The sequence below is a fragment of the Desulfomicrobium norvegicum genome, from assembly GCF_900114595.1.
Taxonomy (GTDB): domain Bacteria; phylum Desulfobacterota; class Desulfovibrionia; order Desulfovibrionales; family Desulfomicrobiaceae; genus Desulfomicrobium; species Desulfomicrobium macestii.
Map to the genome: position 1 here is coordinate 1 of NZ_FOTO01000007.1, position 57671 is coordinate 57671.

Here is a 57671-nt window from a genome sequence, read left to right on the forward strand (position 1 = left end):
CGGACCGGCCCATCGTTACCGGCCGAGTCTATAACGCCGCCAATCCGGTTCCCTACCCGCTGCCCGAGCACAAGACGCGCACGGTCTTCAAATCCCTCTCATCCCCGGGGGGCCAGGGCTTCAATGAATTTCGGGTGGAGGACAAAAAAGGCCGGGAGGAGATCTACGTTCACGCCGAAAAGGACGTGAATGTCTACGTCAAGAACGACTGGAAAGAACACATCCTCCATGATCAGCATCGCACCGTGGACAATTTTTCGTATTCGTTGGTCAAGGGCGAAGATCAGCAGACGGTAGAGAAGGACCGCAAGATCGAGCTTCTGGCCGACGATCATCTGACGGTCAGAGGCAGCAGCCACACGCACGTCCAGGAGAAGTGGCTTGTCCGTGCAGGCCGAGAGGTCCACGGGACGGCGGGCCGCAAGGCGGTCATCGAGGCCGGCGCGGAACTGACCATCAAGGCCGGCGGCAGCTTCATCAGGATCGACTCGTCAGGGGTGTACGTCGGGGGCGCGAAGGTCAGGATCAACTCGGGTGGGAGTCCGGGGACGGGTTCGGGGGCGAGGCCGCTTTTGCCTGCAATGTCGCAGACGGTGGAAAAAGGCATAGATGTGCAGCGATCCGCCATACGGGAACCTTCCATGGCCAACAGCCTGGACAAGTCTCAGGCCTGGGCTTCGGGCGTCTGCATGGTTTGCGAAGAATCCAGGGGCCGGAAGCAGCCGGGGGGCGCCGATGTCGAATGATATCTTGAAAGGTTCTGTTTCGGATTGCGTCACGCAGACGCATGGTCCCCGTGAATTCGAGGAGTGGCGCGCCGGAATCAGAGACCGGATGACCCGGGAAAACAGTCGAAAATGGTGCGCTGTCATCGATCCCGCCTCGGACCCCGATCTTCCCGGCCTGCTCTGGACTCACCAGGAACGTGAAGAAATCTGGCCGCTGTTCATGAACACCATGTTGTCTGAAATCAGCCTCAAGGGACCGATTTTCGTCGCGCTCCAGCCTGGCGGAAAAATCGCGGACTGGTTGCTGACCAATGCGGAAATTTCCCCCATCGGTGTCCTTTATGCCGTGGCCGAAGGAAAGGAGAACGACCTCTTCGAGCACCTTCAGAATCTGCTGGAAATTCCCCTGCCCGATGCCGGAACCGGGCTCCTGCGATTCTACGATCCTCGTGTCCTGCATGCCCTGACCTACTTTGGGGACAAAACATGGTGCCGTCGGGCCGTCGGGCCGGCCGAGTGCCTGCATGCCTGGGAGCCGGGCAGGGCGGAAGCCCTTGAGCTGCGCGAAGGCACACCGGAAATCCTCCGGGAATGCCCATCGGAACCACTACAGCATAACCTCCTGAATTTCATGGCCCGGCACAATGCGCCGTACGCAGTGCTCCATGAGGCGTCGACCCTGAAACAGGCCAGCCGGCTCACGGACATGCCTGTCCCAGAGGCATTCTTCTTTGTGGAAAACGTATGCCGGTCCCTGGATGACCTCGGCATCTGCGGGATGGCCGACATGGCTGCCGGTGTGGCCTACTGCCTTGACGTGGGCGCAAACATCTTTGGGACCACTTCCGTAGCCCAATGGATGAAGGCGTCGGACACAACGAGGCCCTTTCCGGAACTGCTGGCAAACCTCCCCGATGAATTGTCCGGGGAGTGAGTACGGAACCTGTCATGAAGATTCCGCCTCCCGCCAAGTCCGTCCTCATCATCGCCGTCCTGTACCTTGCGGCCTGGTCGCTGACCGTTGCCATCAAATGGCGCAGCGAGCCCATGATCGAATCTACGGGAGCCTGGGCGCAGGGGGAGGTCTGGATCGAATACGTTGAATTTGACAATCGATGGGCGGGGTCAAGCGGCAATGCCGGATGGCGGGGGACGTTGTCGCGAGGGTATATTCCCCCAAAGGAATTAGGGGCACCTGCTTCCAAAGGATCGGCGACCAACAGCCCCCTGCCAGTCCCAAAGCATGCCTTCTTTCAATGGTTCAACTTCAGCCAGCAACGCTACTACGAAGCCCTCATCGATGACCCTTTCATGCCGCAGCGAGCCAAGGACTTTGCCTTCTCTCTGAACGACTGGCGGCGATTCAAATTTTCATTGGTCTATGATTTTTCTGTAAAAGGGAAAGTACGCCTTTGGCTCTACTGCACAGACCATAAAGCCCCAATAACGATACCTGAGGACAAATGGACATACACACTCCTCGGCACGGCCCAAGGGTATGAGATAGATGGAGACCCAAAAAAATTCACGAACAGAACCAAGCAGGCCCGGCAGGAATGCGGAATCCCCATGCAACCGGACCCTGCACCTGCGGCCACGCAACCCAAGCGAAAAAGCGCTTACGTGTACCAACCATATACGCCATAATGATAAGGAGACATCCCTATGGGCAGCAAATCTGCGCAATTTCTAAAAGAGCTTGAAGCCGCCACGGCGCACATTCCCAACACCCCGAATCCGGCTGTTTTGCCGTGTTCCGGACCTAGACTCTTTGTCGGCATTTTTTTCGATGGAACGGGTAACGAAAGAGTGTTCGACTCCAAACAAGTTAAAGCCGATCTCACGTGGCTAAAGGACAGCAAGGAGCGTCAGCAGAACTTGGCCCATGAAAACCTCGAGCAAAGCTTGCGCGCCGAAGCCGAAGCGGCTGCAGCGGCCGAACGGGCGCGGTCGGATGTCAGGGCATATCAGGGCGAGGCCGAACAGTTGCGGGTTCAGGCCGATCAGCTCATGAGCGAACGGCAGTCCCTTGGCAGGGAGATCACGCGCGTCAGAGTCATGGCCACCAGCGGCCGCACGGCCGCTGAGCGGGCCTCGGGCAGCGCGTCGCTTGGACAATTGCACAAACTGGAAGATCGCGCGCTTATCCGTTTGCGCCATCTGTCCATGACGCTCAAAGACGTCGAAGAACGGGCCAGGACGGCAGAGCAGCGCGCCCGGCAGTCCGATGTCGAACGCCGACGCAGGGAAGAGGCGGTGAACCAGGCCAGACGCGACTGCTATCCGGCAAGCCCGGGCATATCCGGGCTGACCAATGTGGCCAAGCTGTATTATTTGAACAGGATTACGGAGTTCACTGGAAACGACAAAGGTGAGGTATATCAAAAGATTTATATTCGAGGCGTGGGCACCAAGGAAGGCAAGGGCATCACGACCGGGGGCACCGCCAACCTGGGGTTGGCCTTTGCCGCATTCTGCGAAGGAGCTGAAGACCGGATTCCCGAGGCCAGGCAGGAGATGCTTGATATCCTCACAAACGTCTTCTCCAGCTGGGGCAGCATGCCCTCTTCAGTTACCATCGATCTGTTCGGCTTCAGCCGGGGCGCCGCCTTGGCCAGGCATTTCGTCAATGTGATCCTGGCCGGCCTGCCGGACATGAGTCAAAAGCCCGTTCCCGTCTCGGACGAATCGCTTCCGTTCGGGGAAATGGTTACCCTTCCCGACGCCGACCATGACAAGCATGGCGGTCAGAACAATGCAGCCTTGCGCTATCCGGCCCTGGCCAACGTGAGCATCCGCTTCGTTGGCCTGTTCGACACCGTGGGCTCCATCTTCATTCCCGGAAACGAAAATGAACTCTTTTACGACCTGGGTCTGCCCACGGGATGCGCCCGGAATATCGTGCACCTGGTGGCCGCCCAGGATTGGCGCGAATATTTCCCGCTCACCAGAATTCATCCCGGGGACGGCGAGGAGATTGTCCTGGCCGGGGCGCATGCGGATATCGGCGGCGGATATCAGTTGTTGGAAAAATGCGCGCTACTCATGGATGAAGAATATTGCGGTTCATTAAGTACAGACCTTGTCAACCGGCAAGGTCCATTCGTCATTCCTCAAGATCGGGAACAGCGCGCCCGCCAGGCAATACTGGAGCGTGCCCGAGGAAAAGGCATCCTTAGCGAAGAAGGGGAACTCCCGCCCCACTGGCATTTCACCCTGCACTGGGAGGTAAGCCATGATGCAGTTCCAGTCGTACACTTCTATGTGCGCCTCATGCGCGACAAGCTCACCTACAACGGGTACGCCAACGTCCCCCTGCACATCATGCACCGCAAGGCCGTGGATGCAGGAGTCCCGTTCAAAACTCTGGATGAAACTGATCCGCTCCACATTGTTCCCGAAGACCTGCAGCACCTGGTGGACAACCCGGTTGACGAACTGCCGCAAGACTTGTGGGAAAAATACGTACATGTCTCCGCGACGGAAAACAGGTGCGTTGACCGCCTGGCCCTCAGGCCGCGGACACGGTTTCCCTACAGCATCGGGATGCAGCTCGATCCCTCGGGAAGCCGCGAAATCTACCCGAACAAGCTGGAAAAGGACGGTTCGAAATGGCCTTTGGTGCAGGCTTTGATGCAGGCGGGTCTTTAACAGGCTGTTAATCAGCGGGAATTCTTGATGAGCAGCGGCATTGCCTGTCTCGAACCCATCATCGGGGACGATGCACACCCGGGCACGGCACTGCATCCAAAACCAGATCCAACCACGTCGAGAGGAGCACCCATGACAAAACTTTTTCCGGAAATCAGCGCACCAGGCAGGACCGCAAGTCCCAGAGAACGCCTTCTGGCCAGACTGCCAGGGCAGATTCCTTTTCCTCAGGCGCCACGGGGGAAGGATGGCGGGCTGGGGTGTGCCATAACAGGCATTCTTCTTACAGGTATCTTCAATATTTTCATGTTTTTCGTGGTCAGGATGTTCGACCTGTCAGATCCAACATATAGCAATCTGTTTGTTTTTTATTATGTCATGTCATTTATATTGGGACTTTTTGCGATCATATGTGTCGTTTTCCTCATTCGAGGAATGCACTTTGCCGTCAACATGGCAATAATTTATTCTGGAATTCTGTTTATTCACAATTATTTCTTCCAGCATGCCAAGCCGGCAATGTTGTTTCCAAGATACATCGCACCAATTTCCGCTATAATTCTGTTTTATTTCATATTTTCAAAAAGAGTCAGAAATACGTATTGCTGGATAAATGGCGACAACGGCGAGGATTCAACATCCTGAAAAAACCATGGTTGTTTGCGAAATCATACCGCAGAAAAACCGCCGCGGTACATTGCAAACGGCACTCAGGGGAGGAAAAAGGATCAGCAATCCGCGCGGGGCAAGGGAAGATGGCCGGAGATTATTTTTTCTTTGCGACTTCTGGGTTGCGCCTTGATCCATCTTTCCATGGCCAAGGCCGCAGACTTGCCGTCCACTGAAGCTGAGAAGACAAGCTCCAGCGGCCCGCGGCCGCGCAGGTACTTGGCCGCCCTGGGGCCGCCGGATGCGTGTTCAATCAGGCGCCGGGCAACGTCGGTGGTGATGCCGGTGTAGAGACTCCCGTCGCCGCAGCGCAGCACGTACACGAACCAATCGGACACGGACTATGACGGCAGGGTGTTAAGAACCGAGAAGAAATGCATGGTACTGCCCGTAATGACAAAAAGGTGCCAGATGGCGTGGTTGTAGGGCAGACGATCCCAGACGTAGAAAATGACACCCAGTGTATAGGCCAGACCTCCCAGGGCCAGAAAGATAAGACTCGCCCCGGACAGGGTCGCGTACATGTCGCGCCCGATGAGGATACAGAGCCAGCCCATGCCGAGATAGATGGTCAGGGACAGGCGCTTGAAACGATACACGAAGCAGCACTTGAGCACGACTCCGGCCACCGCAAGAAGCCACACCACCCCGAACACGGTCCAGCCCACGGTTTCACGCAGGTTGACCAGCATGAAGGGCGTGTAGGTGCCGGCGATGAGCAGGAAAATGGCGCTGTGATCCAGGGTCTTCAGAATGCGCTTGGCCCGTGGCAGAGGGATGGCGTGGTACAGGGTGGACGCCATGTAGAGCAGGATGAGCGTGGCTCCGAAAATGGAGAAACTGACCACGTGCCAGGCGTCGCCCTGGGACACGGCCCGGGCGATGAGCACCACCAGGGCGGCTATGGACATTCCGGCAGCAATGGCGTGAGTGATGCTGTTGGCGATCTCCTCGCCTTGGGAATACTCGGAAACGGACCGTTCCATGTTCATATAATCCTCCATCCCCAGGCCTTGGCCCTCAGGGGTTGTCACCGTCTCCTACCGCATCGCGAAAGGAATTGTCCACATCGGACGCAAAATCGTTTATCCAGTAAATCCGGTCGGCCCGGCATTGCAGCTCCGAGGAGACCCCGTCCCTGAAGACCACGAGCTCTATGCTCTTGCCCTGCTCCGAGAGATGTTCCACTGCGTCGAGCAGGTCCGAATCGCCGGAGGACAGCATGAGCGTGTCGTAATTGCGCTGATGAATGAGCGACAGGGTGGCGATGGCCACATCCACGCCCTTCTGGATCTCGTTGAAGACCCGATGCGTGAAATCCCCGGTCTGATTCTGGCACCTGAGCGACACCTTCTGGCCGCACTCCTCGCAATAGGCCTTGTCGGCGCGCTGCTGCTTGAGCGTATAGAACTTGGTGATGATCTTGGGCCCAAACGGCGGCCCGCTGCGCAGCCAGCGATGAAAATTGTCCTGCCCGTCCGAAGGCGGATTGGGCGTGGAGTTGAGATAATAGGCCCGCCAGATGAGGCCGTCCTGCTCCAAATGGTTTCTAAGGCGCAAATAGCTGAATTCATACCCGCTACGCACGCTATGCCGGGCGTTGAAAAGATAACCTGCGTCGATAAGCCAGAGTCTGCGTTTTTGGGTCATGAATCCTCGTACTTAAGTTCCAAAAAATGCTTATAAAAATACTTAGCATACTATAAAAGCGATCGCCACATGCGTTAAGCCGGAAAAGTCGGGCCGAAGCGCTCGCCGGTCAGGCATTGTCCGCCCGTTGGCGTGACAACGAAAGTATTTTCCACCCCGACCATGCCAAGTCCCTCGATGCCGATCTTGGGCTCCAGGGCCAGGACCATGTTCTCTTTCAGGGGGCGTTCGAAGGACGGGGCGATGACCGGCCATTCGTCGATGGCAAGACCGATGCCGTGCCCCAGAAATCCGACCTTGTTGCGGCCAAGGCCCATGAAGCCCTCGCCCATGCCATTGGCCAGCACGATGCGAATGCAGTCGCGGTACAGGTCCGCCGGGATGGCGCCGGGCACCAGGCGGCTGCTCAGATGTTCCTGGATCTGCAGGCAGAAATCCTGGGCGCGATCCGCCTCTTCGGGGATCACCGACTCTTCCGCCCAGTACACCTGGGTCTTGTCCGTGTGGTAGCCTTCAAGGCAAAACCCGCAGTCGAGGGCCAGCGGCTCCCCGCGCTGCCAGACCTTTCCGGCATAACCCAGAAAAGGAAGCACCGGATGGGCCCCGCGAAGGCCCAGGGGACCATTGAACACGCTGGGATAGTTGGCGGAATCTCCGGCCGCGACATGCCCCAGGAAAATCTCCTCACCCGCATTCTGCATGCGCATCATGCCCTGATGGCCGTGCCGGTAGAAGGCGTCCCATACGGCCAGGGCGATTTCCCGCTCGGTCATGCCTGGGCGGATAAGGTCGGGCAGGGTATCGTTCAGCGCCTGGTCGTGGCGCGCACCGGCCAGGCGCAGCTTGGCCAGCTCCCAATCGGTCTTGACGGCGCGGGTCCAGGCCAGGGCCGTGTCGCCGGGAACAAGCCTTACCCCCGGCAGCTTCGATCGCAAAAGCTCGCCCATGGACCAGCTCAGGCCCGTCATTTCGACGGCCGCCGTATCGCCGAGGGGAGCCTCGGCCTCCCGCAGCAGACCGGGTAACTGCGAATACGACTTGAACTCCATGATGCGCTCCAGCGGCGAATCGAGGCGGGCGCGCTCCACGCCCTTGCGGCACAGCAGCACGGGCTCGCCGTTCATGGGCACCCACAGCGCGCCGCTGGCCCAGGCTCCGCTCAGATGGTAGATGCCGAGGCGCGAAAAAACCAGAATCCCCGACGCTTCGGGGCAAGCTTCAGCCATGTGAACCCGCAAGCGCGAGATTCGTTCCCGGGTCTCGGACAGGGGCATTTGCTCAAGGGAAACAAAACTCATACGACCTCCTCGCACAGGGTGTAGTCCATGGTCCGCCGCCGAGGCGTGAATCCGGCGCGCTCGACCAGCCCGCGCAGCCGATCCTCGGGCAACAGAAAATGCACGCCCGTGGCCGCGACGACATTCTCTTCGAGCATGGTCGAGCCAAAATCATTGGCGCCCCAAAAGAGGGCCAGCTGGCCGATCATGGGGCCCTGGGTTACCCAGGAGGCCTGGATGTTGTCGATGTTGTCCAGATAAAGTCGGCACAGGGCCAGAAATTTGAGATATTCGTGCGACGAGGTTTCGGGCATGACCATGCGCGTGTTGCGGGGCTGAAAGGTCCAGGGGATGAAGGCCGTGAATCCGCCAGTGCGGTCCTGCAAGTCGCGCAGCCGATCAAGGTGTTCCATGCGCTGCGCAAAGGTCTCCCCCTGCCCGAACATCATGGTCGCCGTGGTGCGCATGCCAAGGCCGTGCGCCGTCTCCATGACATCGATCCACTGATCCGCCGTGCATTTGCGCGGAGACACGCGCTCCCTGACCTCGTCATTGAGAATCTCGGCTCCGCCTCCGGGCATGGAATCAAGACCAGCGCGGCGCAGCTCCGTCAGGATGTCGGCCACGGAGCGCCCTTCCTTCTCGCTCAGAAACCAGACCTCGGAAGGCGAAAAACCATGCACGGCCACACCCGGAAAATGGCTCTTGAGCGTGCCCAGAAGATCGGTGTAATACCCCAGGGGCAGATCAGGATTCATCCCCCCCTGCAGCAGAATCTGATAACCGCCCACGTCCACTGTTTCCCTGACCTTGGACAGAATCTCCTCCGTGGGCAGGACGTAACCGCCCTCCTCGCCCGGGCCCTTGAAAAACGCGCAGAATTTGCAGGCGGACACGCAGACGTTGGTGTAATTGATGTTGCGATCGACAATATAGGTGACGATTCCCTCCGGATGCATTTCCATGCGACGCCGGTGGGCGAGCTTTCCGAGGGAAAAGACGTCGTTCATGTCCCAGACGTAGCGGGCCTCGTTCTTGTTCAGGCGGGTATTCATAAGCATTCCTTGGATGATGGTGGGTTGGCGAAGTGCTAGCTTTTGGCCGGGCGGGAGGTCAAGGGTTTGCAGAGCGCCATGGCGTCACGCTACCCCTGCTTGGAGCCCGGCGACCCCGCGCCCGAGGCCCTTGCCAAACTCCGCGCCTTGTGGTTCAAGTCGGGCCCAAGCAAGAGGTGACAATGACCGAATCCGTATTTGACTGCCGCATGTGCGGGCACTGCTGCCAAGGCCAGGGAGGCATCGTCGCCTCGGCCCCGGAACGTGAACGCCTGGCCGAATATCTGGGCATGGCGGTCGAGGAATTTTGTTCCCGCTACACCGAGCCCCAGGGGAAAAAACTGGTCCTGCGCTGCGGCGAGGATGGCTTCTGCGTCTTTTTCGACCCCAAGACCGCCTGCACCGTACACCCGGCCAAGCCGGACGTGTGCCGCGCCTGGCCCTTCTTCCGCGGCAATCTGGTCGACCCCGTAAGCTGGGAGCTGGCCCAGGAATACTGCCCGGGCATCCGTCCCGAATGCGGCCACGCCGAATTCGCCCGTCTGGGCATCGCCTATGTAAAAGACAACCACCTGGCCAAGACGGGCCGCGAGGACGAGGCCAACGCCCTGCGCATCGCGGACCTGGTGGACAAAATCTGATGCGTCTGTCCGAGTGCTATTCCCTGCTGGAAGTCTCTCCCGGGGCAACCCTGGACGAGATAAAGGCCAGCTACCGCAAACTGGCCTTCAAGTACCATCCGGACTTGAATCCCGGCGATGCGCGCGCGGCCCAACGTTTCAGCCGCCTGAACGAAGCCTACGTGCTGCTCAAGAAAAATCTGGAGACCGAGCCTTCCGACAAGCGGCGCTTCAATGCCGAGACCATCCGTCAGGAAGAGGAAGCCAGGGTCAAGCGCGGCGGAAAACCCTCCGGCGGATTCTCCGCCAAGCAGGAAGAAGTGCTCCGGGACATCCTCAATGACCCCTTCGCCAAGCAGGTCTTCGAGGATATTTTCAGCAAGCTCAAACGCGGGGTCCAGCCTGAAGGAGCCAGCTCACAGCCGGTCACGACAAAAAAGCTGGACCTCAAGTGGGGGGAACGCGCCCTCAGCATCGATCTCGGCAAGGGCATTGTCCAGAGCATCAAGGATTGGGCCTCCGGCCAGCTCGACGACCGTCAGACCGTGCGCATGCCCGCCCGCGACCTCATCCCCGGCACCACCCTGCGGGTTCAGATCCGGCACCGCTTCACAGCCGAACCCCGTACCATAGACGTAACCCTGCCCCCGGACTTCGTGGTCGGGAGGCCCATCCGCCTCAAGGGCATGGGCCGGAAACTCGGCCCTTGGCGGGGCGATCTTTATCTACGATTGCTGGCTGTCTAAAAAAAATGGGACGTATGGGACCCATGGGACGCATAAAAAAACGCGGCCCCTGCCTTCCCACGGACATGGGCCGGCGACTCGGCCCATGGCAGGGCGATACTTTATCTGCGATCGCTGGCTGTCTAAAAAAATGGGGCGCATGGGCCCCATGGAACGCACAAAACCACGCACCCCCGTCCATTCCATAGGTCCTATAGGTCCCATACGACCCATAGGACCCATAACCCCCATTCTTTTCACTCCCCGACCAAGCCCTCGATCACTTCCGTGCCCTTGGGCGGATCCAGGGTGAATTCCTTGTCCGACACCTCCACATCAAGCTCGATGCCGGTCAGTTCAAGTTCGTTCACGTTTCCGAAGAAATCCACAAGCTTGATCTTCTCAAGCATGTCCTGGCCTGGCCGGACCCAGAGTTCTCCCTCGACCAGATTGGGCTCGGGTTCCCGGGGGATGATCTTAAGATGCCGAAAATCCCCGTCCGCGCCCAGATCCTGAACGATGAAGTCATCCTTCAGATTGGCCTCGCCGGACAGAAAGCGGATCATGGTCTTGGAACTCAAAACCTGCTCCACCGAATAGCGGTAAACAGTCTCCTCGGCAGGGAAATATTCCCAGACCGTGTCCTGGCCGATGATGAGCAGCTCGTTTTCGGGACTGGTCGTTTCCCAGCGGATGAAGCGGGGGCGTTTGAAGGTAATGCTGCCCAGCCTTTCCTGCACCTCGCGGCTGGAGGCGTTGGTCAGTTTCTGCAGAAAAAAACCCCGAAAAGACTGCAAAGTATCATATCGCTTTTGGATCTGATCGCTCAAATCCGCAGCCTGTGCGCACCAGACGCTGGTCAGGACGATAAAAAGCCCCATAAAAAAGCGCGGCACACGAACCTCCTGGTTGATGTTGCTTTCAAGATTCATTGGACGTATCGGATGATCCCTTTACGCCACTTGGGCAAATACAGAGTTTCCTCACGGTTGTTAAGCGATGAACCCAGACCCAAAAAAAAATTCCCTTCCGCCATTCGCCCCGGCCCTGCCTGCCCTGGCACTGCTGACAACGGTCTTTCTCGCCAATTTTCTGGCGCGGACCATGTTCGGCCCCCTGCTGCTCCCGATCAGCGAACATCTTGGCCGCAGCCTTGCCGCCAGCGCCAACCTCTTTGTCTGTCTCGCGGGCGGATACAGCGTCTCCGTCCTCTGCGCGGGATTCGTATCCCAGCGCCTCGGGCACAAGGGCACCATCGTCGCATCGGTGGCCGGCATCGGTATTGGCCTTCTGGGACTGGCGGGAAGCGACTCGTTCACCAGCTTTTCGATCTGGATCACCCTCATGGGCATCGGAGCGGGGCTGTACATGCCATCAGGCGTGGTGACCATCACCGAGATCACCCCTTCGGCCTATTGGGGCCAAGCATTCTCCATCCACGAACTGGCGCCGAACCTGGCCTTCATTGCCGCACCCTTCATCAGCGAACTGTTCCTCGGATTCCTTGGCTATCCAGCCCTTTTCCGCCTGCTCGGAGTCGCGTGCCTGATCCTGGCCGTGGTCTATGCCCGGCGCGGGCCTCGGACCGTGCGTCCGGGCATGGCGCCCGTGCTCGGCAACATAAAGACCATCGTGACCAGACCCGCTTTCTGGATCATGGCCCTGCTCTTTGTCCTGGCCGTAGGCGTGGAAATGGGCATCTACAATCTGGTGCCCGCGTTTCTGGTCATGGAAAAGGGAACCACCCGGGAAATGGCGAACATCATCCTGGGCTGTTCGCGCACCGCGTCCCTTGTCTTTCTGCCCACCACGGGATGGATCATCCGGCGCATCGGCTATCGCCGCACTCTGGCCATTTGCCTGCTGGGCACGGGCCTGACGACGTTCCTGGCCGGATACGGCCCGCTGTGGTGGACAGTGACCATGCTGACCCTGCAACCGATCTTCGTGGTCTGCTTCTTCCCGGTGGGATTTGCGGTCCTGGCCCTGGTCTGCCCCAAGGCCACCGGCGACCTGTCCGTATCCCTGACCGTCACGTGCACGTCCATCATCGGAGCCGGGCTCATCCCCGCCGTGCTGGCCTGGAGCGGGGAACGGTTCAGTTTTGCCCTGTCCTTCTCACTTTTTGGCGCGGCTCTGTTCGCCGCGAGCCTCATCGCCATCCTGAAACTGCGCATCCCCGAATCCTGAATAATTCCGAACCCCTGAAATAAAAAAGGCCCGCGATTGGGGCCTTATTCGTATCTGGTCCAGAGCAGAGGTTCCTCATACTGGATTCCGATGGCGTACCCTCCGGTACTGGACGGAACGCACCATTTGACCCTGGCCTTCACGTCCCGGGCCAGGCTGATCAGATCCTGCGGCAGGCGCACCATGACTCCGGCCCCTTTGTCCAGAGGTTCGTGATGGACGAAGCAGAGTCCGCCGCGACTGAAGTTGAACACCGTGGCCGGGCTGAACCCGCTTTGCAGGGAGGTGGCTATCTGCACCAGATATTTCTTTTCGTGGCGCGGCCACTGCCGCCGGTTGATATTGGGGCGGATGATGTTTGGCATGCTGGTCTCCTCGCGGCTGTTCCCAAATCTCTTCACCGAACGCATTCGCTAGCACAAAAAACCAAAAACGAACAGGTCAGGTGCTCAGTCCCGCCCGTCGCCGTAAATCTGCTTGAGCTGCTCTTCGTTCATGGAAAAGGAATGCGCTTCGTCAGGGAAGGCGCCAGCGCGGACTTCGGCGGCGTAGGCACCCAGAGCGTCCCGGGCTTTTGCACCCAACGTCTCGAACTGCTTCACGAATTTTGGCACGAAACGCTCAAAGAGTCCCAGGGTGTCGTGAAAGACCAGCACCTGTCCGTCACAGGCAGCGCCGCCGCCGATGCCAATGGTGGGAATGGAGAGGCGCTTGCTGATCAGCTCCGCGACCTGCGCCGGAATGCATTCCAGCACGATCATGAACGCCCCGGCCGCTTCAAGGGCCAGTGCGTCGTGCAGCAGCTTCCTGGCCGCCTCGGCGGTGCGCCCCTGAACTTTGTACCCGCTTAAGGACGTGGCCGACTGCGGGGTCAGTCCGATGTGTCCGCAGACGGGAATCCCGGCATTGACCAGAGCCCGGACCTGCGGCGCGATCTCTTCGCCACCCTCGATCTTGACGCCCTCGCATCCCCCTTCCTGCACCAGACGGGCCGCGTTCTCCATGGCCTGGGCCATGGATATCTGATAGGTCAGATACGGCATGTCCGTGAGCATGAAAGTGTTCTTGGCCCCGCGCCGGGCGGCGCGGGTGTGGTGGATCATGTCGGCCATGGTCACGGGCACGGTGGAATCGTAACCGAGCACGACCATCCCCAGGGAATCACCGACCAGAACGACGTCGATGCCGGACTCCTCGGCCAGGCGGCCCGAGGGATAATCGTAGGCCGTCAGCATGACTATCTTCTCGCCGTTTTTCTTCATCTGGAGGAAATCGTTCAAGGTTTTCATGCTCAGTTCTCCGCTAGGATCTGGTGATTTCGTTGTCAGCTCCAACCAGGACCACGGTGGGCTGATGGCCGGGGATCTCTTCGGGGGTCAGTTGCACATAGGAGGCGATTATGACTTTCTGGCCACGGCTGCCCTTGTGCGCGGCGGCCCCGTTCAGACAGATCTCGCCCTTCTCGCCGAGGATGACATAGGTGGAGAGGCGCTCTCCATTATCCACATTGTAGATATCGACGCGTTCGTTCAAATGAAAACCGGCGGCGCGGATGAGGTCAGGACAGATGGCCACGGAGCCCTCGTAGTCGACCTCGGCCCCGGTGATGGTGGCGCGGTGCAGTTTGGCCTGCAAAAATGTACGTAAAGGCATTTATTTCTCTAGGTTGATTCGTTTGTTGTCAATGAGCCGCGCCTTGCCGAGTCGCAGGGCCACGGCGGCCAGAAAATCGGAGCGAACGTGATCCACGGTCTCTATGGTCTCGGGATCGACCAGTTCAAGATAATCAAGCACTCCGGAAGGAATCCACGCCGCGTAATAATCCCGAACCGCCTTGCGCAGCGCGCCGCAATCCCGTTCCCCGGCCCTGACCATGCCTTCGAGCAGGCAGAGTCCCTTCTGGATATGCGGGGCCACGGCTCTTTCCTCGACAGTCAGATAAACATTGCGCGAGCTCATGGCCAGCCCATCCGATTCGCGAACGATGGGGCGCCCCTCGACACGCACCGGAATGTCCAGTTCGCGCGTCATTTTGCGAATCACGGCCACCTGCTGCCAATCCTTCTCGCCAAAGGCGGCAAAGGTCGGCTGCACGAGATTGAAAAGTTTGCAGACCACCGTGGCCACGCCCTGAAAATGCCCGGGACGCGAACGCCCGCACAGGTTTTTCGTCAATTCAGGGACATTGACCCAGGTGCCGTGGCCCGGAAGATACATGTCATCCCTGCACGGCGTGAAAAGCACGTCGACTCCGCATTCGGCGGCCAGGGCGGAGTCACGCTCGATGTCCGAGGGGTAGTTCTCCAGATCCTCGCCCGGACCGAACTGGGTCGGGTTGACGAAGATGGAGGCCACCAGCAGGTCGCAGTGTTCGCGGGCCCAGCGCATCAGGCTCAGATGTCCCTCGTGCCAATAACCCATTGTCGGCACCAGGCCGACGCAAAGCCCCTGTCTGCGCCACTCGAGCCCCAGTTCCTGCATGGACCGGGGGTTTTGGACACGCTTCATACCGCTCATTTGCCCCTCTTGGAATGCACCTGCATGTCGAAAAATTCGCACCCGCAATCACACACGATCTGATCTCCCTTGCGCCGTCCGTCCGGGTCGTCGATCACGTCATAAAGAATGCCCGTGGTCTGGTCGTACACGAACTCCATGCCGATGACATCGACCATCCCGTACAGGCCGCATTTTCTGCAAATGAAATCCCGAAAGTCACCAAAGTCAGCGTGCATCGCCTTCCTCCTGCGAGAGGCTCAGGCTCTCCAGTTGGATGTTCAGGGCCTGTGTGGAAATGTGGATCTCGCGCGTGGACAGGCCAAGGGAGACCAACAAGGCCAAAAGACTCAGTCCGAAAAGAAACTTGCCCAGGGTCACAAGCCCGGCAAAAAGACAAAACATGCACAGGACGCACAAAAAAAGGCTCACCACTCCGTAGAGCTGCATCAGCCGGATCAGGTTCACCCGCAGGCGCATGTTTTCGATCTGGGCCAAGAGGGACGAACCGTGGTTATCCTGATAGCGGTCATACAGGGTTCTGATCCTGCTGCCCAAGGCCAGAAAACGGTTGGTGAAGGCCAGCAGGATAAGCGAAATGGTCGAAAATAGCAGGGCCGGAGTGGTCAGGGTGATTTCCATGTGTATCCTTTATGAGGACTCACACACCATGCGCAGCTCTTCAAGCTCGTCCCAGCGGGTCAAGAGGGAGTCCAGCTCGGCCTCCAGGACCTCAAGCCGGACGGCCGCGGCCGCGACGACAGTGTGATCGTTGGTGTAAAATTGGGGATCGTTCATCTGTTCCTGCAGGGCCGCGATGTCGGCTTCAAGTGCCTCGATGCGTCCGGGCAAGGCGTCGAGCTCCAGATTTTCCTTGTAAGTCAGCTTGCGGGTCTTGGCCACCCTTGGCTTTGCAGCCTTGGGCAGGACTGGCTCGGGCTCCGCGACCTGCGGCCGCTGCAAAAGCCAGTCGTCGTAGCCGCCGGCGTACTCGACCACCCGCCCCTGACCTTCGAAAACCAGGCAGGAGGTGACCGTGTTGTTCAGAAATTCGCGGTCATGGCTGACCACGAGCACGGTGCCCGGAAAATCGCCGATAAGCTCCTCCAGAAGCTCAAGGGTCTCCTGGTCCAGGTCGTTGGTCGGTTCGTCCAGAACGAGCACGTTGCAGGGCCGGGTGAAGAGCTTTGCCAGGAGCAGCCGGTTGCGCTCCCCGCCGGACAGGAGCCCCACGGGAGTCTGGGCGCGGTCCGGGGTGAAGAGAAAATCCTTCAGGTAGCCGATGACGTGGCGGCGGTTTTCGTTCACGTCGATGTAGTCCGCACCCTCGCCGACGATCTCGCGCGCGGTCTTGGTCTCGTCGAGCAGGGAGCGCATCTGGTCCGAATAGGCGACCTCAAGGTGCGTGCCCTGCCGGACCTTGCCGCTCTGGGGGGCAAGATCTCCTAGGAGCAGCTTCAGGAGCGTGGTCTTGCCCGCGCCGTTGGGACCGACGATGCCGACCTTGTCGCCGCGCATGATGTTGGCCGAAAAATCGCGAATGACCGGCTCGTCACCCCAGGCGTAGGAAATGTTCGTGACCTCCAGGACCAGACCTCCGGTCTTGCGGCCCTCCTGGATCTGCATGGACACCGTGCCCGTCCGCTCGCGGCGCTGACTGCGCTCGGCGCGCATGGCCTGCAGGGCGCGCACGCGTCCTTCATTTCGCGTACGGCGGGCTTTGATGCCCTTTCTGATCCAGATCTCCTCTTCCTTGAGCTTCTGGTCGAACTTGCGCCACAGGGTCTCCTCCGTGGCCAGCACGTCCTCCTTGCGCTGCAGAAAAGTGTCGTAATCGCAGGCCCAGTCGACCAGCACCCCGCGGTCCAGTTCCAGAATGCGATTGGCCACGTGGCGCAGGAACATGCGGTCATGGGTGACGAAAAAAAGGGTTCGGGACTGCTTGACCAGAAAATCCTCCAGCCAGCGGATGGCATCCACATCCAGATGGTTGGTCGGCTCGTCGAGAAAAAGGATATCCGGCTCTCCGGCCAGGGCCCGGGCCAGAAGGGTCTTGCGCTTCACACCGCCGGACAGGGAGGTGAACTGCGCTTCGGGGTCCAGACCCAGATGGGTGATGACCGTGTCGATCTTGCGGGTCAGGCTCCAGCCGGCCTGCTCGTCAAGCAGGCGGTGTGCCCGCGCAAGCAGCGCCGGATCGATGCAGATGTCGTCATGCCCTTCGTGTCGCAAGGCCGCCAGGCAAAGCCCGGCCTCTCCGGCTCCGGAAGCGACCACGTCATAGACCGTGCCCGTGAGGTCCGAGGGAACCTCCTGCGGCAGGGAGGCCGTGACCAGCCCCTTGCCAAGCCCCACCTCGCCCGAATCGGGGGTGATTTCGCGGGACAGGATGCGCATGAGCGTGGACTTGCCCTCGCCGTTACGGCCAAGGAGACAGATGCGTTCACCCGCATGGATCTGCAGGCTGATGTTGTCCAAAAGGAGCGGACCGGAAAATGAAAGGGATATGTTGCTTGCGCTGATGAGTGCCATGAATTGAGGGAAAGCGGGTTGGTTGTTCGGACGCCCCGACTACTAGGAAGAATCACCCGGATTGTCCAGAAGGGAATCTAGCGCCTGAAAAGCCTGATCCAGCGCAGGACGTTGAACATGCTGGCCAGGGCCTGCGCCAGGTAGGTCAGGGCGCAGGCCGTCAAGATCCGACGGGCCGCCCTCTCGTCCTCGGGCGGGATGTACCTTCCGGCCTTGAGTAGCGGGAGGGCGCGGTTGAAGCTCGCGTCCAGCTCCACGGGCAGGGTCACCAGATGGACGATGACCGGGATGCCGAGCACAAGGACCGCGCTGACCAGCAGCAGGCGGCCGATCAGGGGCACTTGCAGGGCCGCGCCCAAAAGCGGGACGACCATGATCGCCGCGGCTCCGATGCGCTCGGCCCAGATTCCGAACCTGACCAGCCCCGTGCGAAAACGCAGCAGCCCGTCCCCGGATTGATCCTGCAGGGCGTGCCCCACTTCGTGCGCGGCCACGACCACGGCGGTCAGCGAACGCTTGCCGGTACTGGCGGGGTTGAGCCGCACCACCTTTTCGGCGGGATCGTAATGATCGCCAAGCTCCGTGGTCTCCACCCGCACGCCGTCGAGGTTCAGGTCGCGGACCAGAATTCCGGCCAGGTCAATGCCGGTCCCTGAAAAGTATTCATCCCGGCCATACCGTTCGAGGACGTGCCGGGCCCACAGCCCAGGCAAGGCTATAAGCGCAACCAGCACCAGCAGCCCGACAACATAGGGCATCAGATCCTGCCCACGGGAGCCAGGTACAGGGCGAACTCGTCTTCTCCGTCCACGCCCAGGAGCTCGTCCAGGGCCTGCTGGTGAAAGGCCGCCACCGCGCAGGTGCCACAACCCACCGCCTGCGTCGCCAGATACAGGTTCTGGCAGACGTGCCCGGCATCAAGAGCGATGACCCGGTGGGCGGCCGCCATGTAGCGCCACTCCATCCGGTATGGAATTGTCGCCCAGACCAGCACCACGGGCGCCTTGGCCACGAAGCCCTGCATGAGCACGGCCTCGTGCTGACGAGCGCTGAAATCAGCCCCGGCCGGGGATTCCAGCACCAGGGCGTGCTCTAGGGGCAGGTAACGGTACACGCCCCGCTCAAAAGATTCGCAGTTGTTGACCAGCACGTATGTTTCCAGGGCATGCCTGCATCCGGCCGAAGGGACGGTGCGGAACACGCTGGCCGCTCCCCTCTTCCCGCGCACCCCCTGCACGGCCCAGAGCAGAAAGCCGAGCTCTTCGGGACCCAGCGGCTCATCGCGCCAGGCCCGGTGGCTCTTGCGATCGGCCAGGGCGCGGGCCAGATCAACGCGCCCGGCAAAGGCCGTGGCCGGATCGTCCGGCAGCGCAATCAGCGTCTGATCCGCCCGGACAGGCTTCTGCACCGGAGGCGGCGCGATGCCTCGATTCTGGTCCGAGCGGGAAAAATCGAGCTGCAACCGCAAATCATCCTTCAAAAAATCGCGCATGGTCCGCATGTTCATGAGCCGCCCTCCCCCGCAGGTTTGACAATCAACTCAGGCAGGGCAGGCGCCAGCACCAGACGGCGATAATAGGCCAGCGCCAGACAGGTCATGGGCAGGGCGATCAAAAGGCCGAGCATCCCCAGAAGCTTGCCCCAGACCGAAAGCGAGAGGAGCATCACGGCCGGGGACAGGCCCATGGCCTTGCCCAGAATGCGCGGCACGAGCACCGCGTCCTGGATGATCTGCACGACCACGAAGACAAGGCCGGTCAGCCCCATGACCACCCAGAAGGACTGGCCGGTCTCAAGAGCGTGAATGGCGGCCAACACGACGGCCGGGATGAGCCCCAGCAACTGGAGATAGGGCACAAGATTGAGCAGCCCGACGAAAAATCCGAGCAAGATGCCCATGGGCAGGCCAATCAGGGAAAAACCGGTGGCGAAAAAAATTCCGAGAATGCCCGCGATGGTCGTCTGGCCTCGAAAATAGCGATTCATGGCCAGATCGAATTCCTCGACGAAAGACACGACGCCCTCGCGGTACTGGGGCGGTATCAACTCTTTCCAGGCGACCCGCACCTTCTGAAAATCCATGAGCAGAAAGATGAGGTACAGGAGAACCACGGCCGGCACGACAAGCGCCATGAGCACGCTGTAGGTGCCGCTGATGATCCCCATGAGTCCGGGCAGGACCCTGCGCAGGGTGGCCTGGGCCATGGAGATGAAGCTGTCGGTGCGAAAGAAGTCCCGCACCTCGGGCGTGTTGAAATAATCCCGCAGGGCCTGCCACACGTCCGGCGGCAGACGGTTGGCGGCTTCCTCGGCCAGCTTGGAGTTGCTGACCAGATCGGAGATGAGCCGCCCCATGTGCGCCACCTCGCGCCCCATGAGCGGGATGACGATCCAGCAAAGCCCGCCGACCGCTACAAGGAAAAAAAACAGGGTCAGACCTATGGCCAGCCCCCTGCTCTTCACGAGCATCTGCACGCGGTGCACCAGCGGATTGAGAATGTAGGCCAGGAGCAGGGCTACGGCAAAGGGGATGAGCACGTCGCTGAGGTATCCAAGGGTGGTGATGACGCCCCAGAGCAGCCCTGCGGCCAGAGCCATGCGCACGACGCGGTCGAAGGAATACGGAGTCTTGTCGAGAATCATCAGCCCTCCCGAGGCTTGACGGAACGAAAAATACACAGGAACCCGCCTGTCACGATTGCGGATAGCAGAGTAGGGAATGGCTTGGAAGCCCTGGATTCACGCGCTTGATTTGATGCAGCGCTTGTCATACATTACAAGGCTTATTCAACGCTTACCGTTTCGTGATCATGGCGCCTTCTTCCGTATTGCGTGACTGTCATCGGAGAAGTTTTTATCGACCGGATTCATTTCCTTACCGGGAGACCCTCAAAATGGCCTTTGCACCCACGTTTTTCCACACTTTTTTGGAAACTTGCGACCGGCACCGCGACAATCTCGCCTTCATCTATCGCGTGGGCGAGGACGAATTCAGAGTCACCTACGAGAAATTCTTCGAGGATGTGCTCATTCTTGCCCGGGCCTTCAAGGCCAACAAGGTTCGCAAAGGCGACAAGGTCTTCATTCTCTCCGACAACCGCTACTCCTGGATTGTCACGGACATGGCCCTGCAAGCCCTTGGCGCGGTCAGCGTTCCGCGCGGCACCGACACGCCTCCGAGTGAAGTCGAATTCATCGTCAACCATTCGGACGCCGAATTCCTGATTGTCGAGACGGACAAGAACTACAAGGATTGCCAGGCGCTGATCAAAAGCCTCAAGCTCAAGGGCGTGTTCATTGCCGCCGGCTCCGAAAAACACTCCTGGTTCGACAAGGCCACGTCATACACGGAGCTGCTTGAAAACCGCTCCATCGAACCCAAGGACATCGAATGGTTCAGGGGGCTGGCCGACAAGATCATCCCGGAAGACCTGCTGACCATCATCTACACCTCAGGGACCACCGGAACCCCCAAGGGGGTCATGCTCAACCATGCCAACATCATGCACAACGTACGCACCCTGCCGCCGCTCATCAGGCTGCAGGCCGACGATGTGTGGGTATCCATCCTGCCGACCTGGCACATCTTCGAGCGTACCGCGGAATACATAGGCATCGCCACCGGCAGCTGTCTGGTCTACTCATCCATCCGCACTTTCGCCGCTGATCTGGAATCCTACAAGCCCACCCTGGTCGCAACCGTGCCGCGCATCTGGGAATCCCTGTATTCCAAGATCACGACGGGGCTGAAGAAAAAAGATCCCAAGAAAGCCAAGATCTTCAATCTGCTGGTCCGGGTCTCCGCCGCCTACCGCCGCAATGCGCGCGTGCTGCGCGATCAGCTGCCCGTCTTCAAGAAGAGGGCCTTTCCCCTGCGCCTTGTGGACAAGGTGCAGGCCCTGGTTTCAAACGTGTTTCTCTTTCTGCCCAACCTCTTGGCCAAAAAGAAACTCGTGCTCGTGCAGGAAAAATTCGGCGGCCGCCTCAAGGGCGCCATCAGCGGCGGAGGCAGCCTGCCTCCCTATCTGGATGAATGGATCGACGCCATCGGAATCCGCATCATCAACGCCTACGGCATGACCGAATGCTCGCCCGGCATTGCCGGACGGGGATTCAACTGTGACATCTTCGGCACCATCGGCCCGCCTGTGGGCGAAACCGAACTGCGCATCGTCAACGATCTGGGAGAGCCGGTGCCAAAGGGCGTCGAAGGCGAAATCCAGGTTCGCGGCGCGCAGGTCTTCAAGGGCTACTACAAAAACGACGAAGCCAACGCGAGCGCATTCTCCCCCGACGGGTTCCTGCGCACCGGCGACCTCGGGCGACTGACTCTCACTGGCGAACTGGTCATCACCGGAAGGGCCAAGGAGATCATTGTCCTGGCCAGCGGCGAGAATGTCGACCCGACCAACATCGAGGCCACGCTGTCCATGTTCCCCTTCGTGCAGGACGCGGTGCTCGTGGGCCAGGACAAGAAAGGCCTGGGCGCGCTCATCGTCCCGGATCTGGAAAAGCTGCGCGAGTTCGTGCTGGAAAAATACAATCAGGTGCTCGAAGAGACCGAAGGCGCGCTGCGCGACAAGCAGCTCCTCGATCGTCTGCGCGAGGAAATGAACAAGCTCCTGAACGCCAAGAAGGGCTTCAAGCCCTACGAAAAACTCCAGAACATCCACTTTCTCGACAAGGAGTTCACCCTCGGCGAAGAGCTGACCAATTCCTTCAAGAAGAAACGCCACGTCATAGAAAAGAAGTACAAGGACATCATAAACCGGCTCCTCAAATAACGCGCCGCGCTGCCGGCGCACGCCTTCTTGGAACAAATCGGACACGCACAGGCAGCACGATTCTTTGCACGCGCGCCCCTGCAACCAGGAATGAGAGAATCCTCATGACCTCTTTCGAGAAGTTGTGGCGTCCAGGACCAGCAAAACCCAAAACGCACCCCGCGCCCGGAAGTGACTCCGCGAGCGGGGGCAAGTTCCTTTACCTTTTGATCCTTTGTCCTCTTGCGGCGCTGATCTTTTTTTTCGGGGGGGCCAGACCATGGATCTGGCAAGGCGTGACCGGACTTTTCTTTCTTTGCCTTGGGGCGTGGAATTTTCGATTCGGAGTCTCGCCGCCCGACAAGAGGCTGCGGGGATTGCTGATCATCGGCCTGTGTTTTCTTCTGGTGCCGCTCATACAGATCATCCCCCTGCCTCTCGCCTTGCTTGAAATTCTATCTCCCGTCCGGGGACAATGGGCCAGGACGCTCCTTGAACTGGGAAACATCTCCAGCACCACCATCAGCTACGAACCGCTGGCGACATGGATGCGCCTTGCGTGGTGGCTCTTTCTTCTCACTTTCGCCGTGCTCCTGGCCCAGGCCCTGAACTCCAGCCGAACAAAATACCCTGTCTGGCTCCTGCATTCCCTCTTTGTCCTGGTCGGCCTCGAAGCGATCTATGGCATCCTCCAGGCGCTGCTCCCTGGTCTGGGCGTCCTGTGGAACATGGACCCTCAGACCGGCCTTGCCTACAAGGGGTCCGCTCGCGGCACGTTCATCAATCGCAACCACTATGCAGCCTTTCTCGGACTGCTTTGGCCCGTGCTGCTGGCCTATGTCCTCATACTCAAATCTCCACGCAAGATGGAACATATCTTAGGCAAACGGGCGCAAGCTCAAGTCCTCGTGCAGCAGAAAGCCGTTGCCGTCTTCTGCCTTGCCCTGGTCATCCTTGGCCTCATGCTCAGCCAGTCCCGAGGGGGGATTCTGGGGGCCCTGCTGTCCTTCACCCTGCTCTATCTTTTTGCCGGACTCCGTCAAAAACGAGTTGCCGCGGCCCTCGCCGCATGCTGGATCATCATGCTCGGCTACGGGACGATCATCGGTTTCGACGACATCTCGAAGCGATTTTCTCAGATCGGGCAGGATGCAACGGGAAGAGTTGAAATCTGGAAGGACGGATGGAACGCGGTCCGAGATCACCCTCTGACCGGCACCGGGCTCGGCACCTATCCATCCGTGGGTCGGGCCTACCAAAATGCATTCACCCCGCAACTTCGGGCCCACCATGCCCACAATGACTACCTCGAAGCAGTCGTGGAGATGGGCCTGCCCGCCGCCGGCATTCTGATCCTCGGCATCTGGGCACTGTGGTGCAGGCGGGCCTTTTTTCTATGGAGAAAACGCCAAACCATGGACCCGGATCGCCTTGTTCTGGCGGCAGGTTCCCTGGCCGCCCTGGGTGGTTATATCCTGCACTCCGGTGTGGAATTCAACAACGCCATCCCCGCGAACCAACTGACGGCAGTCATGGTGGCAATTTTCCACATCCACATTTCGCGGGAAAAGACTGACTAGTGTTGCGACCGTGTTATAAGTCGCCAATGCTTATACGCAATTAATCTGACATTACAGATGATTATCTTGACGCGTGTTGTCTAAGAATTTCGAGGATGCAACACTAGGCCGGGCAGACGGTCTGAAAAAACGCCACTGCCTGCACAAGCCACGGCCGCGATCCCGACAAACCATCCATGCAGCGGACCTAGAAACAAAAATGAGCAAGGTTCCTGGCGAGTAAGTGCGGATCTTGGCGAGCGGCAGGATTAGTCTCTGTCTAGCGGGCGGCTGCGCTTTTCAATAAGCGTCACGGCATCAAGCCAAACATTTCCCGCAATTTTGTTATCGAATTTCAGACTCTCGTTGCGACGCAATCCGATTCGGCCCATCTGACAACCCTGAGGCGTCCGGAAAGAAAGCACTTCGTCAGTCCAATCCCTGCTCGCGAGAATTTCAGGACTCTGAACACGCAATCCGTCGCAATCCATGCCCCGAAATTCCACGAATACGCCCTGATCCGTGGTCAATTGATCCGCCTTCCAGGAAAAGCGAAGTTCATAATCGATCCCGGGACGAAGTGGCACGTACTGCCAAAAATGATCATAGCGCGGATTGTTCGTCCCAAGAAAATGGATGCGCAAAGCCGATCCCCCCCCTTTTCCCCGAAGCGGCTCGATCGACACGTCCACGCCCTCGACACTTTTACGACGCCATCCAAAAGCCTCCTGCGTCAAAGGCGTCTGAAACTGTCCATTGATGACATGAGAGTCCTGGAACATGTCCGACCGACGCAAAAGATCAGCCGCTTCAGGCCAACTCCGGTTCTCAAGCAGAAATTCGATAAATCTGGAGTTCCTTTCAGTATTCAGCAAATCAGGCTGATCCTTTTCCAGGACCGCGTACAACTCCATGCATGTGTCAACAAGCTTTCGCGCCATGCACTCCTGAAAAACGAACCATCTGTTTTCGGGCAAGGTTCGGGACAAAATCTCATTCCATCCTCCCCAAAAATCCAGGGCCAATATCACGGCCTCCTGTCGATGTCGTGGGAGTCGGCTCAGCACATAATTGAAGCCTTCCGCAAACGTGGTTTCATCCTTTTTGTCGGCGGCAAGCATCAATTGGTGCCACCGCCACGGGGTCGAGGAAGGAACGTGCGCAAGCAGAACATCGTGCAGAGATTTCACTTTCGCCCCTTCATCCAGTTGAGGCAGCAAGCGAGCCAGCGCAAACCATGCACCGAGCAGAAGCGGATTGCGGGCAACGCCCTGCCAATACGCTTCAACGGCGCCGTCTGCATCCATGTTTTCAAAACGGGCCGTGTCGCCCCTGCGAATCCAGGTCCGAGCCCAGGGATCCATCAAGGGACTTTGCAGCACAAACTCCCAATCCTTGGCGACGAACCGTGACGAACAATACGCCCCGAGCAGCAAGCAACAGCTCATTGCAAGACAGGCGGAAGTCGTCAGAATACGCAGCACTCCCTGCGCGACGCTGCCCTTTATCATCTTGGTGTTTCTTGTCATGCCAAGTAAAAAAGCTGCCCCGTTCTGAAGGTTTTCGACTCGCGGTACAGCGGAATGCGTCGGCTCAGGAAGCGGCTGACGACTTCAGTCTTTCCAGCGAGGACTCGGTTCCACGCTCGGGGCTACGATTTTCGTAGCCATATGATTGGTAGTAATATTTGGAATAAAACCCGCCGAAGCGGCTCTGGACATTCAAACGGTTGACAATGCTGCCGAGAAAGCGGGCGTTGATGTTGGCCAGAGAACTTCGGAACAGCTGCAACGCCTGCCGGTGCGTCTTGCCCAGGGTGCTGATCAGTATGACGCCGTTAACCAGGCTGCTCAACACCAACAAGTCTGCAAACCCGACAGAAGGAGGTCCATCGATGATAATTCGATCGAAGGTCTTGCCCAACTCTTCCAAACACTGGTGCATGCGCTTCGAGGCCAAAAGCTCGGCGGGATTGGGCGGCAACAAGCCCGCCGGAATGAAATAGAGATTTTTCTGGTCGGTCGTACTCAATACATCGTCCAGACTCTTGGTCTCGACCAAAAGCTCACTGAGTCCGCCTCCGCCCGGAGCGACTTGGGAAAAAACCTTGTGCAGCCGCGGACGTCGTAAATCAGCGTCGATAATGAGAACCTTGTCCCCTGCGGCGGCAAAGGCTTTTGCCATGTTCACAGCTATGGTCGATTTGCCCTCCCCTTCCGTGGTGCTGGTTATGAGCAGCTTCTGAGTGCTTCCTGCACCGGTGGTGGATAGCTGGATGGATACCCGAGTGGTGCGGATGGCTTCGGAAAAACCCGCCCGAGGATCACAGACGACCAGATCATCAAGTTTGTCCTTGAGACCGTCCTCGACCTCGGGAAGCACTCCGAGGATGGTGATCCCGAAGCGATCGGACAACTCGTCAACGCTCTTTATCGTGTTGTCCATGAATTCGAGCAGAAATGCAGCGGCCAAGCCAAGCATAAGACCGATGCCCATGGACAGGAACAAATTGAGCTTGATGCGCGGCCTGTCGGCGATGACAGGCAACAGGGCGTCATCCACAATCTGGATGTTGCTGATATCCGCACCCATCGTGGCGTCGATCTCCTTGGCGCGTTGCAGCAACGATTGGTGAATATCCTTGTTGGCCTTCACTTCGCGGTTGAGGATGTTGTACTGCGTGGCTCTGTCATTGAGGTCCATGGCCTGTGCCTTGGCCTTCTCGGCCTGCGCGCTGAGACCCTCCTCGTTTTTGACGGCCGCGAGATAATCGTTGCGGATGGCCTGCAAGATACGGTTTTCCTCGTCAGCGATTTTCGCGGCCACATCGTCGATCTTGGCCTTGAGGCGCTTGGCTTCCGGATAATCCGGCTTGAAGACGACAAGCATATCCTCGTATTCCGAAACGAGTTCGACGTGATGCTGTCGCAAGTGCTGGATGAGCTGGTTGGCGATGACCATGGGCATGCCGGAAATTCCGGCCTCACGCGCCTGCATGTCCAGGGCCTCTTTCGACAAGCGTTCGGCGTGAGCCTCGGCCAGTGCGTTGTTGATGGCCTCAAGCTGCTTGTAGATCAGATTCATGCGGCTATCGAGAGACACGATGCCCGCTTTCTGCGCAAACCGGTTCAACTCGGCCTCGGACTTCTCCAGCCTGATCCGGGCCAACTCGATCTGCTTGCCCAACTGTTCATTGGCCAGGCTCGCGGCCTGAACCTTCTTGTCCATCTGCCAAAAGATGAAACTCCGGATGAGAGTGTTCACCACATCGCGCGCCACCGCAGGATTTTCGGAGGAAAAGGCCAGGTTCAAAATCGTGGTGTCGCGCTCCGCTTTGACTTCCAGACTCTCCATGAACGTTTTGAGCAGTCGCTGCTGGACTTCGGCCTCTTGCCTTTCCAACTCCGCGGGGTCCACTTCGGAAGAGTATCCGAAAAGCCTCCCCAACAAACTGCCAATACCGCTCATAAGTCCTGAATCATTTTCGGTTTCGATATCCGTGTTGAAACTTGGATTGTTGACCAGATCCAAGGCCTCTATGACGCGCCAGGCAAGAGAATCCGAGATCAGCAGCTTGCTTTGCGTATTCATGAACTCGCGTGTCTGGGTCTGGGGAACCGCCATGTCCTCGAACTTGGTGACCTTGGGCGATTGAAGGGTGAATTCGAGTCTGCCCGTGGCCTTGTAGATCGGCGTCATGGCCAGGGTGATGATGGCCGTGGTCACGAAGACTGTAAACAATATTGAGCCGATAAGCCATTTGCGTCTGAGGAGCACATCTAGGTAATCACGTAGGTTCACTTCGATTTCCACCCCATTCGGCGATTCCCGGAATTCCGTCGAAGATAACGTCGCCCGGCTTGCTTGCAGAGGAGGGAAAAATGTTGCGCTGTCCCTTGGGAGAGCCTCGAAATTTTCTTTTGCAGCCATGATAAAAGTCCTTTTGAACCTTAAAAAATTTCAGTTGCTTGGATCTCAAGCCAATTAACAACGCGGTGAAACTTTTCTCTATTCAAAAAAATACGGGCTATTTTAAATATCTAATTATAATAGTATTCGTAATTTTATCATAAATATATATATGTATATATAAAAACACTCATGTACTTATATATCCCGCTATTCGTTAAAGATAAAAAAAACTAAGCGACATTCCTATATAAAAAATTCGAGACCACGATTCATTGTTTTCTAAAAATTTCTGAATAATGATTTACACAGGGAACTTAATGAAAACAGCTTCTCACATAATTTCCGGAGTCGGCCGAACAAATCAGTACATCACCTTTTCGATCCTCAAAATTTCGACTCTACTCTTCGCGAGCCTCTGCCTGGCTTGCGCGGCGAGAGGCCCCAAGGCAACGACCGACATCACAAAACTGACAAGCTTCGCCCAGGCAGCGGAAGAACCCTTGGACGTGGCCCAACTCAACAAAAAAATATCCGCGGCCTTCACCGCGACTCCAAGTTACGAGGACTATGTCCTGGACGGAGGAGATCTCATTCAAGTCAGTATCTTCGAAGCTCCCGATCTCAATACCGAAGCGCGGGTCAGCGCCCGTGGCGAGGTCTCTCTCCCGCTACTGAACACAGTGCGGATTGCCGGTCTGGCCGTCCGTGACGCCGAACTGCATATTGAGCAACTGTATCGCGAAAATTACCTTCAGGACCCACACATCACCATTTTCGTCAAAGAGCAGTTCGGCTCCAAAGTCACCATGATGGGAGCGCTCAACAAGCCCGGGACCTATGATTATTTCTCCCGGATGTACCTCATGGATTTCCTCGCGATAGCCGAAGGTCTCAGCGACGCCGCCGGACGTGTCGTGCAGGTCCGGCGCAAGGGACGACAAGACGAGGCTCCCCAATCCCTGCTCATAGATCTTGATCAGATGGTCAAGGAAGGCAACGAAGAGCTCAATGTGGCCATCAATGGCGGAGATGTTATTTATGTGCCTGAAGCTGGCTCGGTTTATGTGGATGGAGCCGTCCGCAAGGCAGGATCATACCCCATACGCAAAGAAATGTCCGTCCAGGAGGCCATTATTTCCGCAGGCGGCTTGCAGGCCTTTGCCGATGCCGGAAACGTCAAGCTGGTCCGCTACCTCGACAATGGGCGCAGGGAAGTGGCGAAACTATCCCTCGATGATCTGCAACGAGGCGAAACTGACAAATTCAGGATTCAGGACCGGGATGTCATCTTTGTGGAATCAAGCGCCATCGGCACCTTTTTCCAGGGTGTGCGCCTGTCGCTTGGGACCGGCATGCTGGGTGTCGGCTATACGCCGCCGGCCCGCTAGCAGGCCACTGAACAACGGGTGCCGATCAGATCTTGACGAACCAACCTACAGCAAAATCGAACTGCCTGAAAAAACGCAAACCCGTGAAGACACTCGGGTTCTTTCGCAACTTTTTGCAGTGCAGTCTGATATAATACCCACCTAAATCATACCCGTACCAACCAAAAAAACAGCGTACTTAGTTATACCCATTACTAAATTTAACGCATCAACACATGTAAGTATTGACTTTAGTACGAGATATTGCTCAACAATTAAGTGATATTATCACATGTATTTTATATTTCTAAGCTCACAATCACATATTACGCGTCTACTAGAAAAAAAGTAAAATACACAAAAATTGAATCAAACAATTTTTAAACCAAAAAGGCACAAAAATGTTCAGAAAACAATTTTTCCCAGTCTTGCTCGCCACGATGATGCTTTTTCAACCACTAATGGCGAGCGCAGCCTCAATATCCAGGTTGGTTCCCAACGGGACTGTCACATTATTGGAAAGCGGCACTGTCGTGGACAAAGAAATACCCGTTCCCAACGGAATACTCATGTCCAGCAACGGGCAAAGCTTGATAGAGAATGAGGGATTGCATCTTGTCAGTGCGGACAAGACGGTATTCGCAATTCAGGAAGAAAGCACTCATTTCAACTTGATGGTAATGGAAGGCAATGTGGACTTTGCCATGAGTCATGAATCCAAACCACTGGGATTCAAACCATTTTTTCAAGACTCCGCAGGAGCGAATCCATATCTCATCCCGGCAAGCTCCGAAAATGTATTCCGGGGCACCCTTCAGGTTACCAAAGACAAAGCCACCCTGACCATGTCCGAAGGATCTCTCAAGGTAGTCTCCGTAGATGGGCAAATGATTGTTAATCGCGGCGACACCATTGTCCTGGCTCAACTCCCTTCAGGCGCTGCAGGATCAAACAATGCCGGAAACCTTCCTCGCCCAACTCCAGAAACTGGCTGGGGGGGAATCGCCGTAGGCGCTGCCTCCGTGGGAATCCTGGGCGCAGCCATAGCAGCCCTTGCGTCGGGAAGTGGCGGTGGAGACGGAGATGGCGATGGCGATGAAGGCAGTCCATATTAAGCCCAAGACAAACATAAGCCGGCATACGACCTGCTTTGAATATTTTGGCAAATTATTGGCAAGGTTTCGTATATTCGCAACCCAATAATCAAACAAAAGAAGGACACATGCTAACAAACAAATCCATCTTCCAATTGTTCTTAGTCATGTTGTTGTCGCAACCACTCTTGGCAGGCAACTATGCGCAGCAATCCGTAAAACTCACGAATGGCAGCATTGCCGCCGGTGACAATAGTTCCTTTTACGCAAAAACATCCAGTGACGACGTGGGCCCTTCCTCCACAATGACCCCCATGGGATCTGTAAAGCTTCTGGATAATAAAATTGTCGTGGACCAAGAAATTCCTGTCCCAAAGGGAATGTTCATGGCGTGCAAGGATCAGGTCTATGTCGAAGCCGACGGGCTGCAACTCCTCTGTTCCGACAAGACCGTATTTGCGATTGTCGAAGAATCCTCCCACTTCTCCATCATGATCGAAAAAGGAAACGTGGATTTTGCCTTGCAAGCAAACAGCAAGCCCATTGAATTCAAAACCCCTTTTGATACGGCACGCGCAACGCCCTATCTGATTCCAGCCAGCGCCAACAGCTTGCTCCGTGGCAGTCTTCACGTCTCGGAGGAAAAAGCATTGCTGACAATAACACAGGGGTCTCTTGAAATCATGTCTGCAAGCGGGCGCAAGTTGGTCCATGCCGGGAACGCCATCATTCTAGCCCAGGCGACAACATCCACCGGCGACACTCAGGAACCGTCGGGCACTACAGGAGCGACGGGAACCGGCGCTGCAAGCATCGGAACGAATCTGGCCATAGGCTTAACCACGTTAACGGCCTTGTCAGCCGGGGCATTGATTATTGCCAACAACGATGACGATGACGACGGAGACTCCGGGGAATCCAGCCCCTTCTGAACCGTCAAATAGCAAGCGTAAATACAAGACAGGAAAAACATTTACCCAGTGCTTATCACCAAAAATTAAACCAAAACCGCCTTTTTTTCGAAATAGGCATCGGAGCGAAATCAGACAAAGAAAGAGGTTTGTTCATAACTACCGCGTTCGGGTGCCGCTCGACCAATCGCAAGGCATCCTCTTTGCCCATGATGTCGGTTGCGGCATCAAGAGCCTCGCGCAGTTGTGGACGGCGAGAGTGTACGCCATGGCTGTCGCTAGCCAAAAAATGCACCAGGCGGTGCGCCAGCATAAGTTGAGAAAGGGTCAAAATTTCCGGTCCAAGCCGGCCAAGCAGGCTGGCGGAGGTGATTTGCACAGTCACCCCCATTTCGACCCAGACATGCAACTGTCCCGGATCACGAAGTACGTAAGAATAGCGTTCAGGATGAGCAAGTATCACTTGGTAGCCCAACTGGAGTAGCCGCCACAGATAGTCATCGATTTTGTGAGGCAAAAAACTGCCTGGCAACTCCAACAACAACCAGGAACCGCCGTTGAGGGAGCCCAGGCGGCCCTCAGCGAGCATAGACGGCAACTCGGCATCCAAATGAAGCTCACTTCCAGGCCAGATTTCCAAAGGAATGGATTCCGCCTGCAACCGTAAGCGGAACTCGTCAATGGCCTGAGAAATGTCGCTTCGCTCGTTGGGCCACATCGGAGGATTCCAATGTGGCGTGCAGATAACGCCATGGATTCCATCGTCGACAGCCATCCGAGCCATGGCAACTGACTCTTCCAAGTTCCTGGGGCCGTCATCAAGACCGGGCAACATGTGAGAATGAATATCTATCATGGAAAATTAACACTTAATTGTGTTTAAAAAAAGGTCAAGAAAACAAATTACATCAATATTAACGATTATTCAGAAATTAAAAAATTAAGCTAAAACAAAAGTATTAAATAAATACATTAAATTTATAAATAAAATAAAGTAAAAAAACATTATTATGCACTTATAAAATTCTATTTAAACAACTTGGTGAAAATCAAAAGAGAGTCTCACATGCCAAACAAAATGAGCCATGATGCTGTATTGATCCAGAGCCTTCTCAAAGGATTCGACGCGTTATCAGGAGTCCTCATCCTTGGTCTTTGCCAGATCGCCTACCAGAACACCATGTTTGCCACCAGAGAATACCAGGCACTGGCTTTTCTGCTCCTGTTTCTCGCTCCAATCTGCCTCAATCTTGCCGGCACCTACCGTTCATTGTTCGCAGCAAAGTGGCAACTTGAAGCAAAACGTCTGCTCCTAGGTTGCGCCTTGGCTTATTCCTGCCTGCTCATCATCGGATATGTCCTCAAAAGCAGCTCCGACTTCTCACGTGTCATCATCACGACATGGATGATCATTTGGCCTGTGTTTCTATTTCTGCTTAGAGTCACATTAAGCTGTTTTTTACGCCATTTTGATCGCAAGAAACAGTTCAACCGTACGGCAGTCATTGTGGGAGCCGGAGCACTTGGCATCTCCGTATCCAACTACCTGACCAATAACTTCTGGCTCGGTATAGGCGTCCAGGGTTTTTTCGACGACAAGAAAGAGGGACTCCTGGAAAACCGCAGCATGATTCTGGGCAGTACAGACATGGTTGCAAAACATGTACGCGAACAAGGAACAGATATCGTATACATCGCACTGCCAATGAGGGCTGAAAAAAAAATTAAACGCATCGTCAACGAACTGGCAGACTCCACATCCACGGTCTATTTCGTTCCAGACATCTTTCAATTTAAAATGATGCTCTCCGGAATTGTGGACTACCTCGGGGACATCCCTGCAATCGCACTCTGGGAATCACCATTTTTTGGATTCTACGCGGTATTAAAACGCACACTTGATCTCGTCTTGGGCACACTAATCCTGATTTTGTCTGCCCCGATAATGCTCGCCATTGCCATAGCCATAAAACTTGATTCGCCCGGACCGATATTTTTCGCTCAGCAACGATATGGACTGGACGGCACTTCCATCAACGTTCTGAAATTCAGAACCATGAGCGTCTGCGAAAACGGACATAATTTCACCCAGTGCGTAAAACATGATTCCAGAGTGACAAGGATAGGCGCATTTCTGCGACGATACTCTCTGGATGAGCTTCCACAATTTCTAAACGTACTCCAAGGCTCCATGTCCATTGTCGGACCACGCCCTCACGCCGTGGCCATGAATGAGGAGTACCGCAAACTCGTGGCAGGATACATGCTCCGTCACAAAGTAAAGCCCGGCATTACCGGCTTGGCCCAGGTCAACGGATTCCGGGGCCCAACCGACACTCTGGATAAAATGGAAGGCCGGATACGCATGGATCTGGAATATATTCGAACATGGACCCCGCTTCTCGATTTCAAAATCATTCTTCAAACCATTGCAGGCGGCTTCACAGGAACTAACGCGTGCTGATGTCACGCCGCCCTTTTCCGTGCGCTGTCGGCACCATAACGATTACACACATACAGTCTTTGGCGTTTGATGTTATAACCACATGACAACCGATAAATGCAATGAATTATCACTGGATGAACGTAAAAATCAATATGATGAACGCACTCTGTGACAAATAGAGAACGCGAAGTTTTGGAGCGACTTCTCAATCTCGTGCTTCGTGGCACCACTCTTGTCAGTAAATTCGCCCTCCTCTTTGTTTTGGCCAAATTTCTCGAGCCTCTGGAGGTAGGGCTTTACGGACTTTTCAGTGCAACCATTTTTTACTGCCTGATGGCTTTAGGGTTCGACTTTTATACATACTCTACTCGGGAACTTATTGTTACAGATAGAAAAAAATGGGCGGCAATGCTCCGTGACCAAGGTATTTTCTATACAATCACATACACAATATTGATCCCAGCGAGTTTTTTGATTTTTTGGATTGGATTTTTACCTTGTGTATCGGTCTACGGTTTTTTGGACACGCTTTTGGTTAATCAAGCCGCGACGTTCACGGCCTCTTTCTGGATGGCCCGCACCGCTGACGGAGTCTTGTAGCCGTGGCGTCCAATGATCCATTCCCGGTTGTACGTGTCCTTGAATTCCAAGAGGGCAAGGCGGAGTTCCTCCACCGTGTCGAACCGCCGAATCCAGAGCAGGTTCTCCTTCAAGGTCCGAACGAACCGCTCCGCGATGCCGTTGCCTTGGGGCTCTCTGACGAAGGATGGCGAACTCTGAATACCCAGAAAGGAAATCTCCTCTTGAAACACGCTGGAAACGTACTGGCTACCGTTGTCATGCCGCAGAGTCAGGCCTTCAGCCACTGCGGGGCCAAAGGCACCAAAGCTATGACGCACACCCTGGCGAACCGGCTCCAGGGCTTCGAAACGCGTCCCGTACTTGGCGGCGTGGATGCCGACACACTCCAAAGAACAGTGGTCCACCGCCAGGAAGATCGATGCGTTGCCTTCCCGTGCAGTCATCGTCGTGGTCATGTCTGTGCCCCACATCTCATCCACCCGCTCTGTCTTGATCGTCCCGTCATGCGCTTTGGGGCCGTGAGGCCTTCCAGGGTTGCGCACAGCAAGCAGGTTATTCTCCCGCATGAGCCGAAGCGTTCGCTGAGGGGAAGTCCTGATCCCATCAAAGCGCAGCCTGGCCCACACTTTCCGGTAGCCTTCGCCAGTGAAAGGAGAACTCTGGATGCAGGCGGCTATGTGGTCGAGCAATTCGTCGTCGCTATGGAATCCGACAGGCCCTCTGCGGCCAGGCGCACTCTCAGCCGAAGCCTTGCGCGCGTAATGCGTCGATCTGGAGATGCCCCAGACCTGGCAGACTCTCACCAGTCCATACTTCTGACCTGTGGAGGGCGAGGTGGACTGGCTCATTTCCTCGACCTCCGCCACCCCAAAGGGTCCTTTGCCTCCAGGAGCCGAATCTTTTCGCGGAGTAGCTCGATCTCCATGGTCTGCTCACCGATCTTCTCATTGAGGCGCCTGTATTCGGCCTCCTCGGCCGGAGAGCGTTTCTTGAGACCATCGGCACCACCGGCCAGAAAGGCATCTCTCCATTGTGAGAGCTTGGCCGCCGTGACTCCGAGTTCCCGACTGAGCGTCTCAATGTCCTCTCCACGCAGAAGCCGAAGGACGGCCTCAGTCTTATGCTGTGCCCAGAATCGCTTGGGAGCCGCCTTCGTCTCCCCGGTTCCAGTCGGCCTACGGCCTCCCTCCACCGGGGAGACGGCCGACATATCCTTGTCGTTTTGTTTGCTCATGAATCACCTCATGGGGAGTCTCTCTACTCCCAATTCGGTGTCCAAGAAAACCCTATCCCAGAGGACTTGGGAGCTTGTTTTTTGGTTTTTCCCTTTGTTGGCGCTGGAGCATCTCGCCCAGGAACTTAACAGACTACTTGTAGCAATCTCAGAACCTCTCTGGGCCAGCGTTATCCTGTTTATACGGCAGGGATGCTGGGCAATCATGACGGCAGTCATATTATGGATTTTTCCAGAGCAGAGGCATCTCTCGTTTGTCCTCGCTGCATGGACACTAGGCGTATCCGGCGCATGTTTCCTGGGCTTTATCCGATTACGCAACGTGGACTTGAGTTCCCTACAGCTGCCTATCGATTGGAAGTGGATCAAAAAAGGGATCAAAGTAGCTTTCCCCTTTTTACTGGCTACACTTTCACTACGAGCTCTTTACACTTTTGATCGATATTGGGTCGAGGCTATAAGCGGTCTTGAAGTTCTTGCAGCGTATGTTTTTTTTGCCGGAATCGCCAACGCCATCATTAGTTTTCTTGATGCGGCGGTTTTTTCATTCACCTATCCAGAATTGATAGCTGCTGTCGGAAGAAAGGATGCAAAAAGATTCAAAGATCAATTGCGACGCATGGGCATTCAGACCATTTTATTGACATTAACACTTTCTGCATCAGCTATAATATTAACAGGTCCAATTATACATTGGATCAAGAGAGATGTGTACGCTCAACACTTATCACTACTTTTTTGGACAATTTTCGCCACAGCGATATCAGCTGTCAGCATGATTCCGCACTACGGTCTTTATGCATTACGTGAAGATACAAGCATTATAGTAGGACATATTTTTTCACTACCAATTTTTTTTATTGTAACAGTTGCATTATCAAAATTTTACGACACGACATCAATTCCAATGTCACTTACTTTCACATTTTTATCCCTCCTTATATTTAAATACATCATGCTAAAACGAAACAGTACATTCGCAGCATGACAACGGGATCAATTCACTAAGAACAAGGTTAAAACATGCTCAAAGAATCAACTATTCTGGTGACTGGCGGGACTGGATCTTTTGGAAATGCCTTTGTGCCCATGACATTAAGGAAATTTAATCCTAAAAAAATCATAATATTGTCTCGCGATGAAATGAAACAGTGGGACATGGCAAAAAAATTCCAGGATGATTCACGAGTTCGATTTTTCATAGGCGACGTCAGGGATCGAGAACGTCTGTACCGGGCGCTTGATGGCGTTGACTACGTGGTCCACGCTGCCGCCACTAAGATAGTACCAACGGCCGAATACAACCCCTTCGAATGCGTTAAAACGAACATCAACGGCGCCACGAACCTCATAGATGCCTGCATCGACAAAGGAGTCAAACGGGTAGTCGCCCTTTCGACGGACAAGGCCAGCAGCCCTGTGAACCTTTACGGCGCCACCAAACTAGCTTCGGACAAGCTCTTTGTAGCCGGGAACTCCTATTCCGGAAGCAAAACGACGAGATTCGCCGTGGTCCGCTATGGCAATGTCATGGGCTCAAGAGGTTCGGTCATTCCTTTCTTCCTTTCCATCAAGAACAAGGGCGTGCTGCCTATTACCGACGAGCGCATGACACGGTTCATGATTTCTCTTGAGCAGGGCGTCGAGCTCGTCTGGCATGCTTTCGAAGACATGCAAGGCGGTGAAATCTATGTCAAAAAAATCCCTTCCATGAAGGTCACAGATCTCGCCTTGACCATCGCTCCCAACGCCAAACTCGAATTCATCGGCATCCGCCCCGGAGAAAAGCTGCACGAACAGATGATCGGGGAAGATGACTCCTACTACACTTACGAATATCCAGAGCATTACAAAATCCTTCCCGCCATCAACGGCTGGGCGAACTGCAGCAAGCGGATCAAGGACGGAAAGAAAGTTCCTGAAGGCTTCAGCTACACCAGCAACAACAATGCGGAGTGGATGGCCCCGGGTGAACTGGAGGCATGGATAGATAGCAACAGTGACAAGATAGGAAACATCTGATCATGATCCCATACGGTCGCCAGGAAATAACCCAGGCGGATATTGACGCGGTCGTTGATGTCCTGCGTTCGGATTTTCTTACGCAGGGCCCGATGGTTCCACGTTTCGAGCAGGCTGTTACCAACCATGTGGGGGCCGAACACGCGGTTGCGGTCAACAGCGCCACATCGGCTCTGCACGCAGCCTGCCTGGCGCTTGGACTTGGACCAGGTGACTGGCTTTGGACAAGCCCGATAACGTTCGTTGCTTCGGCGAATTGCGGCCCGTACTGCGGCGCCAAGGTAGACTTCGTCGACATCGATCCGCGCACGTACAACCTCTGCCCCAATGCCCTGGCGAAAAAGCTCGAACAGGCTGAACGCGAAGGCCGCCTGCCCAAAATCGTGATCCCTGTTCATCTCTGCGGACAGCCTTGCAACATGACCGCCATCCATGCCTTAGGCGAACGCTACGGATTCAAGATCATTGAAGACGCGTCCCATGCGATCGGCGGAAAATTTCGAGGCGAATTCATCGGCAATTGTCGCTACAGCGACATAACTATTTTCAGCTTCCACCCCGTCAAGATCATCACCACCGCAGAAGGCGGCATGGCGACGACGAACGACGCCCGCCTGGCGGAACGGATGTCCCTGTTGCGTAGTCACGGCATCACCCGCGATCCGGGCCTGATGACGCACGAACCTGACGGCCCCTGGTACTACCAGCAGATTGATCTTGGCTTCAATTACCGCATGACCGAACTGCAGGCGGCCCTCGGCGTCACCCAGATGAAAAGACTGGATGAATTCGTGGCGCGTCGCCATGCCCTGGCCCGCTGTTATGATGAGATGCTTGCAGAGCTTCCCGTGGTCACGCCCTGGCAGCACCCGGACTCGTATTCAGGTCTCCATCTGTATGTGATTCGCCTGGACCCAGCCCAGACAGGAAGGCGCCAACTCCACGTCTTCGAGAGTCTGCGCGACCAGGGCATCGGCGTGAATGTGCATTACATTCCTGTTCATACCCAGCCCTACTACCGCAACTTGGGTTTTGAGCCCGGAGATTTCCCCCAGGCCGAACGCTATTATGCCGAAGCCATCAGCCTTCCCATGTTCCACGGCATGACCGAAGCCCAGCAGGACGCCGTCGTGGAAGCGCTTCGCAAGGCGGTGCAACAATGAAGCTGGCGGTGATTCCTGCACGGGGAGGCAGCAAGCGCATTCCCCGAAAGAACATCAGGGAATTCTGTGGCAGGCCCATGATTGCCTGGGCCATCGAAGCGGCACGGGAGAGCGGATGTTTCGACCGGATCATCGTTTCAACTGACGATGCCGAGATAGCCGAAATTTCCTTGCAATGGGGGGCCAAAGCGCCCTTCGTCCGTCCGAAAGCGCTGTCTGATGACCACACGGGAACAATTCCTGTCATTGCGCACGCGATAGACTGGCATCTGAAGCATACGACTGAGAAACCGGAAGAAGTCTGCTGTGTATATGCAACCGCCCCCTTCGTTCGCCCGGCGGACCTGCGCCAGGGTCTTGAAGCCCTGCTTCACCAGGGGTGCGACTACGTATTTTCCGTAACCAGCTTCCCCTTCCCGATCCAACGCGCTGTCCGCATCAAAAAAAACGGAAGGGTCGAAATGTTTCATTCCGAGCACTTCAACACTCGCTCTCAAGACCTGGAAGAAAGCTACCACGATGCCGGCCAGTTTTATTGGGGCCGGGCGGAAGCCTGGCTCGAAGGACGGCCGATATTCAATTCCAACGCCATCCCTGTCATCCTGCCACGCCATCGGGTTCAGGACATTGACACCGACGAGGATTGGCGGCGGGCGGAATTGATGTTCACGACACTGCGCCAGCGTGAGGAATCGTGATGAATCCGAGAAAAATCGCCTTTCGCGTCGATGCATCGCTGAAAATCGGGACAGGGCATGTCATGCGCTGTCTGACGCTCGCGGAGGCCCTGCGTGATCGCGGATGCGAAAGTACGTTCATCTGCCGCGAACACCCTGGAAACTTGATTGATTTGATCTCCGAACGTGGCTTTACCGCCCTCGGTCTTCCTGCGGTGGATGTAGCGCAGGACTTGGGGCTTGAGCTTAATTTGCCGCCCCATGCGGCATGGCTTGGCGCGGATTGGCGCACAGACGCTACGCAGACTCGCAAGGCTATAGGAGATGTAACCGCCGATTGGCTTGTGATCGACCACTATGCGATCGATGAAAGATGGGAGCGGAAGTTACGGCCGGCCTGCCGCAGGCTGATGGTCATAGACGACCTGGCCGATCGTAACCATGATTGCGACCTGCTGCTGGATCAAAATCTGGTCGAAGGCTGGCAGGACCGCTATCGCGGCAACGTTCCCGAAAATTGCGCATTGCTGCTCGGCCCTGAATATGCCTTGCTGCAACCCCTGTACTCCGAACTGCATGACCGGGTTCCTCCCCGGGAAGGCCCGATCCACCGCATCCTTGTCTATTTCGGGGGTGCCGATACCGACAATCTGACGGGAATGGTCATTTCCGCTTTTGGGACGCTCAAAACCGAAGACGTTTCCATGGACGTGGTAATCAATTCCGCAAGCCCCCACGCCGAATCACTGTGGAAATTGGCGACCAGAGATGGTCGAATCCGCCTGCATGAACGCCTTCCAAGCCTCGCGCACCTGATGGCCAAGGCCGATTTCGCTGTCGGTGCAGGCGGGGCTACATCATGGGAAAGATGCTGCCTAGGGTTGCCAAGCATAGTCATCACTCTTGCCGAAAACCAGAGGCCTATTGCGGCCGAACTGCATAAGCAAAGATTTATCCAGTGGCTTGGCCACAAGAATGAAGTCGATGAGCACGGCATGGCCGAAGCTCTTAAAAGTCTCATGAAAAATGGATTGGAGAGCGGCTGGTCCGAGCGATGCGGCCATGCCGTTGACGGCAAAGGAACGTCAAGGGTCGGCAGTCTTCTCGTTGTAGGCGATAAAAATTCTTTACGCGCACGTCCTGCAACAATGGATGACGAAATCAATGTGCTTCGCTGGTCCAATTTTTTATCAACATGCTCACATACCTCAATACAAAATATTCATCATTCAATAGAGATTACAAATAATTTCCGAAAACATTTGCGAGACATCGATACGTATCATGTTTTCATCGTCGAAACTTCAAGCAAAATTCCCGTATCCCTGATTTATTTTTCACGCCAGGAGACGTCATGGTCCATCAGGATATTGCATGCGCCTCACCTTGGAAGCTTCATAAGAGATGAGATGATCCTGGAAGAAGCACTGCGTGTATTGAGAGAGAATGCGACAGGAGTCTTGATTTTTTCAGACACGCAGAATTCCAGCATGTCTCCAGTGAGTGTTGCGAATAGGCAGGGCCAATACACGAACGCTGCGAATCAAAAACGATTGGAAATTGCCGTATGCACGGATCGAGGCAGTTGGATCAACGCCTCTGTCCCTACGCTGATCGGGGGTTGGCTGGCCGAAGGGCATTCCGTCAGTTGGTCGCATGACGCATCTACTCTGCCCGGCGGCGATCTGTGTTTCTATCTGAGCTACGGCCGGATCGTCGACGCCAAGACTCGCTCGCGTTACAGCAACAATATCGTTGTACATGCCAGCGACCTCCCTAAAGGACGCGGCTGGTCTCCGGCAAGCTGGCTTATCATGGAAGGCGCAGAGCGCATCCCGGTCACCCTGCTTGAGGCGGTTGACGCCGTCGATGCCGGTCCAATCTATCTTCAGAAATGGATTCCCCTCCATGGCACGGAACTCATCGACGACTGGAGAGAGTTGATCGCCGATGCGACGATCGAACTTGTCCGGTCATTCGTCTCCAGGCATCCTGAAATTCTCCATGAGGCAAGGGAGCAGACCGGCAAAAGCAGCTCATACCCCCGCCGCCGGGCCACAGACAGCGAATTGGATCCCGCCAAGACTCTTGCTGAACAATTCAATCACCTGCGCATCGTCGACAACGAGGACTATCCCGCGTTCTTCAGACACAAGGGCCAGGAATTTATCCTGAAAATATGCAGACGACCATCCAGCAGAGGAAAGGATTCATGACAGTCATGATCAACGGCCGTGCCATCGGCCCCGGCCATGAGCCCTATATCATCGCCGAACTGTCAGCCAACCACAACGGTTCGCTGGAGCGGGCGCTTCAAACCATCGAAGCCGCACATCGGTGCGGTGCTGACGCCATCAAGCTCCAGACGTACACTGCGGACACCCTGACCATCGACTGCGACGCTCCGGATTTCCTCATCAAGGGAGGACTCTGGGACGGTTTCAAGCTGTACGATCTCTATAAATGGGCCGAAACCCCGTATGAATGGCACCAGGAGATATTCAATCATGCCAGGAAGCTCGGCATAACCATTTTTTCCACTCCTTTTGACGAAACAGCCGTGGATCTTCTGGAAGACCTCGGCACCCCTGCGTACAAAATCGCGTCCTTCGAAATCGTAGATCTTCCGCTTATCAGCTATGCCGCCAGCACTGGTAAGCCCATGATCATTTCGACCGGCATGGCCAGCGAAGAAGAAATTGAGGAGGCGATCACTACTGCACACGAAGCCGGATGCAAGGATGTGATCCTGCTCCACTGCATCAGCAGCTACCCGGCTCCGATCGAGCAGGCGAACCTGCGCCAGATCCCTGAACTTACGCGAAGATTTGGCGTAATAAGTGGACTATCCGACCATACGATGGGAACAACTGCCGCGGTAACGGCCGTAGCTCTGGGAGCATGCGTGATTGAAAAGCATTTTACCCTGAACAGGCAGGACAAAGGGCCTGACAGCGAGTTCTCACTCGAACCACATGAGATGGAACGGCTTTGCGTTGATGCCAAAGACGCTTGGAGCGCTTTGGGCGAGGTGGGATACAAGCGGAAGGAAGCTGAAGAAGAATCGATGATATTTCGACGCTCTGTTTACTTTGTAAACGATCTCCCTGCGGGCGCAGTGATCTCGCGGGACGATATCCGACGAATTCGGCCGGGGATGGGGCTGGCCCCTAAATTTTTTGATCACCTTATAGGGCGAAAAACAAATACTCAGATCCAAAAAGGAACTGCAACATCATGGGATTTGATTAGTCAGCCCCAAAAATAACAACATGTCGAAATTAATCGAAAGATACTCGAAAATACTGTATTTCAGGTTTCAAGTCGAAATCATTGTGGAGCGAAGGCCGAACATGGCGATTTGCCACCTTGGTTACCGTGGGAAGCGCAAGATTGGCGTAACCAGTATCGAAATCCCCGATCCAAGCAGGCAAACAAAAACAGCTTCTAGCAAACGGCACGCTAGAGCGATTCCGAAGCCACGCAACCATCGAGCCGATTATCGGCCATCTCAAGAACGAGAACAGGATGCAGCGCAATTACCTCAAAAGCCAATTCAGTGCCTACATGAACCTGCACATGGCTTATACTGCGATCAATTTGCGGAAGTTCATCCGAACTATGCGCTTTTTGTGCATCAAACTCCTTGGGCACATACTTCGACTCAATGTTCAGCCTGCACAGACCAGTACCTAGCGTGACATTTGAACAGTGTTTCGGGACCAACAAATTACTAAAGCCGCTTTGTTCAGATTATGAGGGGGGGGGGATCTTGGATAAAGGTGGTCAATCCATTGAAAAATTCGTGGCGTGCGATCTTATTTCTCCATTTCACATTATTGCTGCGTTGTCTGCTGCCAGCGCTCTTTGCAAATCAAGCGCATCAGTGCAGTTACACATGTTGCCAAATTTGAATAAAAAATATGCAATAGAAAAAGGAACCTTTAAATACAGAGACTTATCTATATCAATTACCCACTCAAAGATAAAAAAATTTAATTTTAAATCATTTATTGAATCATTAATTAAATTTATATTTTTATTAATTGCTAAATTACTATTCCGAAAAAATAAATACTGCGTAGCTCATCATACCTATTTTAATTTTTTCACACTCAATAATTTAACATTTCGAGAAATAATACAATGCAAAACCATTACTATTGAAGAAGGTATTGGAACATATGGCGGATTATTTCATCATTTGCGAGCTGGACGACGGGAGAAAAAGCATTATCCAGTGCTAAAATATCTTGGAAGGTGTTTTTTTTCGCTACCCTTATTTGTGTCTATGAATTGGAAAATCCTTACTGGAGAAAATCAAGAACACGTTGATGCGGTTGTCATTTTTCTCGCTGAAAAATTCTACCACAAAGAAATAATAAAACTACGCACATGGATTACAAAACAGCAATTTCAAAAAGTCTTCATACTAATAGGATCACCATTAGTAGAACTTTATGGCGTATCGTCTAGCGAATTGCTCCAATTGCTACACATAATTTTAAAAGAAGTTAATTCGCGAGGCGGCACGCTAATCTTAAAACGTCACCCCCTTGAAAGAAATGACAAGCTCTATCGAAAAGTTGGAATTCACGTAATTGGAGATGAAATTCCTGGAGAAATTCTTATTCGAGCCATAGAGCCTGATGCTATTATAGGATATAATTCCGGACTATTGATTATTGGAAATGCGGTGTTTGGAATTACTTCATACACGATTCACAAAATATTACCTAAGCAAATACAGGAAAAAATATTTCCCGAAGCATGGCTGCGACGGTTTATTGAACGACACACAACGCCACTTTCGGAAAGGTGACTGGCGTGAAAAAATTTAGTCTAGAGCGAACATTTGTTATCTTATTGGGATCTTATATTGGACTATCTGGATACACTTACACAAGCCTTAATTATTACCATCTAGAACAAAATGATAGTACAAGAAGTCTAATTACAATTTCATTAATATGCATAGTTTTATGTCGCCTTATATTTTTACGCTCAATTATAATCCCAAAAAAAACTTTAATAATTGCAACACCATTCATTTACATGGGCATTGTTGGAATAATGCGGTCTGACGGGCTGGAGTTCGCTGGAGCCATTAGCAGATGGCTATTCTACCTTCTGGCGATGAGTTACTTTGCTCAACCCGTTGCTCGGCAGCATTTTCCCACGCTAGTTGTCACACTTTCTTTTTTCTTTATAGTTGCAGGATTTGGCGATCTCATCTTGGAACGCTCCCTACACATCAATCAGGCAGCACGAATTGGTGGCTCAGTAGGAAGCCCCATCGGTTTTGCTAGCGCAGTCTATTGCTGCTCTATAAGCTTAGCGTGGATTTGGATAGCAAAGAGGCAAAAGTTATTTATGATTGCTGCTTTAACTCTCTGTGCATTGAATTTTGCTACCGGAACGAGATCAGTTGCAGCAGGAAATTTGTTCGCACTTTTCGCCATGTGGTGGATGTCAACTCGCGACATTGGGTGGAAAATTGTTGTTTGCATAGTCATTTGCGTAGCGACTGCCATTTTTTTTGACATCTTTCTTGGCAGCACAGATGTTGGTCGGCGTATACAATTACTGCTTGACTATGGTAGTGACTCATCTTTTCTCAATCGAGATTTCATTTTAAATATAGTAGGTGATCGATTGACGGCAACTGATCTTATTCTTGGAGTTGGAGGAGGGAGATTCCCTGTTTGGTTTTATGATAATACCGGCATACTCAACATGGCTCCACACTTTGAAATCATCTGGTTGCTGGTGGAAGGGTAGTGTGCGGGATCTTCAGCAAAAAGAAAGACCATGGCATATGTGGGTTGTACCACCAAACCACAACTCCCGGAGGAATCTGCCATGGTCAGGAAGAACTCTATCGTATCGGCATCTGAACTCAAAGGGCTTCTTGAAGGCGACCAAGACGTTTTGAGAGAACTCGTCCGCACGGTCGTCCAGCAAACGCTGGAAGCCGAGATGGACGCAGCCCTTGGAGCAACCAAAGGGGAACGCACAGATGGCCGCCTGGGTTATCGCAGCGGCTATTATGGCCGCACGCTGATCACCCGCGTCGGTAAACTCGAACTCCGAGTCCCGCAGGACCGTCAGGGGCAGTTTTCCACCCAGGTCTTTGAACGCTATCAGCGCAGCGAGAAGGCGTTGGTCTCGGCACTGGCAGAGATGTACATCCAGGGCGTGTCCACCCGGAAGGTTAAACAGATCACCGAAGAACTTTGCGGACACGCCTTCTCTGCAAGTTCCATCAGCGCCATCGTGAAACGTCTGGACGAGCAGCTGGCTCAATTCGCCAGTCGGACTCTGGAGGAAGCCTATCCCTACCTGATTCTCGATGCCCGTTACGAGAAAGTGCGTGATTCCGGAGCGATACGCAGCCGAGCGGTGATGATCGCCATTGGCATCGACTGGGAAGGTCGCCGGCAAGTTCTGGCTGTAGAACTGGCCAACCGCGAGAGCGCCAGTTCGTGGAAGGATTTCATTCTAGGTCTGAAGCAGCGCGGGCTCAAAGGGGTTGAGATGGCGGTTAGCGACGACCATGCCGGGCTGAAGAAGGCGCTGCGGGAGGCCTTGCCCGAAGCGGTCTGGCAACGCTGCTACGTCCACTTCCTGCGTAACGCCCTCGATCATCTGCCACGTAAGGCAGGTGACGACTGCTTACGGGAGTTGCGGTGGATCTATGACCGGCGGGACCTAGCCGAGGCCCGCAAGGACATGGCTGCCTGGCTTCTTCGATGGCAGGAGAAATACCCAAAGCTGTGCTCATGGGTGGAAGACAACATCGAGGAAACCCTGTCCTTCTACAGGTTGCCCTTCGGACATCACAAGCATCTGAAATCGACTAACATGCTGGAACGGCTCAATGAAGAGATTAAACGTCGAACCTTGGTCGTCAGGATATTTCCTAATGAAGAAAGCTGTCTACGTTTGATCAGAGCCCTTGCGGTCGAGACTCATGAGAACTGGATCGAGGCAAACAGATACCTGGATATGAGCCTGCTGACAGAGATGAAGAAGAAAGCTTTGATGGAACTGGTTGCTTAATGGAAAACGCATCTGGCGACCTCCGACGAGCTCTGGATGGGCCCATTCTCGGTCGCCATATGCTTGAGCATACCCGTTATGCTGTGGAAGAATTTGCAGAACTTGACGCACACAACTGGTGGAAGGGGGAATTATTGGATCTTTTTTGTATATTATAGCAATTTCAATTCTTACATTTTGGATAATAAAACTAAGAAAATTGAAAATTATACAACAATATACTGCCGTATATTTGATAATAATGATATGGTCACAACAAACGGTGCTACAATTTGCGAATCCGATGTTCTTTTATCAAGGAATGGTCGTAATCTTTTCTGCAGTTGGGGCATTATTTCTGGGCAGCGAAGTAGTGAAAGATTCAACAAAGAAAGTTTTTAGAAAAAAAGACTATGCAATGTTGCCGCGACTTTCAAAAACCCACACCGCGAGATCCAAATGATTGATATTCTGAGACGCAAGGCGAGCGACCAACCTTTGTCGAAAGGTATTGCGACTTTTCTCAACCCTTTTACTTATAATGTAGCTCGTAGAAATATATACGCAATCGAGAAATTTGATCGTCTATATTTTGACGGAATCGCATTAAAAATATTATGTAGGATTCTTGGAATCAGAACGACTCGGCGAAGTTTTGATATGACTTCCCTAGCACCAATCGTCTTTTCCACAGCGAGTCAACACGGTTGGCGCTTGGCTATAGTTGGCGGGGAAGCTGGAGTTGCAGAAAGATCCAGCAAAATTTTTCAATCTATATTTCCAGATTTGCGTATTGAATACACTTCATCTGGTTTTTTTTCATCTATAGATGAACGTTCAAATGTTATTCTTGAATTATGTAAAGGTGAGTATGAACTTGTTATTATTGGAATGGGAGCACCTTATCAGGAAAAATTCTTACTAGATCTAATCGCTACTGGATGGCATGGAATTGGTTATACGTGTGGCGCTTTTTTGCATCAAACAGCTTCGCAAGGAATCGATTATTATCCAAGGTGGATTGATAAGTTAAATTTACGTTGGATGTATCGAATTTACGATGAACCAAAATTATTTAATAGATATATGTTTGAGTATCCAAAATTTATTGTTTTTTTTATTTATGATGTGGTAAAAGAGAAAATTTTAAAGTATAATCGGATAAATTAAACAGCATGATACTGGAAATTAACATTTCTTGTACTTTTTTGCGAATACGAAATAGCGAGCAATGCCTGAATATCGATCATAGAATATATGTTTAGGTTCAATCAAAAGCGTCTACATTCACTGTTGGGCAAGAAAGCACCTGACGAGGCTTACGCCGAATGAATGTCGCCAGTGAGAAGGCAGAGTCAGAAAAGCCGATATTCCACTTAAGAAACGGGCGAACGTGTTAAAACAAGCAGAGCCACTTCAGCCCGGCCAGAGACGCACGTTTTGGCGCTTTGCGAGCCCTACATCTTGCGACGATCCACGATCCGGCCGCCGTTGACTCTTTCGATGGTCCTCGGCTCCACCAATCGGACCTCAAATGCAACGCCCAGTTCCGTTTGCAGACGGATGCGCACGTTTTCGAGGATGCGCTGTGATTTCTTGATGGAGTCAGTACAGAAGGATTCCGGGGCTTCGAGTTTGATGGTGGCCAGGTCCATATGTCCGACCCGGTCCAGTACGATCTGATAATGAGGATCGGTCAGGCCCGTGCCGGCGATGACCGCCTCGATCTGGGCCGGAAAAACGTTGACTCCGTGAATGATGAGCATGTCGTCGCTGCGGCCCGGGATGCGGGTCATGCGCTTTAACGTCCTGCCGCAGGGGCAGGGCGCGTCAATGAGCGTGGTCAGGTCCCCGGTTCGGAAACGAATCAGGGGAAAGGCTTCCTTGGTCAACGTGGTCAGGACCAGCTCACCCTTTGCGCCTGCGGGAAGAACCTCGCCGGTGTCCGGGTCCACGATCTCGGCCAGGAAATGATCCTCGTTGATGTGCAAACCGGCCCGTTCCAGACACTCCCCCGCCACGCCCGTTATTTCGCTCAAGCCGTAATTGTCCGTGGCCTGAATGCCCAACCGGCTCTCGATTTCCCGGCGGGTCTCCTCGGTCCAGGGCTCCGAACCGAACAGGCCGAAGCGCAGACTGAGCGCGGTCTTGTTGACGCCCATCTCATCCAGTGTGTCGGCAAGGTGCAGAGCATAGCTGGGAGTGCAGACCAGGGCCGTGGTCCGGTAATCCTGCATGATGGAAATCTGGCGTCTGGCGTCCCCACCAGAACTGGGGATGACCGATGCGCCGATCAGCTCCGCCCCGGAATGGACGCCGAAAGCGCCGGTAAAAAGGCCATAATTGAAGGCGATCTGCACGGCGTCATCCTTGGTCACCCCGCCCGCCGTAAGGATGCGTGCGGCCAGCTCGGACCAGCGACGCACGTCGCCGGAGGTGTATCCCACTACCGTGGGTTTGCCGGTGGTACCCGTGGAGGCCTGCATGCGCACGACATCGCGCAGGGGTACGGCAAAAAGGCCGTACGGATAGTTTTGCCGCAGATCTTCCTTGGTGGTGAAAGGCAGCCGCTTCACATCCTCAAGGGACTGCACGTCGTAAGGATCGATGCCAAGCTCCGCGAAGCGCTTGCGGTAGAGCGGCACATTGCGCGCCACGCGGTTCAATGTTGCCTGCAACCGCTCAAGCTGCAAAAGCTCCAGCTCGCCACGCTCCATGCATTCATACTCGCTTTGCCAGTACATCTTTTACCCCCTATAAACCCTTAAAATTCAGGATAATGCGCCGGAATTTAGAAAAGGATCATGTGTAAGACGCAAGGTCGCACAAGTTCCAAGTGCATTGTGACATTCTTGCTGATTCGTTTCGCACTCAGCAACATGACGATTGAACCTTTTCAAGCATCCAGCTCGCGGCCCAGATAAGCGCGCTGCACATCGCGATTGGCAAGTAGCTCATCGGCCGTGCCCTGCAGGATGACCCGTCCGTTTTCCAGTACATACCCCCTGTCGGCGATCTTGAGCGCGCTACGGGCGTTCTGCTCCACAAGCAACACTGTCAGGCCAAGACGATCGCGCAGTTCCACAATGTGGTGAAAAATATCCTTGACCACAAGCGGGGCCAGCCCCATGCCCGGCTCATCCAGAAGCAGCAGCCTGGGACGGGCCATGAGCGCCCTGCCGATAGCCAGCATCTGTTGCTCGCCTCCGGACAGGGTCCCGGCGGCCTGGGCGCGGCGCTCGCGCAGAACGGGGAACATGGAGTACATGGTCTGAAGATCCTCGGCAATGCCGGCGCGCTGCCGGAATCGCGGACGCGTATAGGCGCCCAGGCGCAGGTTGTCCTCGACGGAAAGCGGGCTGAACACGAGCCGCCCCTCGGGAACATGCGAAATTCCGGCGCGCACGATCTGTTCCGGACTGCGCCGTACCAGATCCTCCTCGCCAAAAATGACGCTGCCCTGCCCGGGTCGGATCAACCCGGAGATGGTGCAGAGCATGGTGGTCTTGCCCGCGCCGTTGCCGCCGATGAGAGCCACGATCTCGCCCTGGCGCACGTGCAGAGTGGCGCGGCGCACGGCATGGATGCGGCCGTAAAAGACGTCCATGTTCTTGAGTGAAAGAAGTGTGGGCTGCATGGTCAGTCCTCGTCCCCGCCCAGATATGCGGCGATGACCTTGGGGTCCTTCTGGACCTGGGCCGGGGTGCCGCGACTGATGGTCTGCCCGAAACACAGCACCAGGATGGAGTCGCTGATGCGCATCACAAGTTCCATGTCATGTTCGACCAGGATGACGGAAAGATTATAGGTGTCGCGAATGCGCATGATCAGGTCGGCCAGGACCTGAGTTTCGGCTATGTTGAGTCCGGCCGCCGGTTCATCGAGCAGCAGGAGCTTGGGACGCGCCGCCAGCGCACGAGCCAGTTCGAGCAGTCGCTGTTTGCCGAAGGCCAGATCCTTGGCCGTGGCTGAAGCCAGGTCGGCCATACCCACGAAATCAAGCGCTTCCAGGGCTTCGCGGCGGACCTCGTCTTCCAGGCGTCGCGATTTCGGCGTGCGCAGGAGGCTGTGCCAGGCAGGCAGGGACAGTCGCCCGTGGCAGCCCATGGTCACATTCTCAAGCACCGTCATGTTGGAAAAAATCTCCAGATTCTGAAAGGTGCGCACCATTCCGCCCCAGGCCCTTTCGTGCGCCGGAAGGGCCGTGATGCCACGCCCCTCGAAGGTCAGGGTGCCATGGCTTGGGGTGACCATGCCGGAGATGACATTGAGGAGCGTTGTCTTGCCCGCTCCGTTGGGACCGATGATGGCCGTGATCTCGTCGCGCATGGCCTCAAAATGAATGTCCGCCAGGGCTTGAACCCCTCCGAAACGCACGCTGATGCCGCTGCATCCAAGAATCGGGCTATTCATGGGCTGCCCCCGAAAGACGGGCCTTGCCCCAGGACCACAGCCTGTTCCAGCCCCCGGCCATGCCGTCGGGCAGGAACATCATGCACAGAATCAGGATGGCGCCGAAGAGCAGAACCTCGATGTTCTCGAAGGCACGCAAGAATTCGGGCAGAACGGTGACGAAAAAAGCCCCCACAATGGCTCCCGGCACGCTGATCATGCCACCCAGCACAACCATGACGATCAGCTCCACGGAAAACATGAAGCCAAAGGACGAGGGGGCGATGAAGGTCAGGTAATGGGCGTAAAGAACCCCTGCGATACCGGAAAAGGCCGCGGAAAGAACGAAGACAAGGAGCTTGTATCGCGCGATGTCCACCCCCATGGCCTCGGCCGCCCTCTCCGAGGTGTGCAGGGCGCGCAGGGCCCGGCCAACGCGGCTGTGCAGCAGATTGAAGGAAAGCCAGACAATGAGGCACAGCATCACGGCCACGGCGCGATAGAGGGTCACATCCTTGCGCAGCTCAAAACCGAAAAGGGACAGGCGTGGAATGCCCACAAAACCGGACGGACCACCGGTTATGTCCACGGTCTCGGTGAAGAGGATGGAAAGAATGATGCCAAACCCCAAAGTGGCCATGGCCAAGTAGTGCCCCTTGAGCTTCAGGGACGGCAATCCCACAAGAATGCTGACCACCACGGTCAGGGCCACGCCGGAGAGCATGGACAGGCCGACCGACAGGCCCACGGTCGTGCTCAGGTAGGAACTGGTGTACGCGCCCAGGCCATAGAAGCCGGCATGTCCCAGGGAAATCTGTCCGGCATGCCCGACCAGCAGGCACAGGCCCACGGCGTTCATGGCGTGCAGGCATCCCAGGATGAGGATGGTCAGATAATAGTTGTTCGGCAGCAGCGCCGGGGCCAGCATCAGCAACCCGAAGAAAAACGCCAGCCAGATCATGTCCTTTCGATACGCCACTTCACACCCTCTTGGAGTCTTTGAGGCCGAAGAGGCCGGAAGGTTTGGCGAAAAGAAGAATCAGCAAAATGACGAAGGCCAGCGCGTCCTTGTAGGCCGAGGACACAAATCCTGCCCCAAACGATTCCAGCACCCCGAGAATGACGCCCCCGGCCGCCGCCCCGAAAGGATTGCCCAGTCCGCCCAGAATGCAGGCCGCGAACCCTTTGAGACCGAGCATGATGCCGACGTCATAGGAGGTCATGGTGATGGGAGCCAGAATCACGCCGCCGACGGCGCCGACCAGGGCGGAGATCATGAACGACAGAAGCACCATGCGCTGCACGCCGATGCCGACCAGCGATGCGGCCTTGGAATCAAAGGAGCAGGCCAGCATGGCCTTGCCGTGGATGGTCCCGGAGAAAAACATCTTCAGGGCGCCGAGCAGAAAAAGGCTTATGACCAGGACCCAGATGGCCTGCGGCATGATGGCGGCGCCAAGGAACATGATCGGCTGATTTCCCGAAAAAGGTTCGAGAACGTGAGTGTCCTTGCCCCAAAGCAGCATGGCCAAACCACGAATGAAAATCGAAACGCCGATGGTAATGATGATCAGGTTGATGGTCGGGCAGTCCCGCACCGGGCGGATGGCCAGGCGCTCCACCAGGGCACCGGCCATGGTCGCCCCGAGAACCGCCAGCACCACTGCCGCAGGCTCGCTAAAACCCAGGGAGTGCATGAAGTAGACGCTCATCATCCCGCCGAGCATGACAAATTCACCCTGGGCGAAATTGATGACGCCGGTGGTGTTGAAGATGATGGTGAAACCCAAGGCAGTGAGCCCGTAGGTACTGCCCAGCGTGAGCCCCGTGATCAGATATTGCAGCAGGCTGGATGGATCCATTTTCTCACATGAAAAAAGCCGGCGGACTTGAATCTCCGCCGGCTTCTGCTCATTTAATGATTTAGTTCAGGGCCTTCCAGGCGCCGTTTTCGATGGTGACCATGATGAATGCGGACTCGTCGAGGCCGTTATGATTCTCGGGTGAATAGGTATACACTCCCGAGGTGCCCGCGAAGCCTGAAATTTTTTCCAGGTTGTCGCGAATATCGGCTGATTTGGCGGAACCGCCCTTGGCGATGGCTTCCATGACCAGCGCGAAGGCGTCATGGGCATAACCGCCAAAAGACGAAATCTGGGTGCCGTAGGTTTTGGTGTATCCCTCCACATAGGCTTCAAGCACGGCCTTCTGGGGGTGATCGGCCGGGACCTGCTCCACCGCCACCAGGCGGCCGGCGGGCAGAATGAGACCTTCGGCGGCATCCCCGGCAAGCTCGATGAACTTGTTCGAGGCCACGCCGTGGCTCATGTACAAAGGCACGGTCAGGCCCAGCTGGACACGGTTACGGGCGACCACGGCCGGGCCGGGATTGGTGCCCCAGCAAATGATGGCGTCCGCGCCTGCGCCCTTGATCTTGGTCAGCTGCGCGGTCATGTCGGTGTCCTTGGGTCCATAGACCTCATCGGCGGCAAGCTCGAATCCTTGTGCGGGGATGAGCTCCTTCAGAACTCCACGCCCGGCTTGGCCGTAGCCGTCGGATACGGTCAAAATGGCGAGCCTTGAATACCCCTTGGCCTTGGCGTCCTGGAGGATTCTGGTCACGGCGTGGCGGTCAAGCTGCGGAGTGTTGAACACCCACGGATCCACGGGGCGCACGATCTTCTCGGCGGCGGCGCAGGAAACCAGCGGCACTTCGGCGGAAGAGAAAAACTTGGAGATGGCCAAGGTGTTGCCGGAAATGCTGGGTCCGATGACCACGGCCACCTGGTCCTGATCAAGCAGCTTCTTGGCGGCCATGACGCACTTGTTCACGTCCGATTCGTCATCGTAAACGATGACTTCGACCTGCTGACCATTCACCCCGCCAGCGGCGTTAAGTTGATCCTGAAGCATGATCAGCGTGTTCTTTTCGGGTTCGCCCAGGAAGGACGCCGGACCGGTCACGGAAAGGATGGCGCCGATCTTGATTGCATCGGCCGCAAAGGCCGGAACACAAGTCAACAGAAAGGCGACAAGCGCAATGACACATTTTGCCGCGTTCATGGAAACCTCCGAAAATTTTGATGAAAAAACAAAGAAAAAAGACTGTTGAACGATAATCGATAACCCTATCGCACAGCGGTGTCAATTCTTGGGCTTTTCATAGGTCCCATGGGTCCTATAGGACCTATTCTTACCCCCCAAAAAACAAAAAACCCGTCATGCAGCATCATGACGGGCTTTCGTGACTGAATTGAAGGCGTAGAGTGACTAGATTTTGTTCGAGGCCACGGAGAGCCTGGAAATCTTTCTGGCTGCGGTACGCCAGTGCACGATCTTCTTGCTCGCGGCCTTGTCCAGAATGGAGGTGACGTTCTTCAGGGCGTTTGCGACGGCTTCGTTGTCGTTGGACTCGATGGCTGCATGCAAAGCCTTTGTGGCGTTCTTCACCCGAGTTTTCATCATTCTGTTGCGCTCGCGAGCCTTCAGGCTCTGGCGGTGTCTCTTCAGGGCAGACTTGTGATTGGCCAAAATATAACTCCTTCTCAAATTAAACGCGTGTTTCTATCAGCATCAAGATGCCTCTGCAATCCGGCGTCATTAGCCGAAGCATTCGCGATCTGTCAAGCCTGGGGTAGCCTAGACCTGGAATTTTCCGAAATCCGCGACGCGCCCCAGGGTATTGACCAGGCGATAAAGCAGATTCAGGCGATTGGCGCGCAGTCCGGGATCTTCGCACATGACCATGACCCCGTCGAAGAATTCATCCACGGCCGGCCGCAGCACCCGCAGGCGGGACAGCATGCTCGGATAGTCCTCCGTGGCCGCCAGTTCAGCCCAGACAGGCTCGATCGCCTGCAGCGTGGACCAGAATGATTTCTCTGCATCGATCTCAAGAAGATCCTCACGCACTGTCCCGGAAAGATCCTGATCGGCCTGTTTACGGATGATGTTCGCCGCACGCTTGAAGGTCAGAACCGAAGCCTCGAAATCATCTTCGCGGCTGAAGTCCGCAAGGGCGCGAACACGCAGCCAGGTGTCGTGGATGTCCGCGAAACCGGGAGCCATGGCCGCCTCAAGCACCAGGGTCGGGATGCCCTTGGCGTTCCAGTAGGCGCGCAGGCGCTGTCCGAAGAAGTCCATGAGCTTTTCCAGGGCCTCTTCCTCGCCGAACTTCCAGGTCACGTCGGAGTAGCCTTTCTGGGCTTCGCGCAGCAGGACCTCGATGTCCACCCGAAGACCCATTTCCAGGATGATACGACACGCGCCAAGGGCGCTACGACGCAGTGCGTAGGGGTCGGCAGCGCCCGTGGGCACCATGCCAAGGCCGAAGCAGCCCGCCAGATTGTCGAGCTTGTCGGCCAGGGACAGAATTGCTCCGGCCATGCTTGAAGGCAGCGGCGAATCCTGACCGGCGGGCAGGTACTGCTCGTAGAGCGCCTCGGCCACGGTCTCGATTTCCCCTTTGCGCCGGGCGTAGATGCCGCCCATCTTGCCTTGCAGGTCGTCGAATTCGTAAACCATCTCCGAGACCAGATCGGCCTTGGAGAGGCGTCCGGCGCGGGCCATGGACTCGCCAAGTTCCGGAGCGACGACGGAGGCGATGAATGCCGCAAGCTTTTCGAGCCGGCGCGTCTTCATGCCCATGGTTCCCAAAGGACCGATGAAGATGACCTTGTCGAGCTTGTCCAGCCAATGGTCGAAGGTCGCGACGCAGTCGGCCTCCCAGAAGAAACGGGCGTCCTCCAGGCGGGCGCGAAGCACCCTCTCCCACCCCTTGCGCACCAGTGCAGGTTCACGCGACTCGATGTTGGCCGCAGTCAGGAAATACGGCAGCAGATTCCCGTCCGCGCCGCGCAGGCCAAAACTCTTCTGGTGCGTTTCCATGCTGGTCAGCAGGACCTCGGCCGGGAGCTCCAGAAATTTCTCGTGAAATCCGCCGAGCATGGCGCGAGGCGTCTCGACCAGATTGGCGACCTGATCGAGCAGGGAATCAAGCCATTCCACGCTGCCGCCCACCTCCGCCGCCAGGCGATCGCCTTCGGCCCTGATGGCCTGCTTACGGTCGGCCGCGTCGAGAATGACCTTGCCGCTATCGTTGAGAATTCGGGCGTATTCGTCGGCGTGGGGAACGGTGAACGGGCCGGGGCCCATGACCCGATGGCCACGGGTCTGATCGGATGCGTCAAGGCCGGCGAAGGAAAAGGGCACGATCCGGTCGTCGAGCATGGCCAGAATCCAGCGCACAGGGCGACCAAAGGTGCACTCCTTGCCCATCCACTGCATTTTCTTGGGAAAAGTCAGATTCGGCAAAATCGCCAGGCAGGTCTCGGCCAGAATCTCGGAGGCCAGGCGCCCGCCGACGGTCTTTTTGAGGGCCAGATACTCGCCCTTGTCCGTCTTTTCCACGTAGATCTGATCGAATTCCACGTTCTGTGACTTGGCAAAACCCAGTCCAGCCTTGGTCGGATTGCCTGCCTCGTCGAAGGCGATGCGCGCAGGAGGGCCGGACACGACGATCTCCTCGGTCTTCTGCACATCGACCAGGCCGGAAATGTCCACCACCAACCGCCGGGGGGTGGAAGCCGTGGCGACGCGACCGAATTCAAGCCCCGCTTCCGTGAGCAGGACCGAAAAACGTTCCGCCAGTTCCCGGTCCAGGAGCGGCAGGAAGCGCGCCGGCATTTCCTCCACGCCGATTTCAAGAACAAAATGCCTCATAAAAAACTCCCTATCAAAAAGCCCGAAACGGGGCGGTTAGGATACCAGAAGCGGATGCCCCATGGCCTCGCGCTGCTCGACGTAAAGCCTGGCCACATTCGATGCCAGGGCCCGGACCCGGGCGATGTACTTGGCCCGCTCCGTGATCGAAATCGCACCGCGCGCATCGAGCAGATTGAAGGTGTGGGAGCATTTCAGGCAGAAATCATAGGCGGGCCAGGGCAGCCCGGCTTCACAGAGTTTCGCGCTCTCGGCCTCGCAGGAATTGAAGAATCCCAGCAGCATCTCCTGATCGGAGTGATCGAAATTGTACTTGGAATGCTCAACCTCGGCCTGATGATAGACCTGGCCGTAGGTCACGTGATCATTCCAGGCCAGATCGTAGACCGATTCCTTCTCCTGCAGATACATGCACAGCCGCTCCACGCCATAGGTGATCTCGCAGCTGATGGGCTCAAGATTGATGCCGCCGACCTGCTGAAAATAGGTGAACTGGGTCACCTCCATGCCGTTGAGCCATACTTCCCAGCCCAGTCCCCAGGCGCCAAGCGTCGGACTCTCCCAGTCGTCCTCGACAAAACGGATGTCATGAACGTGCTTGTCGATGCCCAGAACGCCGAGGCTGTCCAGGTAGAGTTCCAGAACATTGGCCGGAGACGGCTTCAAGATGACCTGGAACTGAAAATAATGCTGCAGGCGGTTCGGGTTTTCGCCGTAGCGCCCGTCCGTGGGCCTGCGGGTGGATTCGGGATAGGCCACCTTCCAGGGCTCGGGACCGAGCACCCGCAAAAAAGTGGACGGGTTGAACGTCCCCGCCCCGACTTCCATGTCGTATGGAAACTGCAGCACACAGCCCTGATCGGCCCAGAAACGCTGCAGGTTGGTAATGACGTCCTGAAAATTCATGCACAGCTCCTTAAAAGGGATCCATTCCGCTCAGCTCCGCACAAAACGGTTGCCTTCGCAGGTCAGGCCAAGATGACATTGAACAAAAGCGTCCACCAGGCGGACGCACTCTTCCCGCACCTTGGCCGAAGGCACCCAGTCCGCCCATTCCCTGGGACCGGAACGGGCCAGGCCATGAAGCAGACTCAAGGTTTCGCGGGAAGTGGAAATTTTGGCTCCGCCGCCGGAAGGACAGCGCAGGCAGTAAAGGCCGCCTTCCTGCACGGCGAACACGGCACGGTGATGGGC

53 protein-coding genes and 2 pseudogenes (1 of these 55 running past the window's edge) are annotated in these 57671 nt (G+C 55.6%); 25 read left to right on the top strand and 30 right to left on the bottom strand.

Going from position 1 to position 57671, the window contains the following annotated elements; genetic code table 11:
* The 5 genes from BMZ24_RS19810 to BMZ24_RS11320 form a co-directional block, all read left to right on the top strand.
* On the top strand, window positions 1–746 hold a 746-nt coding region (locus BMZ24_RS19810; RefSeq protein ID WP_425266273.1), incomplete at its 5' end, for a bacteriophage T4 gp5 trimerisation domain-containing protein.
* Window positions 736–1662, top strand: coding sequence for a DUF4123 domain-containing protein (locus BMZ24_RS11305; RefSeq protein WP_161949133.1), 927 nt, complete (start codon window positions 736–738; stop codon window positions 1660–1662). The genes BMZ24_RS19810 and BMZ24_RS11305, both read left to right, overlap by 11 nt.
* Window positions 1663–1676: 14 nt before the next feature.
* Window positions 1677–2375, top strand: a complete 699-nt coding sequence (locus BMZ24_RS11310; protein WP_092192345.1) for a hypothetical protein — start codon at window positions 1677–1679, stop codon at window positions 2373–2375.
* An 18-nt stretch (window positions 2376–2393) separates the two neighbouring features.
* Entirely contained in the window at window positions 2394–4379 is a 1986-nt protein-coding gene (locus BMZ24_RS11315) for a T6SS phospholipase effector Tle1-like catalytic domain-containing protein (protein ID WP_092192347.1), read from the top strand.
* Between the two features lie 27 nt (window positions 4380–4406).
* Complete coding sequence (locus BMZ24_RS11320) at window positions 4407–5024, top strand: hypothetical protein (RefSeq protein ID WP_143077889.1); 618 nt, start codon at window positions 4407–4409, stop codon at window positions 5022–5024.
* Between the two features lie 83 nt (window positions 5025–5107).
* Here BMZ24_RS11320 and BMZ24_RS11325 read toward each other — a convergent pair whose 3' ends face one another.
* From BMZ24_RS11325 to mqnC, 5 genes are all read right to left on the bottom strand, one after another.
* Entirely contained in the window at window positions 5108–5386 is a 279-nt protein-coding gene (locus BMZ24_RS11325) for a GIY-YIG nuclease family protein (RefSeq protein WP_092192351.1), read from the bottom strand.
* Window positions 5387–5389: 3 nt separating this feature from the next.
* Window positions 5390–6040 (bottom strand): PAQR family membrane homeostasis protein TrhA, encoded by a 651-nt coding sequence (trhA, locus tag BMZ24_RS11330; protein ID WP_244150343.1) that lies wholly within the window; start codon window positions 6038–6040, stop codon window positions 5390–5392.
* Window positions 6041–6068: 28 nt separating this feature from the next.
* Window positions 6069–6698, bottom strand: a complete 630-nt coding sequence (locus BMZ24_RS11335; RefSeq protein WP_092192353.1) for an NYN domain-containing protein — start codon at window positions 6696–6698, stop codon at window positions 6069–6071.
* 74 nt (window positions 6699–6772) lie between these two features.
* Window positions 6773–7996: a M24 family metallopeptidase gene (locus tag BMZ24_RS11340; protein ID WP_092192355.1), complete on the bottom strand. Its 1224-nt coding sequence runs from the start codon at window positions 7994–7996 to the stop codon at window positions 6773–6775.
* A complete protein-coding gene (mqnC, locus tag BMZ24_RS11345; protein WP_092192357.1) occupies window positions 7993–9030 on the bottom strand; it encodes a cyclic dehypoxanthinyl futalosine synthase in 1038 nt (345 codons plus the stop codon). Before mqnC ends, BMZ24_RS11340 begins: the two co-directional genes overlap by 4 nt.
* 182 nt (window positions 9031–9212) lie before the next feature.
* Here mqnC and BMZ24_RS11350 point away from each other — a divergent pair, with 182 nt between their 5' ends.
* Both BMZ24_RS11350 and BMZ24_RS11355 read left to right on the top strand, forming a co-directional pair.
* Entirely contained in the window at window positions 9213–9671 is a 459-nt protein-coding gene (locus BMZ24_RS11350; protein ID WP_092192359.1) for a YkgJ family cysteine cluster protein, read from the top strand.
* A complete protein-coding gene (locus tag BMZ24_RS11355) occupies window positions 9671–10396 on the top strand; it encodes a J domain-containing protein (RefSeq protein ID WP_092192361.1) in 726 nt (241 codons plus the stop codon). Before BMZ24_RS11350 ends, BMZ24_RS11355 begins: the two co-directional genes overlap by 1 nt.
* A 236-nt stretch (window positions 10397–10632) precedes the next feature.
* Here the strand turns inward: BMZ24_RS11355 and lolA are convergent, their stop codons facing one another.
* Window positions 10633–11271 (bottom strand): outer membrane lipoprotein periplasmic chaperone LolA, encoded by a 639-nt coding sequence (gene lolA / locus BMZ24_RS11360; RefSeq protein ID WP_092192652.1) that lies wholly within the window; start codon window positions 11269–11271, stop codon window positions 10633–10635.
* Between the two features lie 103 nt (window positions 11272–11374).
* Between lolA and BMZ24_RS11365 the strand changes: the two genes are divergently transcribed.
* The gene (locus BMZ24_RS11365; protein WP_092192363.1) at window positions 11375–12565 is read left to right on the top strand and encodes an MFS transporter; all 1191 of its coding nucleotides are present in this window, start codon (window positions 11375–11377) and stop codon (window positions 12563–12565) included.
* Between the two features lie 44 nt (window positions 12566–12609).
* Here BMZ24_RS11365 and BMZ24_RS11370 read toward each other — a convergent pair whose 3' ends face one another.
* The 10 genes from BMZ24_RS11370 to BMZ24_RS11415 all read right to left on the bottom strand — a co-directional run bounded on the left by BMZ24_RS11370 (window position 12610) and on the right by BMZ24_RS11415 (window position 20236).
* On the bottom strand, window positions 12610–12930 hold the full coding sequence (locus BMZ24_RS11370; protein WP_161949134.1) for a PilZ domain-containing protein: 321 nt from the start codon (window positions 12928–12930) through the stop codon (window positions 12610–12612).
* An 84-nt stretch (window positions 12931–13014) separates the two neighbouring features.
* Window positions 13015–13854: a 3-methyl-2-oxobutanoate hydroxymethyltransferase gene (gene panB / locus BMZ24_RS11375; RefSeq protein ID WP_092192366.1), complete on the bottom strand. Its 840-nt coding sequence runs from the start codon at window positions 13852–13854 to the stop codon at window positions 13015–13017.
* Window positions 13855–13867: 13 nt separating this feature from the next.
* On the bottom strand, window positions 13868–14218 hold the full coding sequence (gene panD / locus BMZ24_RS11380) for an aspartate 1-decarboxylase (protein ID WP_092192368.1): 351 nt from the start codon (window positions 14216–14218) through the stop codon (window positions 13868–13870).
* Window positions 14219–15073, bottom strand: coding sequence for a pantoate--beta-alanine ligase (gene panC / locus BMZ24_RS11385; RefSeq protein ID WP_167364144.1), 855 nt, complete (start codon window positions 15071–15073; stop codon window positions 14219–14221).
* A gap of 5 nt (window positions 15074–15078) precedes the next feature.
* Complete coding sequence (locus BMZ24_RS11390; protein ID WP_092192372.1) at window positions 15079–15300, bottom strand: hypothetical protein; 222 nt, start codon at window positions 15298–15300, stop codon at window positions 15079–15081.
* Window positions 15290–15703, bottom strand: a complete 414-nt coding sequence (locus tag BMZ24_RS11395; RefSeq protein WP_092192374.1) for a DUF2721 domain-containing protein — start codon at window positions 15701–15703, stop codon at window positions 15290–15292. The genes BMZ24_RS11390 and BMZ24_RS11395 overlap by 11 nt, the downstream gene beginning before the upstream one ends.
* 9 nt (window positions 15704–15712) lie before the next feature.
* Window positions 15713–17593, bottom strand: coding sequence for an ATP-binding cassette domain-containing protein (locus BMZ24_RS11400; protein WP_092192376.1), 1881 nt, complete (start codon window positions 17591–17593; stop codon window positions 15713–15715).
* A gap of 77 nt (window positions 17594–17670) precedes the next feature.
* On the bottom strand, window positions 17671–18351 hold the full coding sequence (locus tag BMZ24_RS11405) for a zinc metallopeptidase (protein WP_092192378.1): 681 nt from the start codon (window positions 18349–18351) through the stop codon (window positions 17671–17673).
* The gene (locus tag BMZ24_RS11410) at window positions 18351–19100 is read right to left on the bottom strand and encodes a SagB/ThcOx family dehydrogenase (RefSeq protein ID WP_092192380.1); all 750 of its coding nucleotides are present in this window, start codon (window positions 19098–19100) and stop codon (window positions 18351–18353) included. The genes BMZ24_RS11405 and BMZ24_RS11410 overlap by 1 nt, the downstream gene beginning before the upstream one ends.
* A complete protein-coding gene (locus BMZ24_RS11415; RefSeq protein ID WP_092192382.1) occupies window positions 19097–20236 on the bottom strand; it encodes an AI-2E family transporter in 1140 nt (379 codons plus the stop codon). Before BMZ24_RS11415 ends, BMZ24_RS11410 begins: the two co-directional genes overlap by 4 nt.
* 251 nt (window positions 20237–20487) lie before the next feature.
* On the opposite strand from BMZ24_RS11415, the gene BMZ24_RS11420 reads away from it, so the two are divergent.
* The gene (locus tag BMZ24_RS11420) at window positions 20488–22377 is read left to right on the top strand and encodes an AMP-dependent synthetase/ligase (protein WP_092192384.1); all 1890 of its coding nucleotides are present in this window, start codon (window positions 20488–20490) and stop codon (window positions 22375–22377) included.
* Between the two features lie 275 nt (window positions 22378–22652).
* The gene (locus BMZ24_RS11425; protein ID WP_161949135.1) at window positions 22653–23936 is read left to right on the top strand and encodes an O-antigen ligase family protein; all 1284 of its coding nucleotides are present in this window, start codon (window positions 22653–22655) and stop codon (window positions 23934–23936) included.
* Between the two features lie 248 nt (window positions 23937–24184).
* Here the strand turns inward: BMZ24_RS11425 and BMZ24_RS11430 are convergent, their stop codons facing one another.
* Both BMZ24_RS11430 and BMZ24_RS11435 read right to left on the bottom strand, forming a co-directional pair.
* Window positions 24185–25444, bottom strand: coding sequence for a hypothetical protein (locus tag BMZ24_RS11430; protein ID WP_143077890.1), 1260 nt, complete (start codon window positions 25442–25444; stop codon window positions 24185–24187).
* A 64-nt stretch (window positions 25445–25508) separates the two neighbouring features.
* Window positions 25509–27716 carry a GumC family protein gene (locus tag BMZ24_RS11435; RefSeq protein ID WP_244150344.1) on the bottom strand — a complete coding sequence of 736 codons (2208 nt, stop codon included), beginning with the start codon at window positions 27714–27716 and terminating at the stop codon, window positions 25509–25511.
* Between the two features lie 428 nt (window positions 27717–28144).
* Between BMZ24_RS11435 and BMZ24_RS11440 the strand changes: the two genes are divergently transcribed.
* The 3 genes from BMZ24_RS11440 (at window position 28145) to BMZ24_RS11450 (ending at window position 31220) form a co-directional block, all read left to right on the top strand.
* Window positions 28145–29215: a polysaccharide biosynthesis/export family protein gene (locus BMZ24_RS11440; protein WP_161949136.1), complete on the top strand. Its 1071-nt coding sequence runs from the start codon at window positions 28145–28147 to the stop codon at window positions 29213–29215.
* 380 nt (window positions 29216–29595) lie between these two features.
* Entirely contained in the window at window positions 29596–30309 is a 714-nt protein-coding gene (locus BMZ24_RS11445; protein WP_092192394.1) for a hypothetical protein, read from the top strand.
* Between the two features lie 107 nt (window positions 30310–30416).
* A complete protein-coding gene (locus BMZ24_RS11450) occupies window positions 30417–31220 on the top strand; it encodes a hypothetical protein (protein WP_092192396.1) in 804 nt (267 codons plus the stop codon).
* A gap of 55 nt (window positions 31221–31275) precedes the next feature.
* Here the strand turns inward: BMZ24_RS11450 and BMZ24_RS11455 are convergent, their stop codons facing one another.
* The gene (locus BMZ24_RS11455) at window positions 31276–32055 is read right to left on the bottom strand and encodes a tyrosine-protein phosphatase (RefSeq protein WP_143077891.1); all 780 of its coding nucleotides are present in this window, start codon (window positions 32053–32055) and stop codon (window positions 31276–31278) included.
* A gap of 210 nt (window positions 32056–32265) precedes the next feature.
* Between BMZ24_RS11455 and BMZ24_RS11460 the strand changes: the two genes are divergently transcribed.
* Complete coding sequence (locus tag BMZ24_RS11460; RefSeq protein WP_092192400.1) at window positions 32266–33663, top strand: undecaprenyl-phosphate glucose phosphotransferase; 1398 nt, start codon at window positions 32266–32268, stop codon at window positions 33661–33663.
* 521 nt (window positions 33664–34184) lie between these two features.
* Here the strand turns inward: BMZ24_RS11460 and BMZ24_RS11470 are convergent.
* Window positions 34185–35419, bottom strand: a pseudogene (locus BMZ24_RS11470) (IS3 family transposase).
* 247 nt (window positions 35420–35666) lie between these two features.
* On the opposite strand from BMZ24_RS11470, the gene BMZ24_RS11480 reads away from it, so the two are divergent.
* From BMZ24_RS11480 to BMZ24_RS11520, 11 genes and pseudogenes are all read left to right on the top strand, one after another.
* Entirely contained in the window at window positions 35667–36449 is a 783-nt protein-coding gene (locus BMZ24_RS11480) for a lipopolysaccharide biosynthesis protein (protein WP_143077892.1), read from the top strand.
* Window positions 36450–36484: 35 nt separating this feature from the next.
* Window positions 36485–37483, top strand: a complete 999-nt coding sequence (pseB, locus tag BMZ24_RS11485) for a UDP-N-acetylglucosamine 4,6-dehydratase (inverting) (protein WP_092192406.1) — start codon at window positions 36485–36487, stop codon at window positions 37481–37483.
* Between the two features lie 2 nt (window positions 37484–37485).
* The gene (gene pseC / locus BMZ24_RS11490) at window positions 37486–38646 is read left to right on the top strand and encodes a UDP-4-amino-4,6-dideoxy-N-acetyl-beta-L-altrosamine transaminase (RefSeq protein ID WP_092192408.1); all 1161 of its coding nucleotides are present in this window, start codon (window positions 37486–37488) and stop codon (window positions 38644–38646) included.
* A complete protein-coding gene (pseF, locus tag BMZ24_RS11495; protein WP_092192409.1) occupies window positions 38643–39344 on the top strand; it encodes a pseudaminic acid cytidylyltransferase in 702 nt (233 codons plus the stop codon). The genes pseC and pseF overlap by 4 nt, the downstream gene beginning before the upstream one ends.
* Entirely contained in the window at window positions 39344–41539 is a 2196-nt protein-coding gene (gene pseG, locus BMZ24_RS11500) for a UDP-2,4-diacetamido-2,4,6-trideoxy-beta-L-altropyranose hydrolase (RefSeq protein WP_092192411.1), read from the top strand. The genes pseF and pseG overlap by 1 nt, the downstream gene beginning before the upstream one ends.
* Window positions 41536–42591, top strand: a complete 1056-nt coding sequence (pseI, locus tag BMZ24_RS11505) for a pseudaminic acid synthase (protein WP_092192413.1) — start codon at window positions 41536–41538, stop codon at window positions 42589–42591. Before pseG ends, pseI begins: the two co-directional genes overlap by 4 nt.
* A 52-nt stretch (window positions 42592–42643) precedes the next feature.
* Window positions 42644–43019, top strand: a pseudogene (locus BMZ24_RS20155) (IS5/IS1182 family transposase); the annotation flags it as partial.
* 1 nt (window position 43020) lies between these two features.
* Window positions 43021–44145 carry a polysialyltransferase family glycosyltransferase gene (locus BMZ24_RS19475; RefSeq protein ID WP_143077893.1) on the top strand — a complete coding sequence of 375 codons (1125 nt, stop codon included), beginning with the start codon at window positions 43021–43023 and terminating at the stop codon, window positions 44143–44145.
* Between the two features lie 5 nt (window positions 44146–44150).
* A complete protein-coding gene (locus BMZ24_RS11510; RefSeq protein WP_143077894.1) occupies window positions 44151–45104 on the top strand; it encodes a hypothetical protein in 954 nt (317 codons plus the stop codon).
* An 81-nt stretch (window positions 45105–45185) separates the two neighbouring features.
* Complete coding sequence (locus tag BMZ24_RS11515; RefSeq protein WP_092192417.1) at window positions 45186–46385, top strand: IS256 family transposase; 1200 nt, start codon at window positions 45186–45188, stop codon at window positions 46383–46385.
* Between the two features lie 438 nt (window positions 46386–46823).
* Window positions 46824–47534 (top strand): WecB/TagA/CpsF family glycosyltransferase, encoded by a 711-nt coding sequence (locus BMZ24_RS11520; protein ID WP_092192419.1) that lies wholly within the window; start codon window positions 46824–46826, stop codon window positions 47532–47534.
* Between the two features lie 287 nt (window positions 47535–47821).
* On the opposite strand, the gene BMZ24_RS11525 is transcribed toward BMZ24_RS11520, so the two are convergent.
* The 10 genes from BMZ24_RS11525 to recO all read right to left on the bottom strand — a co-directional run.
* Entirely contained in the window at window positions 47822–49108 is a 1287-nt protein-coding gene (locus tag BMZ24_RS11525) for a phenylacetate--CoA ligase family protein (RefSeq protein WP_092192421.1), read from the bottom strand.
* A gap of 152 nt (window positions 49109–49260) precedes the next feature.
* A complete protein-coding gene (locus tag BMZ24_RS11530; protein ID WP_092192423.1) occupies window positions 49261–50001 on the bottom strand; it encodes an ABC transporter ATP-binding protein in 741 nt (246 codons plus the stop codon).
* Window positions 50002–50003: 2 nt separating this feature from the next.
* Window positions 50004–50777 carry an ABC transporter ATP-binding protein gene (locus BMZ24_RS11535; protein ID WP_092192425.1) on the bottom strand — a complete coding sequence of 258 codons (774 nt, stop codon included), beginning with the start codon at window positions 50775–50777 and terminating at the stop codon, window positions 50004–50006.
* Complete coding sequence (locus BMZ24_RS11540; protein ID WP_244150345.1) at window positions 50770–51735, bottom strand: branched-chain amino acid ABC transporter permease; 966 nt, start codon at window positions 51733–51735, stop codon at window positions 50770–50772. The genes BMZ24_RS11535 and BMZ24_RS11540 overlap by 8 nt, the downstream gene beginning before the upstream one ends.
* Before the next feature lies 1 nt (window position 51736).
* Window positions 51737–52618, bottom strand: a complete 882-nt coding sequence (locus BMZ24_RS11545; RefSeq protein WP_092192429.1) for a branched-chain amino acid ABC transporter permease — start codon at window positions 52616–52618, stop codon at window positions 51737–51739.
* Between the two features lie 61 nt (window positions 52619–52679).
* A complete protein-coding gene (locus BMZ24_RS11550; RefSeq protein WP_092192431.1) occupies window positions 52680–53819 on the bottom strand; it encodes an ABC transporter substrate-binding protein in 1140 nt (379 codons plus the stop codon).
* Between the two features lie 207 nt (window positions 53820–54026).
* Window positions 54027–54287: a 30S ribosomal protein S20 gene (gene rpsT, locus BMZ24_RS11555; protein WP_092192433.1), complete on the bottom strand. Its 261-nt coding sequence runs from the start codon at window positions 54285–54287 to the stop codon at window positions 54027–54029.
* A 108-nt stretch (window positions 54288–54395) separates the two neighbouring features.
* The gene (gene glyS / locus BMZ24_RS11560; protein ID WP_092192435.1) at window positions 54396–56477 is read right to left on the bottom strand and encodes a glycine--tRNA ligase subunit beta; all 2082 of its coding nucleotides are present in this window, start codon (window positions 56475–56477) and stop codon (window positions 54396–54398) included.
* Between the two features lie 36 nt (window positions 56478–56513).
* Entirely contained in the window at window positions 56514–57383 is an 870-nt protein-coding gene (locus tag BMZ24_RS11565) for a glycine--tRNA ligase subunit alpha (protein WP_092192437.1), read from the bottom strand.
* Window positions 57384–57413: 30 nt separating this feature from the next.
* On the bottom strand, window positions 57414–57671 hold the 3' end of the coding sequence (gene recO, locus BMZ24_RS11570) for a DNA repair protein RecO (protein ID WP_092192439.1). 486 nt of this gene lie beyond the right edge of the window; the window shows 258 of its 744 coding nt (coding positions 487–744); its start codon lies beyond the right edge, outside the window — the gene reads right to left on this strand; the stop codon is at window positions 57414–57416.

Excerpts from the sequence above, each read along its gene's own strand:
- BMZ24_RS11350 (WP_092192359.1), top strand. The coding sequence starts at position 9,213 with ATGACCGAATCCGTATTTGACTGCCGCATGTGCGGGCACTGCTGCCAA.
- BMZ24_RS11420 (WP_092192384.1), top strand. The coding sequence starts at position 20,488 with ATGGCCTTTGCACCCACGTTTTTCCACACTTTTTTGGAAACTTGCGAC.
- BMZ24_RS11405 (WP_092192378.1), bottom strand. The coding sequence starts at position 18,351 with ATGCCCTATGTTGTCGGGCTGCTGGTGCTGGTTGCGCTTATAGCCTTG.
- BMZ24_RS11310 (WP_092192345.1), top strand. The coding sequence starts at position 1,677 with ATGAAGATTCCGCCTCCCGCCAAGTCCGTCCTCATCATCGCCGTCCTG.
- BMZ24_RS11370 (WP_161949134.1), bottom strand. The coding sequence starts at position 12,930 with ATGCCAAACATCATCCGCCCCAATATCAACCGGCGGCAGTGGCCGCGC.
- glyS (WP_092192435.1), bottom strand. The coding sequence starts at position 56,477 with ATGAGGCATTTTGTTCTTGAAATCGGCGTGGAGGAAATGCCGGCGCGC.
- pseB (WP_092192406.1), top strand. The coding sequence starts at position 36,485 with ATGCTCAAAGAATCAACTATTCTGGTGACTGGCGGGACTGGATCTTTT.
- BMZ24_RS11550 (WP_092192431.1), bottom strand. The coding sequence starts at position 53,819 with ATGAACGCGGCAAAATGTGTCATTGCGCTTGTCGCCTTTCTGTTGACT.
- BMZ24_RS11530 (WP_092192423.1), bottom strand. The coding sequence starts at position 50,001 with ATGCAGCCCACACTTCTTTCACTCAAGAACATGGACGTCTTTTACGGC.
- BMZ24_RS11335 (WP_092192353.1), bottom strand. The coding sequence starts at position 6,698 with ATGACCCAAAAACGCAGACTCTGGCTTATCGACGCAGGTTATCTTTTC.
- BMZ24_RS11410 (WP_092192380.1), bottom strand. The coding sequence starts at position 19,100 with ATGAACATGCGGACCATGCGCGATTTTTTGAAGGATGATTTGCGGTTG.
- BMZ24_RS11355 (WP_092192361.1), top strand. The coding sequence starts at position 9,671 with ATGCGTCTGTCCGAGTGCTATTCCCTGCTGGAAGTCTCTCCCGGGGCA.
- BMZ24_RS11305 (WP_161949133.1), top strand. The coding sequence starts at position 736 with ATGTCGAATGATATCTTGAAAGGTTCTGTTTCGGATTGCGTCACGCAG.
- trhA (WP_244150343.1), bottom strand. The coding sequence starts at position 6,040 with ATGAACATGGAACGGTCCGTTTCCGAGTATTCCCAAGGCGAGGAGATC.
- pseC (WP_092192408.1), top strand. The coding sequence starts at position 37,486 with ATGATCCCATACGGTCGCCAGGAAATAACCCAGGCGGATATTGACGCG.
- BMZ24_RS11460 (WP_092192400.1), top strand. The coding sequence starts at position 32,266 with ATGCCAAACAAAATGAGCCATGATGCTGTATTGATCCAGAGCCTTCTC.
- panD (WP_092192368.1), bottom strand. The coding sequence starts at position 14,218 with ATGCCTTTACGTACATTTTTGCAGGCCAAACTGCACCGCGCCACCATC.
- BMZ24_RS11315 (WP_092192347.1), top strand. The coding sequence starts at position 2,394 with ATGGGCAGCAAATCTGCGCAATTTCTAAAAGAGCTTGAAGCCGCCACG.
- BMZ24_RS11395 (WP_092192374.1), bottom strand. The coding sequence starts at position 15,703 with ATGGAAATCACCCTGACCACTCCGGCCCTGCTATTTTCGACCATTTCG.
- BMZ24_RS11365 (WP_092192363.1), top strand. The coding sequence starts at position 11,375 with ATGAACCCAGACCCAAAAAAAAATTCCCTTCCGCCATTCGCCCCGGCC.
- pseI (WP_092192413.1), top strand. The coding sequence starts at position 41,536 with ATGACAGTCATGATCAACGGCCGTGCCATCGGCCCCGGCCATGAGCCC.
- pseG (WP_092192411.1), top strand. The coding sequence starts at position 39,344 with ATGAATCCGAGAAAAATCGCCTTTCGCGTCGATGCATCGCTGAAAATC.
- BMZ24_RS11515 (WP_092192417.1), top strand. The coding sequence starts at position 45,186 with ATGGTCAGGAAGAACTCTATCGTATCGGCATCTGAACTCAAAGGGCTT.
- BMZ24_RS11415 (WP_092192382.1), bottom strand. The coding sequence starts at position 20,236 with ATGATTCTCGACAAGACTCCGTATTCCTTCGACCGCGTCGTGCGCATG.
- BMZ24_RS11535 (WP_092192425.1), bottom strand. The coding sequence starts at position 50,777 with ATGAATAGCCCGATTCTTGGATGCAGCGGCATCAGCGTGCGTTTCGGA.
- BMZ24_RS11545 (WP_092192429.1), bottom strand. The coding sequence starts at position 52,618 with ATGGATCCATCCAGCCTGCTGCAATATCTGATCACGGGGCTCACGCTG.
- BMZ24_RS11320 (WP_143077889.1), top strand. The coding sequence starts at position 4,407 with ATGAGCAGCGGCATTGCCTGTCTCGAACCCATCATCGGGGACGATGCA.
- panC (WP_167364144.1), bottom strand. The coding sequence starts at position 15,073 with ATGAAGCGTGTCCAAAACCCCCGGTCCATGCAGGAACTGGGGCTCGAG.
- BMZ24_RS11525 (WP_092192421.1), bottom strand. The coding sequence starts at position 49,108 with ATGTACTGGCAAAGCGAGTATGAATGCATGGAGCGTGGCGAGCTGGAG.
- BMZ24_RS11400 (WP_092192376.1), bottom strand. The coding sequence starts at position 17,593 with ATGGCACTCATCAGCGCAAGCAACATATCCCTTTCATTTTCCGGTCCG.
- panB (WP_092192366.1), bottom strand. The coding sequence starts at position 13,854 with ATGAAAACCTTGAACGATTTCCTCCAGATGAAGAAAAACGGCGAGAAG.
- pseF (WP_092192409.1), top strand. The coding sequence starts at position 38,643 with ATGAAGCTGGCGGTGATTCCTGCACGGGGAGGCAGCAAGCGCATTCCC.
- BMZ24_RS11450 (WP_092192396.1), top strand. The coding sequence starts at position 30,417 with ATGCTAACAAACAAATCCATCTTCCAATTGTTCTTAGTCATGTTGTTG.
- BMZ24_RS11440 (WP_161949136.1), top strand. The coding sequence starts at position 28,145 with ATGAAAACAGCTTCTCACATAATTTCCGGAGTCGGCCGAACAAATCAG.
- BMZ24_RS11445 (WP_092192394.1), top strand. The coding sequence starts at position 29,596 with ATGTTCAGAAAACAATTTTTCCCAGTCTTGCTCGCCACGATGATGCTT.
- BMZ24_RS11520 (WP_092192419.1), top strand. The coding sequence starts at position 46,824 with ATGATTGATATTCTGAGACGCAAGGCGAGCGACCAACCTTTGTCGAAA.
- mqnC (WP_092192357.1), bottom strand. The coding sequence starts at position 9,030 with ATGAATACCCGCCTGAACAAGAACGAGGCCCGCTACGTCTGGGACATG.
- BMZ24_RS11430 (WP_143077890.1), bottom strand. The coding sequence starts at position 25,444 with ATGACAAGAAACACCAAGATGATAAAGGGCAGCGTCGCGCAGGGAGTG.
- BMZ24_RS11390 (WP_092192372.1), bottom strand. The coding sequence starts at position 15,300 with ATGCACGCTGACTTTGGTGACTTTCGGGATTTCATTTGCAGAAAATGC.
- BMZ24_RS11480 (WP_143077892.1), top strand. The coding sequence starts at position 35,667 with ATGACGGCAGTCATATTATGGATTTTTCCAGAGCAGAGGCATCTCTCG.
- BMZ24_RS11340 (WP_092192355.1), bottom strand. The coding sequence starts at position 7,996 with ATGAGTTTTGTTTCCCTTGAGCAAATGCCCCTGTCCGAGACCCGGGAA.
- BMZ24_RS11455 (WP_143077891.1), bottom strand. The coding sequence starts at position 32,055 with ATGATAGATATTCATTCTCACATGTTGCCCGGTCTTGATGACGGCCCC.
- BMZ24_RS11565 (WP_092192437.1), bottom strand. The coding sequence starts at position 57,383 with ATGAATTTTCAGGACGTCATTACCAACCTGCAGCGTTTCTGGGCCGAT.